We start from the raw sequence: 49,883 nt of genomic DNA, 5'->3' as shown, positions 1-49,883 counted from the left end.
CTCGCGCCGCGGCCGCGCCTCGTTCGCCTCCAGCAGGCGCTCCAGATCGGCCTGCCAAGGTCCCAGCTTGGGCTGCGGCTGCCGCGCCCGGCTGTAGCGGAATTCCGTCTCCCCGGACCGCAGAACCTTCCGGACCACCTTTCGCGAAATCCCGAGCTCGCGACAGATCGCCTTGATCGACTTGCCCTGCACCCAGTGCAGGCGCCGGATCTTTGCCACCGTCTCCACGACCAGCATCCCAGCCCTGGCTCCCGATCATCCCGGGAACCACTGTGAACCCCGCCGTCAGTGGGGTCCCGTTTGGACGCCGATCACCCCTCCAACAGGGTTCCTATTCCATGCCGTTCCACAACGATGATCGAGGCCACTCGTGCCCAGCTCAGCGATCCGGCCCGTTCCAATGGTGTGAAGGTGACGTCAGAGCGCCTTCCCGCCGATCTCTTCGTGGACACACTCTACCGGGGACTGTTGGACCGGCAGCCTGATCTGGCTGGCTTCCACAGCTTCACCGATGCACTGGAGAAGAAAGCTCTGCAGCCGGTGGACGTCGTGCGAAGCATCGTCGGCAGCGCGGAATTCAGCAGGAGCTATGCGCAGCGCAGCCCAAGCGGCAGAACCGCTGGCAGGCAGCCGTCCGAGGAGAAGCCGCATACCATGGCGCGCGAACTCCAGCAGCGCCTGTTCGGCGAGGACATCTACGCCGGCTTCGCTCCGACCCTGCGCAAGGACCTGCAAGGCTGGAACAGCCACCACCCGGCCCTGACGCGGGAAATCACCGCACGCAGGCCGCGCATCGTCATTGATGTCGGTGTCTGGAAGGGTGCTTCCACCATCCACATGGCAAAACACATGCAGGCGCTGGGGCTGGATGGCGCGGTCATCGCCGTGGACACCTTCCTCGGCAGCCCCGAGCACTGGAACCGCGACAGGCCGGACCGGATCTTCGAGGATCTGGGGCTGAAACATGGCTGGCCCTCGCTGTACTGGCAGTTCCTGTCCAACGTCGTGGCGGAAGGCGTCTCGGACCTCGTCCTGCCTGTCCCACAGACCTCCGAGAATGCCGCGGTCATCCTGCAGCGCCTCGGCCTGCGGGCGGGCATGGTCCACATCGATGCCGCGCATGAATACGAACCCGTCCTGCGCGATGCGCGCATGTACTGGGATCTGCTGGAACCGGGCGGCCTGCTGATCGGTGACGATCATCCCTGGCCCGGCGTGGCCCGTGCCGCCCGGGATTTCGCGGCGGAGGTTGGGCAGCCGCTACGGGTCGAGGAACCGAAATGGATGATCGAGAAGGCCTGATGGTGTCGATGCATACCGGAGCACCGGCCATGATCCCTGATGGAGAAACCCTTTGATCTCCCGCGACGACGTCATCACGGCCTATGAACTGATCCTGGCGCGGTCGCCGGAGTCGGAAGCCGTCATCGAGGTGCAGTGCGGATATCCGGACCGCGCCAGTTTCGGAAAGGCACTGCTGCGGTCGGAGGAGGCGCAGCACCGGTTGCGCGACGTTCTGCGGCGCGCGGTGGAGCCGCATCCGGCGCTGTCCCGGCAGGACATGGGGGTGTTCGGTCGCTTTCCCCATGCCGGGGGAGAAGGCGAACCAGGTTTCATCCGCGATTTCCTGGGGGTGCGGACCAGCACGCGCTACTCCCCGACCTTCGCACCACATGACGGCAAGGTTTTCGATGTACCGCTGAAGGCGGATTTCCATGCCGAGGCGCCGGAATGGCTCGGCTTGCTGAAAAGCGTCCTCTCCGCTGGCAGCCGCTACCGCATCCTGGAGATCGGTGCGGGCTACGGGCCATGGCTGGCAGCGGGCCATGCGGCGGCCCGGCGCCGTGGCATCGATGACATCCTGCTCTATGGGCTGGAGGCCGATCCCGGCCGCTACATCTTCCTGCAGGAGCACATGGCGCAGAACGGGGTCGACCCCGCCGTCTGTCGGCTGATCAACGCGGCGATCGGTACGGCGGATGGCACGATCCCCTGGCCTGTCAGCGCGGATGCGGCGGCCGACTATGGTTCGCGGCCTTTGGATGCGGATGGCCAGGATTATCGCGGCCACGCTCATGCCAAGGTGATCGACCTGCCCATGCTGGGGTTGACCGGGCTACTGGGCCGTGAACCGTTCTGGGACCTGGTGCATGTGGATATCCAGGGGCTGGAGACCGATGTCTGCAGATCGGCGCTGGAGGCGCTCGACGCCCAGGTGCGCTGGCTGGTGATCGGTACCCACTCGCGGAAGATCGACGGGGACCTGCTGGAGATGTTCTGGCGTCATGGTTGGGTGCTGGAGCACGAGCAGCCCTCGCGCTTCAACTTCTCGCGAAACGCAAGGAACCTGGAAGCCATGACCGTGGCGGACGGAGCGCAGGTCTGGCGCAATCCACGGCACGTGCCCGGGGGCTGACGGAAAAGCCTACCCCCGCGACACCGACACCGCCGCCGTGGTCCACTCCTTCGTGGTACCCGGCTCCGGGTCGCAGCGCACCTTCATACCGGTGGCCTGGGCATTGCCCCAGATGGAGCAGAAGGCCACCTGCGAGGCATCCTGCCCCACGGCGATGCGGGCCACCCCGTCCAGGGCGGTCTGCCGCGTGGCGTCGAAAACGTACCAGCACGGTCCTTCCGGCCCCATCAGCAGCGCCTCGAAGATGGCGTGGAAATCCGGCGGCTGGAGGTGCGGCGCATAGGCGGCCAGGAAACGCGCGGGGATGCCCAGGGCGCGGGTGAGGGCGATGCCCAGATGCGCGAAGTCGCGGCACACCCCCGCGGCATCCGTCAGCACGTCCAGCGCCGTGGTCCGCACATCGGTGCTGCCGCGCTGATAGGCGGTGCGCTGATAGATGTAGTCGCAGACCGCCGCCACGCGGGAATGACCCTGGGCGAGCCCGCCGAACTGCGCCTGGGCGAAGCCGGTGAGCCGGTCGCTCTCGCAGTAGCGGCTCGGCAGCAGGAAATGCAGCGCCTCCTGCGGCACCTGCTGGACCGGCATCTCGGTGATCCCTGCCGGGTCATGCACCACCGGCTCGCCCTGCACCTCCGCCTCGTAGCGTAGCTGCACGAGGCCGGCCGGGGCCAGGACGCGCAACCAGCGGATGCCATCCACGCTGCGCCATTCCTCGCCCGGCTGGCCGGTGGAAAGCGTCAGGCTTTCCCGCAGGATCTTCTGGCGCGCGGGCGGGTCCTCCGAGGGACGGACCGCGAAGACAAAGGTGCTCGGCCCGGAGGCCTGGTAGTCGAGGGTGCAGCCCAGGCTTCGCGGCGGTCGTGCCATTCAGATGCTTTTCCCGTGGCAATGCTTGTACTTCTTGCCCGAACCGCAGGGACAGGGCGCGTTGCGCGGCGTCCGGTCCCAGGTGGACGGGTCGTCAGCGCGCACGCCGGGGGAAAGTTGCACCGCCGCATCGGTGGTGGCGTGGCCATAGCCGGGGAAGGCCGCGGGCTCGGCCGCGCCGCCCTCCAACAAGGAAGGCGGGGCCGGCTGGCGTGCATCCGTCACCTGGACCGGCTCGGGGGTGGGCAGCGGCTGCTCCGGCATCAGGTTCACATGCATCAGCCAGCGGGTCACGTCCTCCCGCAGGTCGAAGAGCATGCCGTTGAACAGGTTGAAGGCCTCGGACTTGTACTCGTTCAGCGGGTCGCGCTGCGCATAGGCGCGGAGCCCGATGCCCTGCCGCAGGTGGTCGAGGGCGAGGAGGTGGTCCTTCCACACCTTGTCGAAGACCATCAGCAACAGGGACTTCTCGATCTCCCGCATCCGCTCCGGCCCGATATTGGCGGCCCGGGCGGCGAAGGCCTGGTCCGCGGCCTCCTGGATGCGGTCGCGCAGATGCGCCTCGTCGATGCCTTCCTCGCGGCCCCATTCGGCCACCGGCAGGTCGAGGCCGAGAAGCGTCAGGACACGCTCCTGCAGCCCCTCCAGGTCCCACTGGTCCGGATAGGAATTCTCCGGCACGGCGCGGGCGACCATGTCGTCCACCAGCTCGCGCCGCATCTCGGCCACGGTCTCGGCGACGTCCGCGGCCTGCATGAAGGACCGGCGCTGGGAATAGACCTCCTTGCGCTGGTCGTTCATCACGTCGTCGTACTTCAGCACGTTCTTGCGCATGTCGAAGTTGCGCGTCTCGACCTTCTTCTGCGCCTTCTCCAGGGCCTTGTTGATCCAGGGATGGACGATGGCCTCGCCTTCCTTCAGCCCGAGCTTGCCGAGCATGCCGCCCATGCGGTCGGAGCCGAAGATGCGCATCAGGTCGTCTTCCAGGCTCAGGAAGAAGCGGGATGCGCCAGGATCGCCCTGGCGGCCGGAGCGGCCACGGAGCTGGTTGTCGATGCGGCGGCTCTCGTGCCGCTCGGTGCCGATCACGAACAGGCCGCCGGCTTCCTTCACCCGCGCGGCGGCGGCCTCGACCTCGCGCCGGATCTCGGCCATGCGGGCCTCGAATTCCGGCCCCTCCGGCTCGCCGGGGAAGGAGGCGCGGGCCAGGGCCTCGGCATTGCCGCCCAGCTTGATGTCGGTGCCGCGCCCGGCCATGTTCGTGGCGATGGTCACCGCGCCCGGCCGGCCGGCCTGGGCGATGATCGCCGCCTCCTGCTCGTGGTAGCGGGCGTTCAGCACCTGGTGCGGGATGCCCTTCTTGTTGAGCAGGGCGCTCAGCAGCTCGGACTTCTCGATCGAGGTGGTGCCGACCAGGGCCGGCTGGCCGCGCTCGCGGCACTCGGCGATCAGGTTGGCCACCGCCTCGTACTTCTCGGTGGCGGAACGGTAGACCTCGTCATCCTCGTCCCGGCGGGCGACGGGGAGGTTGGTCGGGATCTCGACCACCTCCAGCTTGTAGATCTCGGCGAACTCGTCCGCCTCGGTGGAGGCGGTGCCGGTCATGCCCGCCAGCTTGGGGAAGAGGCGGAAATAGTTCTGGAAGGTGATCGAGGCCAGGGTCTGGTTCTCGGGCTGGACCTCGACATGCTCCTTGGCCTCCAGCGCCTGGTGCAGTCCGTCGGAATAGCGCCGGCCCTCCATGGCGCGGCCGGTGAACTCGTCGATGATGATCACCTTGCCGCCCCGGACCATGTAGTCCACGTCCCGGGCGAAGAGCGCATGGGCGCGCAGGCTCTGGTTCACGTGGTGGACCAGGGTGATGTTGCTGGCGTCATAGAGGTCGCCCTCGGTCAGCAGCCCGGCCTCGGTCAGGGCAGTGGCCATGGCCTCGGTGCCGGCCTCCGTCATCACGACGGTGCGCTGCTTCTCGTCCTTCTCGTAGGTGGACTTGTCCTTCACCACCTCGCGGACCACCGCATCGACCTGGCCGTAGAGCTCCGAGCTCTCGTCCGAGGGGCCGGAGATGATCAGCGGCGTGCGGGCCTCGTCGATCAGGATGCTGTCCACCTCGTCCACGATGGCGAAATGGAAGTCGCGCTGGACCATCTCGTCCAGCCGGTACTTCATGTTGTCGCGGAGATAGTCGAAGCCGAACTCGTTGTTGGTGCCGTAGGTGATGTCGCAGGCATAGGCGGCGCGGCGCTCGACGTCGTTCAGCCCATAGACGATCACCCCGGTGGACAGGCCGAGGAAGCCGTAGAGCCGGCTCATCTCCCCGGAATCGCGCTGGGCGAGGTAGTCGTTCACCGTCACCACATGCACGCCCTTGCCGGCCAGGGCGTTCAGGTAGACGGCCAGGGTGGCGACCAGGGTCTTGCCCTCGCCGGTCTTCATCTCGGCGATGCGGCCCTCGTGCAGCACCATGCCGCCGATCAGCTGCACGTCGAAATGGCGCATGCCGAGAACCCGCTTGCTGGCCTCGCGGCAAACGGCGAAGGCCTCCGGCAACAGGGCGTCCAGCGTCTCGCCCTGGGCGAGGCGGTCCCGGAACTCCTGGGTCTTGGCGCGCAGCCCCTCGTCGGTCAGGGCGGCCACCTGCGGTTCCAGCGCGTTGATGGCAGGCACGCGCGCCTGGTAGCGCTTCACGGCGCGGTCGTTCGAGGTACCGATGATGGCGCGGGCGAGGCGTGCGAACATGTGCTTTCCGGGTCTCTCCAGGCTCCCGGGGGCAGGAGCGGTCCCGCGGGCGCGACATCGGCCCGGCGGCAAGGGGCCGCCGGGTATGCCGCCGGACAGATAGGGGGGAGCGGGTACGGGGTCAACGAAATGGCGGCGCGCACCGACCCCGTGCCAGGGTAAAAGCGTGGCGCCAGGGCGGCCGCGCCCGGTGCCGGAGCGGCGGCGCGGCGCGCGCGGCGATGCCGGCGGCGGGGCAGGGCACGCGCGAAAGGGTGATCGGCGCGGTCCTGCGCGGGCCTGTTTGTTACAAAGAAGAAAATTGCCGGACGGCGCCAGGACAGGTCAGCCTCCCTGTCGCTTCCCGTCCCTCAGGACGGGAGATTCGGAGGCGACGTCTCATGTGGGTCCTGCTCCTGCTGCCCTTTGCCGGGCTGCTCTGGGTTCCGTTCTACAACCATGTGCAGCCGGAACTCTTCGGCTTCCCCTTCTTCTACTGGTACCAGCTTCTCTGGGTGCCGATCACCTCCTTCCTCACCTGGCTCTGCTACCGCGCCATCCGGAAGCGGGAGGAGGGCCGGTGAGCGGCGGCATCGACTGGACGGCCCTCTGGGTCTTCATCGGCTTCTTCGTGCTGGTCACCGCCATGGGGTTCTTCGCGGCCCGCTGGCGGCGGCCCAGGACCCTGGCGCACCTGGACGAATGGGGGCTGGGCGGGCGGACCTTCGGCACCTGGATCACCTGGTTCCTGGTCGGCGGCGACTTCTACACCGCCTATACGGTGATCGCCGTGCCGGCCGTGGTCTATGCGGTCGGCGCCTACGGCTTCTTCGCCCTGCCCTATACGATCATCGTCTATCCGATCGTCTTCGCCATCATGCCGAAGCTCTGGGCCGTGGCGGCCGCGGGCGGGCATGTGACGGCGGCCGACGTGGTGCATGCCCGGTACAAGTCCCGGCCCCTGGAGCTGGCGGTGGCCATCACCGGGGTGCTCGCCACCATGCCCTATATCGCCCTCCAGCTCGTGGGCATGGAGGTGGTGCTGGCGGCGCTGGGGCTGACCGGGGAGGTGCCGCTGGCCGTCGCCTTCATCATCCTGGCCCTCTACACCTATTCCTCGGGGCTGCGGGCGCCGGCGCTGATCGCCTTCGTCAAGGACATCATGATCTACATCGTGGTGATCGTGGCCGTGGCCATCATTCCGATGAAGCTCGGCGGCTATGCCAATGTCTTCGCCTCGGCGGAGCGGGTCTTCGCGGCCAAGGGGGGCGCCACCGGCCTGATCCTGGCTCCCAGCCAGTACCTGCCCTATGCCACGCTGGCGCTGGGCTCGGCCCTGGCGGCCTTCATGTATCCCCACACGCTCACCGGCATCTTCGCCAGCAACTCGGGCAACACCATCCGCAAGAACGCGGTGCTGCTGCCGGCCTATACCATCCTGCTCGGCCTGATCGCCCTGATGGGCTACATGGCCCATGCGGCGGGGATCGTGACCACCACCCCGACGGCCGTGGTGCCCCTGCTGTTCAAGGCGCTGTTCGACAGCTGGTTCGCCGGCTTCGCCTTCGCCGCCATCGCCATCGGCGCGCTGGTGCCGGCAGCGGTGATGAGCATCGGCGCCGCCAACCTCTTCACCCGCAACTTCTGGAAGGCCTATGTGAACCCCCAGGTCACCCATGCCGGGGAGGCTCAGGTGGCCAAGGTCACCTCGCTGGTGGTGAAGGTGGGGGCGCTGGCCTGCATCCTCTTCCTGCCGACCCAGTTCGCGCTGGACCTCCAGCTCCTGGGCGGGCTCTGGATCCTGCAGACCTTCCCCGCCGTGGTCTTCGGCCTCTTCACCAACTGGTTCCGCGGTGGCCCGCTGCTGCTGGGCTGGGCGGTCGGTTTCGTGGGAGGCTCCTGGATGGCCTGGAGCGACGGGCTGAAGCCGCTGCACAGCCTGGTCCTGGGCGGCGGGACCTATACCTTCTATGTCGGCATCCTGGCCCTGGCGCTGAACCTGGCCGTAGCGGTGGTGGCCAACCTGGTGCTGCGGCTGATCCAGCCGGAACGGGCGGCACGGGCGGTCTGATGCCCCGGGCGCCACGCTTCGTGGCAGCCCCCGGGGGAGGCTCCGCCTGCCCCCGAACCCCCACCGCCGGGGAGCTGTCGAAGCAGTGCTTCGACCTCCCCGGACCCCGCCTTGCGTTGGCCCGGAACGGCAAGGCCAGCCTTCCGCCCGAGCCCAGGCCAGTGGATCGGCGGGGCGCCAAAGACACCCCGTCCGCGCTGGCGGCGCCCGCGGTCGCAGGAAGCGCCAACTCGTCGGGGCCAGGGCACGCAGTGTCCTGGGTCCTGGCGGATAGGGGGAAAGGCGCTGCCTTTCCCAGGGGCGGCTCCCAGGGGCGGCTCCCAGGGGCGGCTCCCAGGGGCGGCTCCCAGGGGGGGGCTCCCAGGGGCGGCATTCCCGGGCCTTCACGGATCGGCGCAGGCGAAGCTCGATGCCTCCGTGACCGGCCCTTTGCCGTCATGGCGCCCGCGGCCGGGACGGTGGTGGCGGAGAGCAGGTTGGTGTCGTCGAGGCGCATCCCCGCCAGCGCGGCGCAGCGCGCGGCCTCGGGCGCGGCACCGGGTGCGGGCTGGATCGGGCCGGGTTGGGCCAGGGCCGGGCCGAGGCCGAGCAGGGCCAGAGCGGCCAGGGCGAGGCCGCCCCCGCGCAGGGCGGCGCTTCGGTCCGCCGGAACGGCGGGGCAGGGGACCGGTATCCGGTCGGGCATGGTTTCTCCTCCCTCGGCCGCCCCTTCCCGGGGCGGCTCCGGGCCGCAGGATAGGCGAGGAGACGGGCTTCGTCGGCGATTCTCGCCCCGCCCGCCGGTCCGGTGTGGGGGCGGGCGTGTTGCGGCCTGTTGCCGCCCCTCCGGAGGGTGGCCCCGGCGAGAGGTTTCGGTACGGAAGCGTGCCTTGCCGTCCCGCAGCATGCGCGTCATGGTGCCGCGCCCTTTTCGACCGGACTTGTCTGATGCGTTTTCCCGTTCTGATCCTGTCGCTCGGACTGCTGTCCGGACCCCTGGCTGACGCGGCCCTGGCCCAGACCTCGGCGGTGCCCAATCCCACGGCCGCCCCCGCCTCGCCCCAGGCGGCGCAGCAGCCCGCCGACCCGGTGGTGGCCCGGGTGAACGGGGAGGAGATCCGCCTCAGCGATGTCCGCGACGCGGCACAGGACCTGCCCGCCGAGGCGCGCAACGCCCCGCCGCAGGTGCTCTTCCCGCTGATCGTGGACCAGCTCATCGCGCAGAAGGCGGTGGCCGCCGCCGCCCGCGCCCAGGGGCTGGAGAAGGACCCCGAGGTGCAGCACCGCATCGCCGTGGCCACCGACCAGGAGCTGCAGCAGGCGCTGATCCGCCGCGACGTGGCCCCCGCCCTGACCGACGAGGCGCTGCGCAAGCGCTTCGAGGCCGAGCAGAAGAGCCAGCCGGCCGAGGAGGAGGTGCATGCGCGCCATATCCTCGTCGCCAGCAAGGAGGAGGCGGACAAGGTCCTGGCCGAGGTGAGGAAGCCGGGGGCGGATTTCGCGGCGATCGCGCAGAAATACTCGACCGACCCCAGCGGCAAGGGCAATGGCGGCGACCTGGGCTTCTTCAAGAAGTCCGACATGGTGCCGGAATTCGCCGAGGCCGCCTTCGCGCTGAAGCCCGGCCAGATCAGCCCGGCGCCGGTGAAGTCGGCCTTCGGCTGGCACATCATCAAGGTCGAGGAGCGCCGCGCCGCGCCGCCCAAGAGCTTCGAGGAGCAGCGCGCCTCGCTGCGCCAAGCGGCTTTCGAGGAAGCCGTGAATGCCGCCCTGGAGAAGTACAAGGCCGGCGCCAAGGTCGAGCGCTTCAACCTCGACGGCACGCCGCAGCGCCAGCCCTCGCCTCTGGACGGTGCCACGCCGCCCGCCCCCGCCCAGAAGAACTGAAATCACACGAGCGCCGAGAACACCCATGGCCAAGGACCTTCCGGTTTCCCCCCTCGCGGTGCCCATGCCCGCCTTGCCGCCCGTCGCGGGCGTCCGCCTCGGCACGGTGGCGGCGGGCATCCGCTACAAGGGGCGCGACGACCTGATGATGATGGTCTTCGCCCCCGGCACCACGGTGGCGGGCGTCTTCACCAGCTCCAAGTGCCCCGGCGCGCCGGTGGACTGGTGCCGCAAGGCGCTGGAGGGCGGCACGGCCCGGGCGGTGGTGGTGAATGCCGGCAACGCCAATGTCTTCACCGGCCGGGCGGGCGAGGAAGCGGCGCGGCTTTCCGCCGAGGCGGCGGCAAGGCTGGTCGGCTGCGCGCCCTCCGAGGTCTTCCTGGCCTCCACCGGCGTGATCGGCGAGGTGCTGCCGCACGAAAGGCTGACCGCCGCCCTGCCGGCCCTGCATGACGGCCTCTCGCCGGAAGCCTGGGCGGAGGCGGCGCGCGGCATCATGACCACCGACACCTTCCCCAAGGCGGTGACGCGGCAGGCGCGGATCGGCGGTGCCCCGGTGACCATCACCGGCATCGCCAAGGGTTCGGGCATGATCGCGCCGGACATGGCGACGATGCTCTGCTTCGTGGCGACGGATGCGAAGATCCCCGCCGCCGCGCTGCAATCGGCGCTGAAGGCCGGGGTCGAAACCTCCTTCAACCGCACCACGGTGGACAGCGACACCTCCACCTCCGACACGGTGCTGCTCTTCGCCACCGGCCAGGCGGAGCATCCCGAGGTCACGGCCGAGGGCGGCGAGGTCCTGGCCGATTTCCGCGCCGCGCTGGCCGGGCTGCTGCACGAGCTGGCCCTCCAGGTGGTGCGGGATGGCGAGGGCGCGCAGAAGCTGATCCAGGTGGCGGTGCGCGGCGCGGTCTCCGACGCCTCGGCCAAGGTGGTGGCGCTGGCCATCGCCAACTCGCCGCTGGTGAAGACCGCCATCGCGGGCGAGGACGCGAACTGGGGCCGCATCGTCATGGCGGTCGGCAAGGCCGGCGAGCCCGCGGACCGTGACCGGCTTTCCGTGGCCGTCGGCGGCACCTGGATGGCGCGCGAGGGCGGCGTGGTGCCGGGCTATGACGAGGCCCCGGTGGTCGCGCACATGAAGGGCCGGGAGATCGAGATCGAGGTGGATCTCGGGCTGGGCGAGGGCAGCGCCACGGTTTGGACCTGCGACCTCACCCATGGCTACATCGATATCAACGGGTCGTACCGGAGTTAGCTTGGCGAGAACAACGGTCTAACGCGGGTCCGCAGGGTGCTGGCGAGGGCGCCGACGGCGGCCCCGGCCTCCCTGCGCCAGCATGGAGGTGCCCTGGATCTCTCCATGCCCCGATAAGCTTATCGGGTTTACCGGAGCGTCAGCGGAAGGACCCAGCAGGCGCTGGGTACGGCGAAGGGCACATGGGTTTTGTGCCGTTCGCGGATGTCACGGCGGCGCCTCAGTGACACGGCATGCTGTGAGACTGCGCGAGGGCGCATGTGGCCTCGGGAGCAAGGTCCTCCGATCTTCCCATGGCATACGCCGCGAGGAACAGGAGACCGAGTATGGCGGCGACCGGAAGCCATTTCCGGGCTCCGCGTAGCGCCCGGGAAGCCTGGGGCGCTTCCGGGACGGAGCCTCCGATGCCGGGGCCACATGCGGCACGCAGGCGATCATAGTGATCGGGTGACCCAGGCGAAGAAGGGGAGAGACGCACGGTCCAGCTTTCCCGCGATAGATGCTTTGCGCATCGGTATGGTCCTTACAATGTGGCGTCCCGAGGGCGATTGTCTGTGATCTGGCGCACACTGCGCCTGGCTGCCCTTCAGTGCAGCCGGAAGCGCAGGCCGCGGACGACGCTCCGGCCGGCGGGCCGGAAGTAGTGGCTGCGGGTACGGACCGAGGCGGAGCGGGAACGCCCCGAATAGGAACGGACCTCGACCAGCCCTTCCGGAACCGGTCGCGCCTGGTGCAAGCCGGCGGGCTGTGAGACCGCCGCAGCCGCCTGTGGGCCGAAAAGGAACCCGGCGGCGACAAGGGTCGCGGCGAGCGCGAGGCTGCGGAACATGGATGACTCCGGAAACGCAACCAAAAGTTGCATTTCCGGAACCGCCTCACAAGCCATGGCGCCCGGGCCGCCGCAGGGCCCCGCCCTCATGCCCGGAAGGCAGTCCGGCGCCGCCCCGCGATCCTTCAGCGGCCGCCGCGATAGGCGCGCAGGATGGCTTCCCCTTCCGGACCCGCCCGCTGCACCCAGGCGGCCTGGACGGGCGCCGCCGCCGCTTCCAGGGCGGCCCGCAACGCGGGCGAGGTGGCGATCGTCATCCCATGCGTCCGCATCCGCGCCTCGTTCTCCGCCATGCGGGTCTCGATGGCCTTGAACTGGCGCGCCTCGGTGGCCTTGCCCGCCCGCGCCACCGCCGCCTGCCCGGCTTCCGGCAGCCGTTGCAGGGCCGCCGTGTTGCAGAAGGCGAGGCTCAGCGGCCAAGCATAGTCGATGGCGGTGAAATGCGGCAGGATCTCCCAGAGCCGCGCCCCGGCGCCGCCATCGCCCGAGGACAGAACCGCGTCCATCTCGCCGGATTTCAGCCGCGGCAGGGCGTCGGCGAAGGAGATCTGGGACGGCTCCGCGCCCGCCGCACGCATCACCGTGGTCCCGGACTCGTCATAGGTGCGCACGCGCAGGCCCTTCAGCGATTCGGGGCCGGTCACCGGCCTGCGCGACCACAGGCCCGTGGCGGGCCAGGGCGTGGCATAGAGCAGGGTGAGGCCGCGCTCCGAAAGCACCTTCACATAGGCGGGGCGCGCCGCTTCCAGCAGGCGGCGCGTGTCGTCCGCGGAGCCGGTGAGGAAGGGCAGGGCGGAGAGCTGGAGGATCGGCGCCAGCCCGGCCAGCGCGCCGGTGAAGGCATCGGCGGCCTCCGGCTTCCCCTGGGCGACGGCGCCCGGCATCCTGGCGGAGCGCAGCCCATCCGGCGCATCGAAGGCCGGCCGGACATGCAGGATGCCTTGCGCCTCCAGGTTCGCCGTCTCGGCGAAGAAGGCGATTCCCTCGCCCGGCATGGCGGTGGCCGGGTATTCGGTGGCGATGCCCCATTCGGCCGCCTCGGCCCGCGCCGGAAAGGTAGCCAGGCCCAGCAGCGGCGTCATCGCCATCAGGGCACGTCGCGTCGTCATGTGATCCATTCCCCAGTCAGCTCCCCACCCGGGCGGGGCCACCGCGCCGGCTGGCGGCGTGCCCTGATCTTGCGAGGTTGTGCTGATAACCAATTCATCATCTCATGGCTGCAAGCTACGCTCCAGAAGCGAGCCGCGCGTTCCGTCGGGAGAGACCGGATGGGCGCGCCGGCCCCGCGCGGCTTTCAGCAGGATCCGCCGGATGTTCCGTACAGGGCCGGAGGCGATATGACAGGGGAGGGTAGGATGGCGCGGCCGCGGTCACCGCACGCCGCAGCGGCGGGTGACGAGGGCGCCGGCGCGGCCGGCCTCCGGAGAAGGCTCCGGTCCGTCGCCGCATGGTTCGGTGCCGATCTGGGCCTGATCCTGGCGATCCTGCTGCTGTTCTGGGGCGGCATCGCCCTGCATCTGCAACGCGAATACCAGCGGAGCCTGGACAACGCGACACGCAATGCCGGCAACCTGGCCGGGGCCGCGCAGCAGATCATTGCCCGGACGGTGGAGGCGATCGACCAGCGGCTGCTCTTCATCCGCGAGGCCTACCGGCGCGACCCGGCCGATTTCAGCCTCGACTTCCTGCGCCGGGAACATGGCTTCCAGCAGGACATGTCGCTGCAGACCGCCGTGATCGGCCCTTCGGGGCGGCTCTGGCTCAGCAATCTGGGGGCGGTCCAGAACGGGGTGGACCTGTCCGACCGCGCGCATTTCCGGGTGCATCTCGATACCCAGCAGGACGAGCTCTTCATCAGCGTGCCGGTGATGGGGCGCGAATCCGGGCGCTGGTCGGTGCAGTTCACCCGGAAGCTGCTGACGGGCGACGGCCGCTTCGGCGGCGTGGTGGTGATCTCGCTCAACCCCTATTGGCTGACCCAGGTCTACGACACGCTGGATATCGGCCGTGGCACCGTGACCCTGGCCGGGCTCGACGGGATCATCCGGGCACGGGCGCCGGAGGGGGCTGGGGCACTCGGCAGCAGCATCGCCGGCAGCGACCTGATGACGGAGGCGCTGATCCGCCCGCAGGGCACCCTCCGCGGGCGGAACCCGGCCACCGGCGCCGAGCGGCTGGCCGCCTTCCGGCGGGTCGGGTCCTTTCCCCTGATCGTGGCCGTCAGCAACGACATGGCGGAAATCCTGCAAGGCTACGACGCCTACCGGCGCAGCGTCCTGTCCTCCGGCGCGGTGCTGACGGTGCTGATCCTGGGGACGGGCGGCCTGCTGATCCGCCGCAGGAGACAGCGGGCACGGTCCCAGCAGGCATTGTCCGACGCGATCGAGAACATCAGCCAGGGCCTGGTCATGGTGGCGCCGGACGGGCGCATGCCGGTGGTGAACCGCCGCGCCATGAGCCTGCTCGGCGTGCCGGAAGGGCAGCGGTCCGCCTTTCTGCGCGGCGGGCAGGTCCGGGACATCCTGCCGGAGGACTGCGCGCTGGACCCGGGCGCCGGGCGGCTGGCGCCGCTCTACCGCTGCACGCGCCCGGATGGCACGGTGCTGGAGGTCCGCAGCCAGGTCCTGGGCAATGGCGGCCTCGTACGGACCTTCACCGATGTCACGGAGCAGACCCTGTCGGAGCGGCGGGTGCGCTTCCTGGCGCATCACGACCCGCTGACCGGCCTGGCCAACCGCCTCCTGCTGCATGAGCGTCTCGACCGGGCGATCGGGGAGGCCGGCGGGCGGGAAGGCAAGCTCGTGGTGCTGGCGCTGGATCTCGACCGCTTCAAGGTGGTGAACGACACCTATGGCCACGCGGCGGGCGACCAGCTCCTGCGGCAGGTGGCGGAGCGTCTGGGCGAGCTGGTCGGCCCGGACGACACGGTGTCCCGCCTCGGCGGCGACGAGTTCGTGATCCTGTGGCGCGGCACGGCCGCGCGGGACGGGGTGGAGCCCCTGGCCCGCCGGATCGTGCGCAGCCTGGTCACGCCCTTCATCCTTGACGGCAACATGGCGCAGGTCGGCACCAGCGTCGGCATCGCCCTGCATCCGCAGGATGGCGCGACGCCGGAAAGCCTGCTGCGCAACGCGGACACCGCCCTGTACCGCGCCAAGGCGGAAGGGCGCGGCACGGTGCGCTTCTTCGAGCCCGCCATGGAGGTGGAACTCCGCGAGAGGCGGGAGATGGAACAGGACCTGCGGCTGGCCCTGCAGGCCGATCTGCTGGAACTGCACTACCAGCCGATCATGACCTGCGGGAACGGCGCGATCCGCGGCTTCGAGGCGCTGCTGCGCTGGACGCATCCGGTGCGCGGGCCGGTGCCGCCCGCCACCTTCATCCCCGTGGCGGAGGAAAGCGGGCTGATCCTGCCGCTCGGCCGCTGGGTGATGGAGCGGGCCTGCGCCGAGGCCGCGACCTGGCCGGAGCCGCTGCGGCTGGCGGTGAACCTGTCCCCCGCGCAGTTTCGCAGCGGCAACCTGCCGGCCATCGTGGACCGCGCGCTGGAGCTTTCGGGCCTGCCGGCGGAACGCTTGGAGCTGGAGATCACCGAGGGGCTGCTGATCGGCGATGCCGAGGAGGCGCTGAACGCGATCCATGCCCTCAAGCGCCGGGGCGTGCGGATCGCGCTCGACGATTTCGGCACGGGCTATGCCAGCCTGGGCTACCTCCACCGCTTTCCCTTCGACCGGATCAAGGTGGACCGCTCCTTCGTCCACGCGATCGGCCGGCGGAACGGTGCGCATGCCATCGTGGAGGCGGTGCTCGCCATGAGCAGCAACCTGGGCATGGAAGTAACGGCGGAGGGCGTGGAGACCGAGGAGCAGTTGCGCTTCCTGCAGCACCGTGCCTGCGACGAGGTGCAGGGCTTCCTGCTGGGCCGGCCGATGAGCCGGGAGGCCGTGGCGCAGCTCCTGCGGGCGCACGGGTTGCGGAATGAGCGCCTCACCTTGCCCTGACCTGGGCTCCGAAGGACATCCGTCGGCGGAAGGATGCCACGGGAACCGGCCAAGCAATGGCGGGAGGCAATCCCATCAATAGCATGCGATTTATTTTACTCTCATGATTTAATTCCACGGAATAAACTTGGCGCAAATCATTAATACTTAATTCTTCTTCAAAACTAAGTACTCTATTTGGTTTACATGGGGTGTTTCGGTTTGTATCAACCCCGCCCGCAACAGATGAAGCGGGATTCGGTCATGAAGTGGTACAAGCCGACCGACCTACCGGGCGAACTCGAGATCGTCTGGATCGACGATCCGAAATGGGGGCTGACAGTCGGCTGTGTCCGGCGTGGCGTCTGGGAAGTGCCCGGCGAGGGGCCGGGTTCCGCGAACCCGACGCGATGGGCGCGAATGCGCGAGGATGGTCCCACGCCTGCCCAGATCCAAAGGCCGAAGCTGCCCTATCGCAGATAGCCCGGCCCACGCCGCCAACCCACGGCCGTACCTCGCCTGGAAGGCGCGAGGGACCGTCCGCCACCGTCCCCGACAAAGACGCAGCCGTGCAGCAGAGGCCTCGTGCATCGAACGAGGGAACCGGCTCGGAAGCAGAGGGGGATGTTCAGGAAGGTCGTGGTGCTGCTGGAGAGATTCGAACTCTCGACCTCTCCCTTACCAAGGGAGTGCTCTACCCCTGAGCTACAGCAGCAATCGCGGGGTGGGCGCTCCTTAACCGCAGACGGCGGGCAGGGCAAGCCCCGCCCGGCAGCTTCACAGCAGGAAAAGCGGAGATGGCTCCCATGCCCGTGACCGGGCTGTCCGCAGGGCGAAGCCGAAGGTGCTTCAACAGGAACACATCATGAACTAGTATGCCGCCTGGATATTCGGCCCGGAAGGGGAAAGAGACCCATGGCTGGGAATCGGCAAGGCGCGCCTCAGGCGCCAGAGCGCCAGGCCCTGGCGCGGCTCGCGGAACTGGCGGGCAAGGGCGCGGCTCCCGACCGTGTGCGGCGGGAGGTCGAGACCATCGTGGATGACTGGCGCCGCGGCGTGCTGGGCCACGACGAACGCGCGGCGCTGCGCGAGCGGCTGGAGGAGATGCACGGGCAACTCGCCGAGGGCGTGGAATCCGTGGAGGAGCAGATGGCCGAGATCGGCCAGGACGAGCGCGCCGCGCTGCTGGCCGGGCGGCGGTCCCTGGCCGCGCTGGTGGCCGCGCGCGACGCGCTGGCCCGGGCTCATGGCGCGCTGCTGCCGGCCTGACCGGCGATCTGCTCTATTCTGCCGCCCGGGCCGGCGAGTCCGGCACCGGAGAGCGACAGGGAGGGAGCGGCCATGCGCGAGAACAGGGTCGGGACGCTGTGGGGGCGTGGCGAGGCGGTGGTGAATGGCTGGCTCGCCATTCCCAATGTCTTCTCCGCCGAGACCATGGCGCATGCGGGCTGGGATTCGCTCACCATCGACATGCAGCATGGCGTGGTGGACTACGCCGCCGCCGTGTCGATGCTGACGGCGATCTCCACCACGGAAACCACGCCCATGGTGCGCGTGCCCTGGCTCGATCCGGGCATCATCATGAAGATGCTCGATGCCGGCGCCTATGGCGTGATCTGCCCGATGATCAATACCCGCGCCGATGCGGAGCTCTTCGTGTCCTCGCTGCGCTACCCGCCGCGCGGCATGCGCTCCTTCGGCCCGATCCGGGCGCTGCTGCATGCCGGGCCGGACTATGCGCGGCACGCCAACGACACGGTCTTCGGACTGGCGATGATCGAGACGCGGCAGGCGCTCGACAATCTCGACGAGATCCTCTCCGTCGAGGGGCTGGACGCCGTCTATGTCGGCCCCGCCGACCTTTCCCTCGCCCTGGGCTGCACGCCGCGCTTCGACCAGGAGGAGAAGCCGGTGGTGGAGGCGATCGACATGATCCTCGCCAAGGCGAAGGAGCATGGCGTGGTGCCCTGCATCCACAACGGCACGGCGGAGTACGCGCTGCGCATGGTGGAGAAGGGCTTCCGCTTCGTCACCGTGGCCTCCGACGCCCGGCTGATGGCGGCAGGGGCGCAGGCAACGGTGGCGGCGATGCGGGGCGGGCCGAGGCCGAAGGGCCCCGGCACATCCGGGACCTACTGAACCGCCCCGCCCGGACGGCGCCTATTGCCCCAGCCGCATCGCGATGCTGCGGGCATGGGCGCCCAGCCCCTCGGCCTCGGCCAGCGTGACGGCGGCGGGGCCGATGCGGTGCAGCCCGGCCTCGGTGGCCGAAACCCAGGTGGTGCGCTTCAGGAAGTCATAGACGCTGAGCCCGGAGGCGAAGCGCGCCGTGCGCCCGGTGGGCAGCACATGGTTCGGCCCGGCCACGTAGTCGCCCAGCGCCTCCGGGCACCAGCCGCCGAGGAAGGCCGCCCCGGCATGGCGGATGCGGGCAAAGAGCGCCTCCGGCTTCTCCACCAGCAGCTCCAGGTGCTCCGGCGCCAGCCGGTCGCAGAGCGCCACGCCTTCCTCCCAGTCCCGCACCAGCAGGATGGCGCCGTGTGCTTCCCAGGAGGCGCGGGCGATCGCCTCGCGCGGCAAGCTGCGGAGCGCCTCCTCCACGGCGGCGGCGGCGGCCTCGGCCATGGCCCCGCTGTCGGTGATCAGGATGGCCTGGGCGGCCTCGTCATGCTCGGCCTGGGCCAGCAGGTCGATGGCCACCCGCCGCGGGTCCTGCGCCGCATCGGCCAGCACCACGACCTCCGAGGGCCCGGCGATGGAATCGATGCCCACCCGCCCGAAGACCTGGCGCTTGGCCTCCGCCACATAGGCGTTGCCGGGGCCGACGATCTTGTCCACCGGCCGGATCGAGGCGGTGCCCCAGGCCAGGGCTGCGATGGCCTGCGCGCCGCCGATGCGCCAGACCTCGGTCACGCCGGCACGGTCGGCGGCAGCCAGCACCAGAGGCGGGATCTCGCCATCCGGGGTCGGCACGGTCATCACCACGCGCCCCACCCCCGCAACGCGCGCGGGCAGGGCGTTCATCAGCACCGAGGAGGGATAGGCCGCCTTGCCGCCGGGGACATAGAGGCCGGCCGCGTCCACCGCGTTCCAGCGCATGCCCAGCATCAGCCCGTCCTCGGGCAGCACCATGTCCTGCGGCATCTGCGCGGCGTGGAAGCGCTCGATCCGCTCCGCCGCCACGTCCAGCGCCGCCAGCAGCTCCGGCCGGCAGCGCGCTTTCGCCTCGGCCACCTCCGCCGCGCCGACCCGCAGCGCACCGATGCCGGCAGGGGTCCAGCGGTCGAAGCGGGCGGTGAGGTCCAGCAGCGCCGCGTCGCCTTCCGCCCGCACCCGGGCGATGATTTCGGCCACCGGCCCGTCCACCCGCGCGGTCGTGTCCCGCGCGGTGTCGAGCAGGGCGTCGAACTGGGGGCCGAATTGCGGGTCGCGCGTGTCGAGGCGCTTCATGCGGGCGGGTCCTTGCCGTGGCGTTCCGCATGGCCCGCGGCCCCCTGCCGTCCAGGCCAAGCCAAACGAATGGGAGGTCGAGGAACCTCAGGTTCCTCGCGGGAGAGCGCGAGAGGGCGGCGCCCTCTCGTGAACCATGCGCGCGACGCCTACAGGCAAAGCCCGCCCGGCTTCAACCCTTCGCGTCAACCCTTCTCGTCAACCCTCCAGGGCCGCCCGCAGCCGGGCGATCCAGGCGCCGATGGCCTCGGGCTCGGTCTTGAGCGCGGTGCGGTTGACGATGAGGCGGGAGGTGACGGGGGCGATGACCTCGGTCTCCACCAGTCCGTTGGCCTTCAGCGTGCCGCCGGTCTGCACCAGGTCCACGATCAGGCGGGACAGGCCCATCGAGGGGGCGAGCTCCATGGCGCCGTTCAGGTGGACGATCTCCGCCTGCACGCCTCGGGCGGCGAAGTGCCGGGCGGCGATGCGGGGATACTTCGTCGCGACGGTGACGGTGCTCCAGCGGCTGGGGTCGTCCGTGGCGGCGCGCTCCACCGGCTCCGCCACGCTGACGCGGCAGGCGCCGATGCGCAGGTCGAGGGGCGCGTAGATCTCGGGGTAGTCGTGCTCCATCAGCACGTCGGCGCCGCAGACGCCGATCTGCGCCGCGCCGAAGGCCACGAAGGTCGCCACGTCGAAGGAGCGGACGCGGATCACGTCCAGCCCCGGATGGCTGGTGGCGAAGCGCAGCTTGCGGCTCGATTCGGAGGAGAAGTCCGGCTCCGGATGCAGCCCGGCCTTCGCCAGCAGCGGCGTCAGCTCCTTCAGGATCCGCCCCTTGGGCAGAGCCATGACGAGCCCGGTCTCGGCATCGCGGAAAGCCGCGGCATCGGGAAGCGGATGGTCCATGGCGGCGCCTATGTCCCAGGCCCCACCCGGGATGCAAGCGCGCAGAACGCAGGGGTCGGCCGCGCGAAAGGCGGCCGGCCCCGTTCCAGGCCCGTTCCGGCCCTTGCCGGTCAGTCCCGCAGGCGCCCGATCTCGGCGCCCACCGCCGCCAGCTTGGCCTCCACGGCCTCGTAGCCGCGGTCGAGGTGATAGACCCGGCTGACGATGGTCTCGCCCTCGGCGGCGAGGCCGGCCAGGATCAGCGAGACCGAGGCGCGCAGGTCGGTGGCCATGACCGGGGCGCCGGAGAGCTTCGGCACGCCGCGCACGATGGCCGAGGAGCCGTGGACGTTGATCCGGGCGCCCATGCGGGTCAGCTCCGGCACGTGCATGAAGCGGTTCTCGAAGATCGTCTCGGTGAGCATTGAGGCGCCGTCGGCCACGCACATCAGCGCCATGGTCTGGGCCTGCATGTCGGTGGCGAAGCCGGGAAAGGGCTCGGTCATCACGTCCACGCCGTGCAGCCCGTTCAGGCGGCGGACATGCAGCCCGCCCGGCTGGTCCTCCAGCACCACGCCGGCCTCCTGCAGCACGCGAGCGCAGGCGCCGAGCTGCAGCACGCTGGCGCCCTCCAGCAGCACCTCGCCGCCGGTGATGGCGGCCGCGCAGGCATAGGTGCCGGCCTCGATCCGGTCGGGGATGATCGGGTGGGTGGCGGCGTGCAGGCTGTCCACGCCCTCGACGGTCAGCCGGTCGCTGCCGACCCCCTCGATCCGCGCGCCCATGGCGATCAGGCACTGGGCGAGGTCGCCGATCTCCGGCTCGCGGGCGGCATTCACCAGCTCGGTCGTGCCTTCGGCCAGGGCGGCGGCCATCAGCAGGTTCTCGGTGGCGCCCACGGACACCTTGGGAAAGACCACCCGCGCGCCCTTGAGCCGGCCCTCGGCCCGGGCGTCGATATAGCCGCCGGTCAGGTCGATGCGCGCGCCCAGCGTTTCCAGCGCGCTGAGATGCAGGTCCACCGGGCGGGTGCCGATGGCGCAGCCGCCGGGCAGGCTGACCTTGGCGCGGCCGTAGCGGGCCAGCAGCGGCCCCAGCACCAGCACCGAGGCACGCATCTTCCGCACGAGGTCATAGGGCGCCTCCAGGTTGGTGGCCCGGCCCGACATGCTGATGCGGCGGCTGCCGGTGTCGTGCTCCACCGCGAGGCCGTGCTGCGCCAGCAGCTTGCCCATGGTGCGCACGTCCTCCAGCGCCGGGGCGTTGGTCAGGACCAGTTCCTCCGGCGTCAGCAGCGCCGCCGCCATCAGCGGCAGGGCGGCGTTCTTGGCGCCCCCGATGGGGATGCGGCCGCGCAGGGGCCTGCCCCCGCGCACGCGAATACGGTCCATTGCGATAAGCCCCCTACTGTATTCCCGGAATCCCGCCGCCGGCCATCCGGGTCACAGGCGGGGCAAGGCTACGCCGCGCTGGCGCATGTACTTGCCCGCCCGGTCGGCATAGCTGACCTCGGGCGCCCCCGCGCCCTGCAGGAAGAGGAACTGGCAGATCCCCTCGTTGGCGTAGATACGCGCCGGAAGGGGAGTCGTGTTGGAAATCTCGATCGTCACCTGGCCTTCCCATTCGGGCTCCAGGGGGGTGACGTTCACGATCAGCCCGCAGCGGGCATAGGTGCTCTTGCCGAGGCAGATCACCAGCACGTCGCGCGGGATGCGGAAATACTCGACCGTGTGCGCCAGGGCGAAGGAGTTCGGCGGGATGATGCAGGTCGCCCCCCGGCGGGTGACGAAGCTGTCCTCGGCGAAGTGCTTCGGGTCCACCAGCGCGTTGTCCACGTTGGTGAAGACCTTGAACTCGTCGGCCACCCGGGCGTCGTAGCCGAAGGAGGAAAGGCCGTAGGAGATCACGCCCTCGCGCCGCTGCGCCTCCACGAAGGGTTCGATCATCCCGTGTTCCGTCGCCATGCGGCGGATCCAGGTATCGGGCATGATCGACATGGGCGGGCAGGTCCGGCGGAAAAGGCGGCGAAGGACGGGGACTTAGCCCGCCGGAGCGGGGCGGGGCAACCGCGCGCCGCGCGGTTCAGCCCCCCGGGTCGGCCGCGGGGGCGCCGGGGCGCGGCCCCGGTCCCGCGGAGCCGGCCTCGTCGCCGGCCTCGTCGCCAGTCCGGGCGGCGGTCCGGGCGGCGGCCGGCGCCGCGTCCGGCATGGCCTCCGGCGCCGTTTCCGAGCTGGCCCGGGTGGCCCCCTGGCTGGCTTCCTCGCCGGTTTCCTGGGCGGCGCGGGCGCGGCCCTGGGCCTTGCGGCGGCGCAGGTTCTCGCGCAGCGCCCGGGCAAGGCGCTCCTGCCGCTCGATCTCCGTGGCGGCGCGGGGGCGTTCCGGCGAGGCGGCCGGGGGATCGGAGGAGGGGTCGCGGTCCTGCATGGTGCCTGGGTGCCGCGAAGGGCGGGGATGGGTCAAGCAGGCGCGGCCCCGCGGACTGGCGCGGAGGGGAGGCGGCATCGCCCGGGCGCCGGTCCGCCCCCCCCGAAAGACGTGATTGCGCCGGGCGCGTCCCGGCGGCAAACCGGCCCCATGCCGCTGCCCCAACCTCCCGCCGCCGTCATCTTCGACATGGATGGCCTGCTCTTCGACAGCGAGGCCCTGTACCGGGAAGCCCTCTTCTCCGCCGGGGCGGAGACGGGGCTGCCGGTGAGCGAGGCGCTGTACCGGCAGATGGTCGGCAATCCCTGGCCGACCATCTGGAGGCTGCTGCTGGACCTCTACGGCTCCGAGGATTCGGTGGCCGCCCTGCGGGCCGCCTGGACACGGGATTTCGAATCCCTGGCGGCGACGCGGCTGGCGCTGAAGACGGGGGTGGTGGAGATCCTGGACGCGCTCGACCGGCTGGGCCTGCCGCGGGCCATCGCCACCTCCTCCCAGCACCACAAGGTGGAGCACCATCTCGGGATGCATGGGCTGGCCGGGCGCTTCCATGCCGTGGTGGCGCAGGGCGACTATGCCGCCGGCAAGCCGGCGCCCGACCCCTTCCTGCGCGCGGCGGAACGGCTGGGCGTGGCGCCGGAGCTCTGCCTGGCGCTGGAGGATTCGCACAACGGCGTCCGCTCCGCCGCCTCGGCCGGGATGATGACCGTGATGATCCCTGACCTGCTGGAAGCGACCGAGGAGATGCGCGGCCTGTGCCGCGCCGTGGCGCGCGACCTGCACGAGGTACGCCTCTTCCTGCTGCGCTCGCACGGCGTGGCGGCGGACTGAGCCGGGCCACTTCCCGCGGCCCCGCCGCATGGCTGGTCCCTGCCGCGACGTCCTTGCTTGACCGGAAGGGGCGTCAAGACCATGTTCCGCCCCGTTCCACGCTCCCCCCGGGCGCGCCCGCGCGCGTCCGCAACACAAGAGGATGCATGTCGAAAGAAGACATGATCGAGTTCAGCGGCCAGGTCGTCGAGCTGCTGCCCAACGCGATGTTCCGAGTGAAGCTCGACAACGACCACATGGTCCTGGCCCATACGAGCGGGAAGATGCGCAAGAACCGCATCCGCGTGCTGGCAGGCGACCGCGTGAATGTCGAGATGACGCCCTACGACCTGACCAAGGGCCGGATCACCTTCCGGTTCAAGTGAGCCGGTTCCGGTCTGTTGGCCGATCCCGTTGACCTGACCACCCGCCGGACACGGCGTGTCCCGCCGGTGGCCAGCGAAGAGGTTCCCCCGATGCAACGGCCCCTCCCGGCGGAGCGGCCGCCGCTCGTGCTGGCCAGTGCCAGTCCACGGCGCCTGGATCTCCTGGCCCGGTTCGGCGTGGTGCCAGACCGGGTCGAGCCCGCCGATATCGACGAGACCCCCGGCAAGGACGAGCTGCCGCGCCTGCTGGCGGCCCGTCTGGCCCGCGGCAAGGCGGAGGCCGCCGCCGCCCGCGCGCCGGATGCGCTGGTGCTCGCCGCCGACACGGTGGTGGGGGCCGGGCGCCGCTGCCTCGGCAAGCCGGCGGACGAGGCGGAGGCCCGGCGCTTCCTGGAACTGCTCTCCGGCCGTCGCCACCGGGTGACCACCGGCGTCTGCCTCGTCACCCCCGGCGGGACGCGGCGGGAGAGGCTGGTGACGACGATCCTCGCCTTCCAGCGCCTGACCCGCGCCCAGATCGACCATTACCTGGAAGGCGGCGAATGGCGCGGCTGTGCCGGCGGCTATTCCATCCAGGGGCAGGCCGAGGCCTTCGTCCGCTTCCTGTCCGGCAGTCATTCCAACGTGGTCGGCCTGCCGATGTTCGAAACCGCGCAGCTCCTGCGTGGCGTGGGATGGCTGCGGCCCTGACACGCCCCAATCCGGACATGCTGATCCTGCACGGCGCCTCGCCCGGCGAGCGCCGCACGGCGCTGCTGCGCCGTGGCGTGCTGGAGGAAGCCTGGATCGAGCGCCCCGCCCGGCCGGACGGGGTGGGCGACATCCTGCTCGGCCGCGTCACCGCCCGCGTTCCGGCCCTGTCCGGGGTCTTCCTGCTGCTGCCGGGGGAGGAAAGCGGCTTCCTGCCCGATGCCCAGGGCGGGGAAGGGCTCTCGGAAGGCAGCCACATCGCCGTCCGCGTGGTGCGCGGCGCCCAAGGCGGCAAGGGCCCCCGGCTGGACCGCAAGCTGCCGAAGGATCTGGACCTGCCTTCGCCCCTGCCTGGCCCGCCTCGCCTGCTGCAGCGGGGGCCGGCTGCGGTGGAGCGCCTGGCGCAGGCCTTTCCGAAGGCCACGCTGCGGACCGACTCCGCCGAAGCCGTGCCGGCGCTGCGGGCCCTGGGGGCGGAGAACGTGTCCCTGGCGACCGGACCGGTCTTCGGCGAGGAGTTGGAGGACGCCTTCGACTCCCTGGCACGGCCGGAGGTGCCGCTGCCGGGCGGCGGCAGGCTGCTGATCCACCCCACCCCGGCTCTGGTGGCGATCGACGTGGATACCGGCGCGGCCACGGGGCGGGACCGCACGGCCCAGGCCCGGGTGAACGAGGCCGCGCTGGCCGAGGCGGCACGGCAGATCCGCCTGCGCCGCTTGGCGGGGCCGATCCTGATCGACCTCGCCGGCATGGCCCCCAAGGCGCGGGGCGCCTTCCTGCCGGCGCTGCGCGAGGCCGCGCGCCCCGACACGCAGCTGCGCATCATGGGCTTGACCGCGCTCGGCCTGATCGAATGCGTGCGGACCCGGGTGCATCCGCCGCTGCACGAGGTCACCGGGCAGCCGCCTTCGCCGCTGACGCTGGGCCTTGCCGCGCTGCGCCGCGTGCTGGGCGTGCTGCGGCACCGGCCCGGCCTGCGCCCGGCGCTGCGGGCGCATCCGCGCGTCCTGGCGGCGCTGGAGACATGGCCGGGCGCGCTGGAGGAATTCGAGGCCATGGCCGCGCTGCCCCTGGTGCTGCGGCCCGACGCCGCCATCGCTTTCGGAGAGGAGCTTGCCGAGGATGCCTGACCGCCCGTCCAACACCCCGTCCAATGCCCCGCCCGGTTCCGCCGCCAGGCCGGAACATCCCCGCCGTGGCGCCCGCTGCCCGATCTGCGGCCGCCCGGTGGTGCCCGCGCACCGGCCCTTCTGCTCGCCGCGCTGCCGGCAGGCCGATCTCGGCCACTGGCTGTCCGGCAGCTATGCCATCCCGGGCGAGCCTGTCGCGGAACGCGATCCCGACCTGGAGGACTGAGCCACTCCCCCCCGTGCCGGATGCGTCAAAAAGATTGCGGCGGGCGGCTGGACACTGGCCGGGGGCTGGGCTAATTCCGCGCCACGCCAAGAGCGCTGTGCCCAGGTAGCTCAGTTGGTAGAGCATGCGACTGAAAATCGCAGTGTCGGTGGTTCGATTCCGCCCCTGGGCACCATCTCTTTTCCTGACACCCCCTCCTTTTCACCATCGGGATGCTCCGGCTCCTATGGCGAAGCGCGGCCGTTTCCGCTGCCTGGCCCTGTGGGGCCGTTCTGGCTGGCCTGCGGATCGGCGATTGGTTTCCCGGCCGGGTGGGAACAAGCTCTGTCCCGTCCCTCCCGGGCGCATCCGCACCGGAGGTTGCCGTTGCCGGCGGAGCATCCCCCGGACGGCATGACGATCAGGACTGGAGGACAGGTGTGAGCGATTTTCCCGATTCCGGGCGTTTCGATGCCGACAGTGTCCGCACATGGATGGAAAAGCAGCGGGCCGAGAAGGAGGCGGAGGCACGGCGTGCCGAGGAAGAGAAGCAGAACGGCATGTCCGAACTGCGCCGCTCCTTCGAGGAGCGGGAGCTGCCGCCGGATGCGCTGACGAAGCTCCAGGGCATGATCCGGCGGGCCGCGCTGGACGGGGAGCGGGAAGTGCTGGTGCTGCACTTCCCGTCGCAATGGATGAAGGACAGCGGCCGCTCCATCACCAGCGGACTCGACACCTGGCCGGAGCAGCTCGAAGGCTTCGCGCGCCGTGCCTATGATTTCCACCAGAAGGAACTCACGCCGCGCGGCTTCGGCATCCGGCCGGTGATCCTCGACTACCCGAACGGCATGCCGGGCGATGTCGGCTTCTACGTCACCTGGAAGACCGACCTGGACTGACGCCAGCCGGCCCGCGGCACCATCGGAGGTTGTCGGCAGGGGTTGTCAGCCCCGGCAACGGAAGACAGTTTGCTGCGTCCGGCCGGGGGCAACCCGCCCCCGGCCCTGGACAGGGAGAAGCTGGACCTATGCGACACCTCCTCGCTTCGGCCGCCATGGCGGCCATGCTGGGCGTTGCGGCGCCCGTGATGGCGCAGCCGGCGGCGGGCGACACGCCCACCGCCGTCAGCACCACCGCCGAACTCGCCGAGATCTGCCTGCCGAGTACGCAGGGTGTGCAGCGGCTGGAAGCCATCGCCTACTGCCAGGGATATTTCACGGCGGCCGGCCAGTACCATGCGGCGCTGCACCCCGCCTCCTCGCGGCGGCCCCCACTGTTCTGCCTGCCGAATCCCGCCCCGACCGTGGCGCAGTCGGCGATCGCCTTCGCCAACTGGGCGAAGCAGAACCCGCAATACGGCAGCGAGCCGGCCCCCGACGGCCTGCTCCGCTGGGCGCAGGCGACCTATCCCTGCCCGCAGCCCGCCGCCCGTTCCACCCGCCCGGCCCGCTGATCATGAGGACGACCATGACGCTCCGTTCCGCCCGTTTCGTCCTGCCCCTCCTGGCGCTGGGGAGCCTCTGCGCCTGCCAGGGCATGAGCGATTCGCAGCGCCGCGTCGGCACGGGCGCGGCCGGCGGTGCCGCCCTGGGCGCGGTCGCCGGCTCCTTCAGCGGCAATGCCGGCTGGGGCGCGCTGATCGGCACAGGTGTCGGCGCGGCCGGCGGCTATCTGTGGGACCAGTCGGAGCGGGCGCAGGACCGGGCCTTCCAGCAGGGCTACTACCAGGGCCGCCGCGGCCGCTGAGGCGGGTTGCCCGAAGGGCGCATGAAAAAGGGGGCGCCGCCGGGCGCCCCCTTCCGCTTTCCGGCCCCGGGGGCAGGTCCCGGGGGCAGGTTCAGGTGTTGTTGCTGACATCCAGCGGGGTGGCGCCGAAGCTGTTGTTCGTCACCGGCGGGTTGCCCTGCGGGGCACCGCCCACCGCGGAGGAACCGGCATTGCTCTCGTTCAGCACCGTGGCACCGAAGCGGCCGCTGGTCACCGGCATGTCCGCCGAGGGCATGCCGGTCACGGCGGAGGAGCCGGTGCCGCTGACATCGCGCGGGGTGGAGCCGGGAGTGAAGAGGGAATAGCCGCCGCCCTCGGCCGCGAAGGCGACGACCGGGGCGGCGGCCAGGATCACCGCGGCCAGGAGGGGGGTGAAGCCACGGCGAAGGGAAATACGCATGAAAGGCGTCCTTGGTTATTCTTCAGACGGATCGTGAGTGGTCCGTATGGGCGTCTAGATAGCTTCCTAATTGCACCGAAAATCCGCTTATTGGCGGATAGTTTGTTCGGAAAATCAGAACAAAACATCGAACCGTCATTTTCCCCATCGCGATCCCACCTGGCGGAAGCAGGGGCCGCATGAAACGAACCTGACGGGAAATTCCCCGCAAAACACAGTAAAGGCAAAGGCTTGTCCCTGGGGGCGAGATGGTCCTACAGGCACTGCCGGAAGGGAGACCGCATGGATCAGCCTGTTTTCCGGCCCGGCCAGACTGGCCATGGCCCGCCGTCCCACCGGCCGCGCATGGTTCCGCATGGCTGGCCTGCGGTCAGCGGCTCCTGGCTCAGCCCGGCCGGAGGGTACCTCCATGCGCGCCCGTGACCTGGGCCTGGCCTGCGGCAGCCTGCCGCCCGGCAGCCGCAACAGCCTGGCCGATGTGCCGGGCGTGACGGCCGGCCACCGCACCCTGGTCCGGGGCGAGGGGACCCGTACCGGCGTCACCGCCATCCTGCCGCATGGGGGCCGCCTGTTCCGGGAGAAGCTCCCCGCCGCCGTGCATGTGCTGAACGGCTTCGGCAAGAGCACCGGGCTCGTGCAGATCGAGGAACTGGGCGAGATCGAGACGCCGATCCTGCTGACCAACACCTTCGGCGTGGCGGCCTGCGCCGAGGCGCTGATCCGGCACGCCGTGATGGAGGAGCCGCGCATCGGACGGCGCACCTCCACGGTCAATCCGGTGGTGCTGGAATGCAATGACGGGCACCTGAACGACATCCAGGCACTGGCGGTCGCGCCGGAGGATGCGGCAGCCGCCATTGCCGCGGCCAGGCCGGAATTCGGCTCCGGTGCGCTGGGGGCGGGAACGGGGATGAGCTGCTTCGGCCTCAAGGGCGGCATCGGCACCGCCTCCCGGCGGCTGCGCCTCGACGAGACGGATTTCCACCTCGGCGCGCTGGTGCTGGCCAATTTCGGCCGGGCGGGCGACCTGCGCCTGCCGGACGGGCGGCGCATCGACCCGCGCGGCGAGGAGGCGCCGGAACGTGGCTCGGTGATCGTGGTGCTCGCGACAGATGTGCCGCTGGAGTCCCGCCAGCTCCGCCGCGTCGCGGTGCGGGCCGGGGCGGGGATCGCCTGGACCGGCTCCTTTTGGGGGCATGGCAGCGGCGACATCTTCCTCGCCTTCTCCACGGCGGAGCGAATCCCGCATATGCCGAAGACGGACCTCCTGCCGCGCCGGGTCCTGGCAGAGGGGAGGATCGACACGCTCTTCCAGGCGGCGGCCGAGGCGACCCAGGAGGCCGTGCTGGATGCGCTGGCCGCCGCGGAGCCGATGACCGGCTTCCGCGGCCATCACCGTCGCGCACTCAGGGAGTTCCTCGCATGAAGATCTATGTCTCCGCCGATATCGAGGGCGTGGCCGGCGTGGTCTCGCCGCAGCAGGGCCAGCCCGGCAACCCGGAATACGAGCGCGCCCGGCGCCTGATGACCGAGGAGGTCAGCGCCGTGGTGGCGGGCGCCTTCGCAGGCGGCGCCACCGAGGTGCTGGTCAACGATTCCCATGGGCCGATGACCAACCTCATCCCGGAGCTGCTGGACCCGCGCGCCGAGCTGATCCTGGGCAAGCCCAAGCCGATGAACATGTGCGCCGGCCTGGACGGGGGCTTCAGCGGGGTGATGTTCACCGGCTACCACACCGGGGCGGGGCGGCATGGCGTGCTGGCGCATACGGTGAACGGCTTCGCCTTCCGCACCATCCGCCTGAACGGGCGGCCCTGTTCCGAGGCGACGCTGAACGGCGCCTATGCCGGCAGCCTGGGCGTGCCGGTCCTGCTGATCTCGGGCGACGACCTGACGGCGGAGGAATGCGGCGAGCATTTCCTCGACGCGCGCCGGGTGGTGACGAAGCAGGCGCTCGGCGCCCGGGCCGCGCGCGCCATCTCGCCCGCCCTGGCGCGGGAGCGGCTGCGGACCGAGGCGGAGGCGGCGGTGCGGGAGGCGCGGACGCGCCGGCTGGCACTCTTCACCATCGTGCCGCCCTACCGGCTGGAGATCGTGCTGAACACGCCGGCCCTGGCCGATCTCGCGGCCATCATCCCGGCGGCGGAGCGGCTCGACCCGGTGACGGTCGGCTTCGATGCCGGGGGGATGGGAGATGTGCTGGGCTGGGTGAACACCGTCTCGGCGCTCTCGGCCTTCCTGCGCTGAGGGCCGCTCGCGGCACCGTTGCGGAATCGGCCGCGATGAACCGTGGCGGCGGGGCTTGCGATCCATGAGACCGCCCGCGATCGACCTCCGGCTTCTGCGGCAGTTCGTGGCCGTCGCCGAGGAACTGCATTTCCGCCGCGCGGCATCCCGGCTCAACATCTCCCAGCCGCCGCTCACCGCCGCCGTGAAGCGGCTGGAGGAGGAGATCGGCGCCGTTCTGCTGGAGCGTGGCCGCCGGACGGTCGCCTTGACGCCTGCGGGCCGGACCCTTCTGGAGGAGGCCCGCAAGCTGCTCGGCCAGGCCGAGCTGGCAGTCGCGGCGACGCGCGACGTGGCCGCGGGACGGCGCGGCCTCGTGCGCCTCGCCTATGTCGGCAGCGCCATGTACGGGCGGCTTCCCGGAGCGATCGCGGCCTTTCGCCGGAGCCATCCCGGGGTAAGGCTGGTCCTCACGGAAGCGACGACGGCGGCCCAGGTCAGAGGGCTGCGCAACGGCGGCATCGATCTGGGAGTGCTCACCCCGCCGCTCGCCGATGCGGGCGGGCTGGAACTGCGCGGCTTCGATTGCGACCGGCTGGCCATGGCGCTGCCCGCCGCGCATCCGCTCGCGCGGACCGCGACGCTCGCCGATCTTGCGGGAGAGCCCTTCATCCTCTGGCCGCTGCGCGAGGGGGAGGGGTTCCACGCCCGTGCGATCCGGCTCTGCCGCGATGCCGGCTTCCGGCCCGACATCGTGCAGGAGGCACACGGCATGCACGCGGTGCTGTCGCTGGTGGCGGCGGGCGCGGGTGTCGCCCTCGTGCCCTCGCGCATGGCGCGCCTGCATCCCGACACCGTCGTCTTCCGCCGGATCGACAACGACGCGGCGGATTTCGAGACCTCTCTCGCCTGGCCGGCCGGGCGGCTCGATCCGGCCGCGAGGGAGCTTGCCACGGCCTTCGCCTGATAGGCGGCGCGTATCACGGCACCCCCGGATCGGTATTTGAAGGAATGGCTCCGGGCGAGCAGCTTCGGGTGGTCAGGGAGCGGCCCATGGGCGGACATCATTCACGGCGACGGCATCTGTCATGGCTGGCGAGCGGCCTCGCATCGATGACGATGGCCGGCCCGGGCCTGACAGCATCCGAGAGGACCGGCATGATCCACCAGCTTCGCATCTACGAGATTTTCGACCGCAACAAGGCGGCATTCCATGCCCGCTTCCGGGACCATGCGGCTCGCATCATGCGGCGCCATGGTTTCGACATCGTGGCGATGTGGGAGGCCGGCCCCGCGGGCGCGCCGAAATTCGTCTATCTGCTCCGTTGGCCCGACGAGGCGACACTCGATGCGCGCTGGGCCGGCTTCATGGCCGATGAGGAATGGTCCCGCATCAAGGACGAGACCGGGGCCCGCAAGGGAAGGCTGGTGGGCGAAATCGAGAACCTGGTGCTGCGGCCAGTCGACTACTCGCCGGCCCTTTAGGGCGGATCCCGGTCAGGCGGAGCCGCCCGACCGGGCGATATTCCCGTGGGGGTCCCCCCGCGCGGATCGGGGCGCGGCCACGGCAAACGCTTCTTGCGTCCCCGCCCCCTCTTTGCTATAGGAATATAGTCAACTATCAGCCCCATGCCAACCAGATGCCGGTACACAATCCTGGCTGGCATCCGGTTGCCCCGGCATGAGCGGGCCATTCATCCGTCTGGGCGGATAAAAGACTAAAATCCTAAAAACACTCAAATCCGAAACAGCACGGGTGATGGAATGTCCCGGCTCGTGAGGAGGGAGCGGCAGCGGCTTCGTCGGCGGCGGCCCGGAGGAGAGGCTGGCCTTTCCTCCGGGCCGGTACGCTCAGCGCCCGTTCTGCTTCCGCCACTCGGCGAAGAGCTCGAGGTTCTTTTCGTTCGTCGCCGGGTAGAGGCCGATGATCGTGTGGCCCTCGCGGACGCGTTCGGTGACGAAGTCCTCATAGGCGGTCATGCCGACCGCTTCCTCGGCGATCTCGTCGGCCAGCGCGGCGGGAAGGATGATCACCCCGTCATTGTCGCCGACCACGACATCGCCCGGAAAGACCGGGGCGTCGCCGCAGCCGATCGGCACGTTGATGTCGATTGCCTGGTTCAGCGTCAGGTTGGTCGGCGCCGAGGGGCGGCTGTGGAAGGCCGGAATGTCGAGCGTCGCGATCTCCGCGGAGTCACGGAAGCCGCCATCCGTCACCACGCCGGCCACGCCGCGCGCCTGCAGGCGCGTCACCAGGATGCCGCCGGCGGACGCCGCGCGGGCATCCTTGCGGCTGTCCATCACCAGCACGGCGCCCGGCGGGCAGGTCTCGACCGCCTTGCGCTGCGGGTGCTCCGGGTCGCGGAAGACGGACATGTCGTTCAGGTCCTCGCGCGCCGGCATGTAGCGCAGCGTGAAGGCCTCGCCGACCATGCTCTCCTTCAGCGGGTGCAGCGGACGGACGTCCTGGATGAACTGGCTCCGCAGACCGCGCTTGTAGAGGATGCTGGCGAGCGTCGCGGTGCTGACAGCCTTGAGCTTGTCCCGGGTCTCGGGCTTGAGCGTGGACATGGCGTTTCCTCAGAAGATCACGGGTTCGGAGACGGGCGCGCCGAAATCGGTGCGCAGGAAGTCGAAGTCGCAGCCCTGGTCGGCCTGCTGGATGTGCTGGCTGAACATCCAGCCATAGCCGCGCTCGAAGCGCTTCTCCGGCTGCTTCCACTCGGCGCGGCGACGCTCCAGCTCCTCATCCGTCACTTCCATGTGGATGGTGCGGGCATCGACGTCGATGCTGACGATGTCGCCGGTCTTCAGCAGCGCCAGCGGGCCGCCGATATAGCTTTCCGGCGCCACATGCAGGATGCAGGCGCCATAGGATGTGCCGGACATGCGCGCGTCGGACAGGCGCAGCATGTCGCGCAGGCCCATCTTCAGCAGCTTCTTCGGCATCGGCAGCATGCCCCATTCCGGCATGCCCGGCCCGCCCTGCGGCCCGGCATTGCGCAGCACCAGGACGGAGTCCGGCGTGAAGGGATAGTTCTCGTCCTCCACCGCCTTCTTCATCGAGGGATAGTCGTCGAAGACGAAGGCCGGGCCGGAATGCTTGAGGAACTTCTGGTCCATCGCGGCGGGCTTGATGACGCAGCCGGAGGGGGCGAGGTTGCCCTTCAGCACCGCCAGCGAGCCCTCGCCATAGATCGGGTTGCCCAACGGCCGGATGACGTCGTCGTTGTAGACTTTCGCGCCCTCGATGTTCTCGCCCAGCGTGCGGCCCGAGACAGTCAGGCAGCCGAGGTGCAGGAACTCGCGGATCTCGTTCATCAGCGCGCGGATGCCGCCGGCGTAGAAGAAGTCCTCCATCAGGTACTGGTTGCCCGAAGGGCGGACATTGCCGATCACCGGCACCTTGCGGCTGTAGCGCTCGAAATCGTCGAGGCCGATATCCTGGCCGGCACGGCGGGCCATGGCGATCAGGTGGATGATCGCGTTGGTCGAGCAGCCCATCGCCATGGCGACGGCGATGGCGTTCTCGAAGGCCTCGCGGCTCTGGATCTTCTGCGGCGTCAGGTCCTCCCAGACCATCTCCACGATCCGGCGGCCGGATTCGGAGGCGAGGCGGATATGGCCCGCATCGGCGGCGAGGATCGAGGAGCCGCCCGGCAGCACCATGCCGACCGATTCCGCGATCGCCGTCATGGTGGAGGCCGTGCCCATGGTCATGCAGGTGCCGTAGGAGCGGGCGATGCCGCCCTCCACGCCCAGCCAGTCCTGGTCGGTGATCTTGCCGGCGCGCAGCTCGTCCCAGTACTTCCAGCTGTCGGAGCCGGAGCCGAGCGTCTTGCCCTGCCAGTTGCCGCGCAGCATGGGGCCGGCGGGCAGGAAGATCGCCGGGATGTTCATGCTGGTGGCGCCAAGCAGCAGGCCCGGCGTGGTCTTGTCGCAGCCGCCCATCAGCACCGCGCCGTCGATGGGGTGGGAGCGCAGCAGCTCCTCCGTCTCCATCGCCAGGAAGTTGCGGTACATCATGGTGGTCGGCTTGACGTAGCTCTCGCTTACCGAGATCGCCGGCAGCTCCACCGGGAAGCCGCCCGCCATCAGGATGCCGCGCTTCACGTCATCGACGCGCTGCTTGAAGTGGACGTGGCAGGGGTTCAGGTCGGACCAGGTGTTGATGATCCCGATCACCGGCTTGCCGGTCCACTCCTCGGGGGAATAGCCCATCTGCATGGCGCGGGAGCGGTGGCCGAAGGAGCGCAGGTCGGCCGGGCCGAACCAGCGGCGGGAGCGCAGCTCCTCGAGCGGCTTGCGGCGGGGGAGCGGCGAGTTCTCGCCGCTCTCGGCCTCCAGCTCGCGCGGAGGCAGGTCGGGAGTTCCCTCGGGGGTCTCAGGCATCGGAAGACGAATCCGTTTCTTGCTTCGGTTCTTGTTCGGATGGGCCGCGGGGCCGGCACGCCGCCGGTCCCGCGGCAGCCGCGTTCAGTTCTTGCCGAGCGCGCCGTCGATGCGGCGCCAGAGGCCGAGCGGGTTGCCGTCGCGCAGCGCCTCCGGCAGCAGCTCGGCCGGGAAGTCCTGGTAGCAGACCGGGCGCAGGAAGCGGCGGATCGCCAGCGTGCCGACCGAGGTGGTGCGGCCGTCGGAGGTGGAGGGGTAGGGCCCGCCATGCACCATGGCGTGGCTGACCTCGACGCCCGTGGGGAAGCCGTTGATCAGGATGCGGCCGACGCGGCGCTCCAGGATCGGCAGCAGCGCGCGGGCGAAGTCCATGTCCTCCGGCTCCATCAGGACGGTGGCGGTGAGCTGGCCCTCCAGCTTCTCCGCCATCTCCTTCATCTTCTCCACTTCCTGGCAGCGGATGACGAGCGAGGCGGCGCCGAAGACCTCCTCCTCCATGGACGGGTCGGCGATGAAGTCCTCGGCCTTCGTGGCGAAGATCGCCGCCTGGCCTTGCGTGTCGCCGGACGCGATCTGGCCCTCGGCCACCTTCTCGACCCGCTTGTTGGCGGCGAGCTTGCCAATGCCTTCCTGGTAGGCCTTGAGAATGCCCGGGGTGAGCATGGTCTGGGCCGGCACCCCGCCCAACGCCTCGGTCGCGGCGCCGAGGAAGCGGGTCAGGTCGGGCCCTTCCGCCGCCATCACCAGGCCGGGATTGGTGCAGAACTGGCCGGCGCCCAGGGTGAGCGAGCCGACGAAGCCCTTGCCCAGCGCCTCGGCCCGCTTGGCCAGCGCGTGCGGCAGCAGGAAGACCGGGTTGATCGAGCTCATCTCGGCATAGACGGGGATCGGCTCGGGCCGGGCGGCGGCGGTCTTCATCAGCGCCGTGCCGCCGGAACGCGAGCCGGTGAAGCCGACCGCCTTGATGTGCGGGTTCGCCACAAGCCCCTGGCCGACCACGGCGCCGGAGCCGTAGAGCAGGGAGAAGGTGCCTTCCGGCAGGCCGCACTGCTGCACCGCGGCCTGGATCGCGCGGCCCACCATCTCGGAGGTGCCGGGATGCGCCGAATGCGCCTTCACCACCACCGGGCAGCCGGCGGCCAGCGCCGAGGCGGTGTCACCGCCCGCCACCGAGAAGGCGAGGGGAAAGTTGGAGGCGCCGAAGACCGCCACCGGGCCCACGGCGATATGGCGCTGGCGCAGGTCCACGCGCGGCAGCGGCTTGCGGTCCGCCAGCGGCGGGTCGATGCGCGCCTCCAGCCAGGAGCCCTCGCGCACCACCTCGGCGAAGAGGCGGAGCTGGCCGGTCGTGCGGCCGCGCTCGCCCTCGATGCGGCCGCGCGGCAGGCCGCTCTCGGCCATGGTGCGCTCGATCAGGGCATCGCCCAGATCCATGATGTTGCTGGCGATGGCCTCCAGGAACCGCGCCCGGTCTTCCAGCGAGGTCTCACGATAGGTGTCGAAGGCGGCCCAGGCGAGTTCGCAGGCGCGGTCCACATCCGCCGCGCTGCCGCCGCCATAGCTGGGTTCCATCGGCTTGCCGGTCTGGGCCTCGATGGCCTGGACGGGCTTGTCGGTGCCGCGCATGGCGCTGGCGCCGATCAGCATTTCGCCGGTGAGCTGCATGGTCGCTCCTCCCTTTTCTGGACCGGGCGGAGGGGATGTCCCGCTTCCGTCCCGTTGTCCTCGCCGGGCGCCACCCTCCCACACTCCGGGGCGAGCGGGGAGCGCCAAGCTGTCACCGGATGCTTGTAAGAGTTACATCTATGCCGGTCCAACTTATAAAATGGATGCGATCATGCAGGAATTGGATCGATGTTCGAGCTGAGCCAACTCCGCTGCTTCGTGGCGGTGGCCGAGGAGCTGCATTTCGGCCGCGCCGCCGCCCGGCTGCACATGACCCAGCCGCCCCTCAGCCGGCAGATCCAGCTCCTGGAGCATGCCCTGGATGTCCGGCTGCTGGAGCGCAGCAGCCGCTCGGTGCGGCTCACCCAGGCCGGGCGCGCCTTCTTTCCCGAGGCAAGGCGGCTGCTGCAGTTCTCGGAAGGCGCAGCGCTGGCGGTCCGGCGGGTGGCGCGGGGGGAGGCGGGCTCGGTCACCATCGGCTTCACCGCCGGCACCAGCTTCGGCTTCCTGCCGCGCTTCGTCTCGCTCGTCCGCCGCAGCCTGCCGCGCATCGACATGGCACTGAAGGAAATGGTGACGCGGGAGCAGATGGAGGCGCTGGCGGCGCAGCGGATCGACCTTGGCTTCGTCCGGCCGCCCTTCGACCGGCGGGGGGTGGAGACCTTTCCCGTCTGGAGCGAGCCCCTGGTCCTTGCCGTGCCGGAAATGCACCCCTTCGCCGAGGAACATGCGGGGCAGGGGCCGTTCCGCATCGCCGACCTCAACGGCCAGGACATGGTCATGTACTCGCCGACCGAGGGGCAGTACTTCCACGGCCTTGTCTCGGACATGGTCCGCTCGGCCGGGGCGCTGCCGAACTATGTGCAGTATATCAGCCAGATCCACACGATCCTGCCGCTGGTCGGCACCGGCCTGGGCCTGGCCATCGTGCCGGCCTCCGCCCGGCGCCTCGGCCTGCCGGGCATCTGCTACCGGGAACTGCCGGGCGCGCCCTCGGCCGATCTCTTCGCGGTGGTCCGCAACGGCGACAGCCTGCCGGCGCTGCGGATGATCCTGCAACTGCTGCGCGGCCCGGCCATGCGGCCGGACGCGGCGTGAGAGGCAGGGGCCTCCGGGCTCCCTGCTGGTCGCACCCGGGCCTGGAGGATCAATTCAACAATCGTATGGATCAATGCCATTTCTGGCTTGGACCGTTATCGCCCCGCTCCCCTATTGGTCTTGCATCAGTTGCATGACGTCTGAGTCGCTTCCGGTCCCTGTCGGGGGAAGGGCAAGCGGATATGGGCACGCAAGAACAAGGGGTGGCGACGGCCATGCCGCCGCTTCCCCGGGAAAGGTCCGCATGAGCAGCACGACATCCATCGGCAACATGGCCGTCCCGGCCGTGAAGGCCACCCGCGTCCGCTACGCGATCCTGGGCCTGCTCTTTCTCGTCACGGCCATCAACTATGCCGACCGCGCGACGCTCTCGATCGCCGGCACCGCCCTGGCGCGCGAGCTGAACTTCGACCCGATCGGCATGGGCTATCTCTTCTCGGCCTTCGGATGGGCCTATGTGATCGGGCAGATCCCCGGCGGCTGGCTGCTGGACCGCTACGGCTCGAAGCTCATCTACGGGCTCAGCCTGTTCTCCTGGTCGCTCTTCACACTGCTGCAGGGCGGCGTGGGCTTCTTCCACCCGACCTCGGCCTTCGTGATGCTCTTCGCGGTCCGCTTCGCGCTGGGCCTCGTGGAATCGCCGGCCTTTCCGGCGAACAACCGCATCGTCGCCGCCTGGTTCCCGACGGCGGAACGCGGCACGGCCACGGCGATCTTCAATTCCGCCCAGTACGCGGCGGTGGCCTTCTTCGCGCCCATCATGGGCTGGATCACCGCGAGCTTCGGCTGGGAATACATCTTCCTCTTCATGGGCGCGCTGGGCATCCTGCTGAGCCTCGGCTGGCCCTGGCTGATCCACAATCCCAAGGACCATCCGCGCGCCAATGCCGCCGAGATCGAGCTTATCGAGAAGGGCGGCGCACTGGTGGACATGGACCGCGCCGGCACCGCGCCGCCGGTGAAGATCCGCTGGACGCATGTGAAGCAGCTGCTGAGCCACCGCCTGCTGCTCGGCGCCTATGCCGGCCAGTATGCCATCACCGCGCTCACCTACTTCTTCATCACCTGGTTCCCGATCTACCTCGTGCAGGCGCGCGGCATGTCGATCATGAAGGTCGGCTTCGTGGCGGCCCTGCCGGCCATCTGCGGCTTCCTGGGCGGCGTGTGCAGCGGCATGCTTTCCGACGCGCTGCTGCGCCGGGGCATCTCGCTTTCCGCCGCGCGCAAGACGCCCTTCGTGCTCGGCATGGCGCTGGCGACGACACTGGTGGCCTGCAACTTCGTCCAGGCGGAATGGGCGGTGATCGCCATCATGGCGCTCGCCTTCTTCGGCAAGGGACTCGCCGCCATCGGCTGGGCGGTCATCTCCGACGCCGCGCCAAAGGAGATCACCGGCCTGACCGGCGGCATGTTCAACGCGATCGGCAACATCGCCGGGATCGTGACGCCGATCGTGAGCGGCTACATCATCGTCGCCACCGGCGCCTATGACGGCGTGCTGCTCTTCGTCGCGGCCCATGCGGTGCTGGCGATCCTGGCCTATCTCTTCCTGATGGGGCCGATCCGCCGCCTGACGCTGCGGCAGGACTGACCCCCAGCCTCCGCCCTCCCGCAGGGGAGGGCGGGGCGGGTCCCGACCGCGAGGCCGGGTTCCCCTCGAACCCCGCAAGAAGAGAGTGACGCCGTGAAGCCAGACATCCTCCTGCTCCAGGCCATGCCGGAACCGGTCGAGGCCGCGCTCGACGCCGCCTATGCCGTCCACCGCCTGCACAAGGCCGCCGACCCGCAGCAACTGCTGCGCGAGGTGGGGCCGTCGATCCGCGGCGTGGTCACCGGCGGCGTGAAGGGGGCGTCCCGCGCCCTGATAGAAGCCCTGCCGAAGCTGGAGATCGTCGCGGTCAGCGGCGTCGGCACGGATGCGGTGGACCTCGCCCATGCGCGGGAGCGCGGCATCCGCGTGACCACCACCCCGGGCGTGCTGACCGACGACGTCGCCGACATGGCCATGGCACTGATCCTGTCGGCGCTCCGCATGACGGCCTTCAACGACCGCTTCGTGCGGGCGGGGCGCTGGCGGGCGGGCGAGGCGCCGCCGCTGGCGCGCAAGGTCACCGGCCGCCGCCTGGGCATCCTGGGCCTGGGCCAGATCGGCCGCGCCATCGCCCGCCGCGCGGAGGGCTTCTCCATGGAGATCGCCTATACCGACCTGAAGCCGCTGCCCGGATGCGCCTACCGCTTCGAGCCGGAACTGCGGGCCCTGGCGGAAGCCAGCGACATGCTGGTCGTGGCGGCCTCCGGCGGGGAGCAGTCCCGCGGCATCGTCGGGCGCGCGGTGCTTGATGCGCTCGGGCCGCGCGGCTTCCTGGTCAATGTCGCGCGCGGCAGCGTGGTCGATGAGGCGGAGCTGGTCGCGGCCCTGGCGGAAAAGCGCCTGGGCGGCGCCGGGCTCGATGTGTTCCTCGACGAACCGAACGTGCCCGAGGCGCTGCTCGGCATGGACAACGTCGTGCTGCAGCCGCACCGCGCCAGCGCCACGGAGGAAACGCGCCTCGCCATGGGGCAGGTCGTGCTGGACAACCTCGCCGCCCAGTTCGCCGGCCGGCCCCTGCCTTCCGCGGTGGTGTAGCCGCCGCCGGGCCTTCCCGGCGGCGGACGGATCAGATCGTGCCCTGTTCCCGCCATTGCGCGATCTCCGCCTCGGACGCGCCGAGACGTTCGCGCAGCACCGCCTCGGTATGTTCGCCGAGGCGGGGAGGCGCCTGCTCATAGGCGATCGGCGTGCGGGAGAAGCGCATCGGGCTGGCCACGCTCGGGACCGTGCCGAGCTCGGGATGCCGCATCTCCAGCCGCATCCCGCGCGCCTGGGCCTGCGGATCGGCGAAGGCGGCCGCGACGCCGTTCACGGGGCCGCAGGGCACGCCCAGCGGCTCCAGTTGCGCCAGCCATTGCGCCGTGGTCTGTCCGGCGACGATGTCGCGCAGCAGCGGCACCAGGACCTCCCGGTTCCGCACGCGCCCGGTGTTGGTGCGGAAGCGCTCGTCCTCCGCCAGGTCCGGCCGCCCGGCGGCGGTGACGAAGCGGCGGAACTGCTCGTCATTGCCCACCGCCAGCACGATGTCGCCATCCACCGTGGCGAAGGACTGGTAGGGCACGATGCTGGGATGCGCGTTGCCCAGCCGCCGCGGCTCCCGCCCCGAGACGAGGTAGTTCAGCGCCTGGTTGGCCAGGGTCGCGATCTGCACATCGAAGAGGGCGAGGTCGATATGCTGGCCCTCGCCGCTGCGGCCGCGCTCGTGCAGCGCGGCCAGGATGGCGGTGGAGGCGTACATGCCGGTGAGGATGTCGGTGATGGCGACACCCACCTTCATCGGCTCGCCACCCGGCTCGCCGGTGACGCTCATCAGCCCGCCCATGGCCTGGAGCAGGAAGTCGTAGCCGGTGCGCTGGCGATAGGGGCCGGTCTGGCCGAAACCGGTGATGGAGCAGTAGATCAGCCGCGGGTTCACCGCCCGCAGCCCATCATGGTCCAGCCCGTATTTCCTCAGGCCGCCGAACTTGTAGTTCTCCAGCACCACGTCGCTTTCGGCGGCGAGGCGGCGGAGGATCTCCTGCCCCTCGGGACGGGTGAAATCCACCGTCACCGAGCGCTTGCCCCGGTTGGCCGAAAGGAAATAGGCGCTGACCTCGCTGGGCTGCCCCGCCGCATCCTCGACATAGGGTGGGCCCCAGCCGCGGGTGTCGTCGCCCGCGCCCGGGCGCTCGATCTTGATCACCTCGGCGCCCAGGTCGGCCAGGTTCTGGCTCGCCCAGGGGCCGGCGAGGACGCGGCTCAGATCGAGGACCCTCACGCCCTCCAGCGGACCGGCCATGCTGCTGCCCGCCCGCTCAGAAGGCGTTCAGGCCGGTCTGGGCACGGCCCAGGATCAGCGCATGGACGTCGTGCGTGCCCTCGTAGGTGTTCACGGTCTCCAGGTTCATGGCGTGGCGGATCACGTGGTACTCGTCCACGATGCCGTTGCCGCCGTGCATGTCGCGGGCCATGCGGGCGATGTCGAGCGCCTTGCCGCAGTTGTTGCGCTTGACCAGGGAGATCATCTCCGGCGCCACCCGGTGCTCGTCGAACAGGCGGCCGACGCGCAGCGAGGCCTGCAGGCCGAGCGTGATCTCCGTCTGCATGTCGGCGAGCTTCTTCTGGATCAGCTGTGTCTGCGCCAGGGGGCGGCCGAACATGACGCGGTTCATGGTGTAGTCGCGGGCGCGGTGCCAGCAGTCCTCGGCCGCGCCCAGCACGCCCCAGGAGATGCCGTAGCGGGCGCGGTTGAGGCAGGAGAAGGGCCCGGCGAAGCTCTTCACCCCCGGCAGGCGGTTCTCCTCGGGCACGAAGACCTCGTCCATCATGATCATGCCGGTGACCGAGGCGCGCAGGCTGAACTTGCCCTCGATCTTGGGGGCGGTCAGGCCCTTCATCCCCTTCTCCAGGATGAAGCCGCGCAGGGTCCCCTCGTCGTCCTTGGCCCAGACAACGAAGACATCGGCGATGGGCGAGTTGCTGATCCAGGTCTTGGAGCCGGAGACGGAGTAGCCGCCATCGACCTTCCGCGCGCGGGTGCGCATGGAGTTCGGGTCGGAGCCGGCATCGGGCTCGGTCAGGCCGAAGCAGCCGACCCATTCGCCGCTGCGCAGCTTCGGCAGGTACTTCTCCTTCTGTGCCTCGGAGCCGAAGGCGTGGATCGGGTACATCACCAGCGAGGACTGCACGGAGAAGGCGGAGCGGTAGCCGCTGTCGACCCGCTCCACCTCGCGCGAGATCAGCCCGTAGGAGACATAGCCGACCCCGGCGCAGCCATAGCCCTCCAGCGTCGCGCCGAGGAAACCCTGCTCGCCGAACTCGTTCATGATCTCGCGGTCGAAATGCTCGCGCCGGTTGGCTTCCAGGATGCGCGGCGCCAGCCGGTCCTGGCAGAAGGCGCGCGCCGCGTCGCGGATCATGCGCTCCTCCTCGTTGAGCTGCTCCTCCAGCAGCAGCGCGTCATCCCACTGGAAGCTGGGGCGTGCCGCCTTGGCCTTCGACTCGTGACCGGGGATGACGTTCATGTGGGCTCCTCCTTGATTCACGCCGGCCCGCCTTGCGCAAGGCGGGCCATCCGGGCGGGCCGCGGCGCAGGGATGCCGCCGGGGCCCGGGATCGCCGGCATTGTGGCGGCGGGTGACGGGAGGTCTACCCCCTTCGCACGGGAAACGCGACATCGCCGGGGGCGAAAGGCGAGGGGCGGCCCGCCGGACAGGGCCTCAGCCGGCCCGAATGAGCTCCCGCACCGTCTCGGCCAGCGAGGACATGGTCAGGGGCTTGGAAAGGGCCCGGTCCCGGCTGCCGAAGCGGCGGTTCTCATAGACCCAGGGGCGGCCGGTGATGAACACGACCGGCAGGTCGGGGAAACGCTGCCGCAGCATGGCGGCGACGTCGAAGCCGTCCTGCACCATGCCGAGATTGATGTCCGTCAGCAGCAGGCGGCAGCGTTCCGCCCCGCCGCAGGCTTTCAGGGCCTCGGAAGGGCCGCGGGCCTCGCGCACGGTCCAGCCTTCGTCCTCCAGGACGGAGGCGAGCGTGGCGCGCACCAGATCGTCGTCATCCACGATCAGCACGTCATAGGCGGCGTGGTCCAGGCGGGCCTGGTCGATCGGGCCGGGTGCGTTCACTTTGGGAGTCTGCATCACGTTGTGGGAAACGGCGGAAAAGGCGGGCGGAAACAGGCGCTGACCCCAGGCCATGTGCGGCCTAGGCTGGGCCGGGAGCGGAGACCCCGGAGACCGGTTTGCCATCCCGGCGCGGGAGAGGAGATCTTTTCAGCCAACGCCTCATCGGGATCCCCGGTACTGCCCCGACAAAAGTTGCACGCGAAATGTCGAATGTCTACCTGGGATTGTATTCCGTGATCGTTCCTCACTCCTGACGATCGGGTCAATCCTGCTGTCGGGACGCCTGCATCGCGGCCGGTGTCAGCGCGGGCTGGACGACGGCGCTGGCGAGCAGCAGAAGCAAAACCGAGAGCGGCAGGAAGGCGATCAGCCCGATATGGCTGAAGCCGACCGCACCCAGGACCCCGCCCACGAAGAAGCAGCCCAGGAAGCTGGACAGCAGGCGCAGCTTGGCGCGGTCCGCCCGTACATGGGGGGCGTTCGCCTCGGTCACGCGGATGTTCCAGTAGCAGAGCTTACCGAGTTCGATCCCGATATCGGTGACGATGCCGGTGACATGGGTGGTGCGAATCCGTGCGCCGGAGATCTTGGTGATGGTGGCGTTCTGCAGCCCCATCAGGAAGCAGAGCAGCGGCACCATCACCGCGATGGCGATGCCTGGAGGCAACTGCTCGCCCAGCAGGCCGAAGCCGGCCACGAGCAGGGCTTCCAGCAACAGAGGCAAGGCATACTGGCTACGCGCGTGATGCCGCCGGCACCAGTTGATGAGGATGGCCGAGCAGGCTGCGCCGCCCAGGAAGGAGCAGAGTGCCGTCAGCCCGGCGAGGAGCACGGTCCAGGCGCCGACCGCAGCGCCGTCCGCCATGGCCGAAACGATGCCCGACATGTGGGAGGTGTACTGTCCCACGATCATGAAGCCGCCGGCATTGATGGCCCCGGCGATGAAGGCCAGGGTCAGGCCGAACTGGATCTCGTTTGGTTCCGACCGGAACAGCATCCTCCAGCCGTTCTGCACCGGCCAGAAGGTGTTCGAGCGGTTCCAGGAACCCGGCTGCAATGCCTCGCCTCCCGACGTCACGGGGTCTCCGGGGACGGCCTGCGCGCCCCGTGCCTGTGCCGCATTCTGCGCCCACGCGGCGGGCTTGTCGCGCCCAAAGGGACGCATCCGGTCTCGCGCCGGGTGCGGGGAAGGGGCGGGGACGCCGTGGTACTGCCGGTCTTCAGAGCCTGGCGCGGGACACCGTTACGCCGGACACCTGGCTGCGCCCTGCCGGCGCTTCGGCCAGCCATTGGCGGGGTGCCTCGGCCTCCAGCGCGGCGGCGAGGTCGCCCAGGGCGTCGAGCGCCTGCTCGACCTTGTTGCGCCAGAAGAAGTTGTTGGCGAGGGCGGGGTGGTCGAGCAATTGCTCCTCTACCAGGCTGGCCAGGACCCGGGTCCGGTGGATCGCCTCCTGGCGCCCGGGGACCGGGGTGCATTCCTCCTCTTCCGTCTTCATGCGGGTGCGCTCCCTGCTCAAGGCCATGCAGATGGGGATGGCCGCCATCGCCGGGGATAGGTCGCCCGCTCCGCCGGCCCCCTTTCTCCGCCGGTTGTGATGGGGTGGCGCCGGAACGTCCCGGAACGGCCGCCATGCCGCACTTGCGATGGACCTGTGCCGCGTCCGGCGCCAAAAGGGCACCCGGATTGCATGTCGCCCCTCGCCCCGGAAGCCTCATCCGGCCGCCAAGGCGTCACGAAAGGATGCCCATGTCGGACGCCGCCGAACTGCCGCCGGTCAGCCTCGCCGGGGACGGCTTCCTGCCGCATACCTCCCATTGGGGTGTCTTCTCGGCCCGGTTGCGGGACGGCGCGCTCGCCGTCCGCCCCTATGCGGGCGATCCCGATCCGAACGGGATCATCGGCAACTTCCCCGCCGCCCTGCGCCACCGTGCCCGCATTGCCCGGCCCATGGTCCGGCGCGGCTGGCTGGAGCGCGGCCCCGGCCCGGACGGCCGGCGTGGGCGGGACGGGTTCGTCGCGGTTTCCTGGGACGAGGTGCTGGACCGGCTGGGTGCCGAGCTGGGCCGCATCCGTGACACGCACGGGCCCGGGGCGGTCTTCGGCGGCTCCTATGGCTGGGCCAGCGCCGGCCGCTTCCATCACGCGCAGAGCCAGGTCCACCGCTTCCTGAACATCGCCATGGGCGGCTATGTGCGCTCGGTGAACACCTACAGCTCCGGCGCGGCCAGCGTGATCGTGCCGCATGTGCTGGGCAGCTACGAGGATTTGACCCGCCGCAACGTCACCTGGGAACAGATCGCGGAGCATACCGAGGCGGTGATCGCCTTCGGCGGCATGGCGCTGAAGAACAGCATGGTGGCGGGCGGCAGCATCAGCCAGCATGTCGAGCGCGGTGCCATGGCCCGCGCCCGCGCCCGGGGCTGCGACTTCCTGCTGGTCGGCCCGCTGCGCAGCGACCTGCCGCCGGAGGCCGGCGCCGAATGGATCGCCAACATCCCCGGCAGTGACACCGCGCTGATGCTGGCCCTGGTGCATACGCTGGTGGCGGAGGGGCTGCATGACCGTGCCTTCCTCGACCGCCACACCGAGGGCTGGGCGGTCTTCGAGCGTTACCTGACGGGCGAGGCGGATGGCCAGCCCAAGGATGCCGACTGGGCCGCCCCGATCGCCGGTATTCCGGCGGAGGAGATCCGTGCCCTGGCCCGCCGCCTGCACGGCAGGCGCGTGCTGGTCGTGGTGGCCCATTCCCTGCAGCGCGCCGAGCATGGCGAGCAGCCCGTCTGGATGGGTGCCGTCCTGGCCGCCGCGCTGGGGCAGATCGGCCTGCCGGGCGGCGGCTACGGCTATGCGCTGGGCGCCATCGGCTATTACGGCCGCCGCAACAGCGCGGTGCCGCTGCCGACGCTGGCGCAGGGGCGCAACCGCGTCGCCGACTACATCCCTGTGGCGCGCATCTCCGACATGCTGCTGAACCCGGGCGGGACCTATCGCTACAACGGACAGACGCGGACCTATCCGGATATCCGCCTCGTCTACTGGGCGGGCGGCAACCCCTTCCACCATCACCAGGACCTGAACCGCCTGCGCCGTGCCTTCGCCGGGGTGGACACGCTGGTGGTGCACGAGATGGCCTGGACCGCCACGGCGCGGCACGCCGACATTGTCCTGCCCTGCACCATGACGCTGGAGCGCGAGGATATCGGCGCCAGCTCCAACGATCCGCTGATGGTGGCCATGCACAAGGTGGCCGAGCCCCATGGCGAGGCGCGGGACGATTACGCGATCTTCGCCGGGCTGGCGGAGCGCCTGGGCCGGGGCGCGGAATTCACCGAGGGCCGCGATGCCCGCCAATGGCTGGAGCATCTCTACGAGCGCACCCGCAGGGGGTTGGAGGAAAAGGGGCTGCCGGCCCCGGATTTCGCGCGGTTCTGGGAGGCGGGCAGCCTGACCCTGCCGCAGGAGCCCGACGATGGCGGCGAGCTGCGCCGCTTCCGCGAGGACCCGGTGGCGAACCCGCTGCCCACCCCCTCGGGCCGCATCGAGGTCTTCTCCCGCACCATCGATTCCTATGGCGAGGCCGATTGCCCCGGTCATCCCGCCTGGCTGCCGCCCGAGGACGCGCCCCGCCCCGGGGCGCCGCTTTTCCTGGTGGCGAACCAACCCGCGACGCGGCTGCACAGCCAGCTCGACTTCGGCGGCCACAGCGCGGGCGCCAAGCATCGCGGGCGGGAGGTGGCGCGGATGCATCCGCTGGACGCGGCGGCGCGGGGCATCGCGGAGGGCGATATCGTCCGCCTCTTCAACGCCCGCGGCGCCTGCCTCGCGGCGGTGGTGGTGACGGAGGATGTGCGGCCGGGCGTGGTGCAGCTCCCCACCGGCGCCTGGTACGATCCGGCCGACCCGGAGGAGGAGGCGCCGCTCTGCGTCCATGGCAATCCCAACGTGCTGACGCGGGATGCCGGCACCTCCGCCCTGGCGCAGGGCTGCACCGGCCAGCTTACCGCGGTTGAGGTGGAGCGCTTCACCGGCAACCTGCCGCCGGTCCGCGCCTTCGATCCGCCCGGCGGCTGAAGGACGCGCGGCGGGGCCGCCACCCTGGCCACGAGGCCGGGGAAGGGCGGGGTGGCCCCGTCGGCCTTTCCCATCATCCGGGTCCGAAATGAAAAGTGGATATCCGGGCTCACCGATACTTGTCGGCTCTGTGGCCGTGCTTTGCCGATATTTGCCGCCTTTGCAGCGTTCCATGTCCGGACAACCCGGAAGGCCGGGTGGACATGAGGTCGTACATGCTGGTGCATAGTAGGTGTCGCCTGTTCGGGGTTCTGGCCCTCGTGCCGATGGCGGGAAGTCTGTCGCCCGATGGCTGTGGCCCGCTTGGCCTCAACTGGTGCGGTGGCTGCGGCGGCCCCGGTGACCCTGGTTCCGGTGACTGGTGCTGAGGCGCTTCGCAGCCTGTGACAGCGGCGGCGGTTCAGGCCAGGAGTTGCCGCCACCCCGGCTGCGATCGCACGCCATCCATCCCGATGAGATCCACCGACGCGCCTGTGTCCGGCGTCACTGACGCGCCAGGCCATGCCGGTCCAGAAAGCCAGGACAATGAGTGCGGTCCGCCGGGCCCGTCCGGAAGTCTTCATCCGCCTTCGGCATGTCACAGGGCCGTGACGCAAGGCCTGCATGGCCGAACGGCTGCCATGCAGCAAAAGCCATAGTTAAACGGGGGAGAGGAGCCCCATTTCCGCGCCATGGATACGATTCCGCTTGGGGACCTTTTCACGATTCTGGGTGGCCTGTTCTGCACGGTGGCCGCCGTTCTCGTGCTGCTCGCCGTTCGTAGCTTCCTGAGGGAAGGGGAAGGCTGACCTCCTTGCGCCGGGCAAAGCCTTCGGGCTGCGCAGGAATGCGGGGGCTGCTGCCCCGGGGCGTCTGGCCCATGCTGCGGCTGGTCGGCTGCGGCACAATCGGACCGGAGGCGGCCACGGTGCGGAAAGGTATTCCGGTCGCCGGCACTGCGCCGAAACTGTCTGTCGGCGGCTTCGTGGGGGCTGCCTGCAGCCACGCACGCTGACCTGCCCCGGGCCCCTGCGTCACGTCACGCAGGCGCCTCGGAGGTCCTTGCGCTCGACCAGGGTCAGTTCCTCACCCAGCTGAGCCCGCTGCAACAGTATCCGGCAGCGCAGGGCGGGTATCAGCCTTGCCTCGCGGGACGCCGGGGCGCTGTCCCGAACCGGCAGGGCGGCTGGGGCCGAAGGGGCGATGGCCTGGACCGGGGACGGGGGCGGCGGCGGGACGGCCGGCCCTGCAACGAGGACCGGTGGTGCGGCGGGTGCCTGCGCGGGCGTTTCCACGAGTGGCTTCTCCACCAGCCGTTTTTCCGCCGGAGGTTCTGGTTCCGCCACGGCGAAGAGGGGCGGCAGGACCTGCGTTTCCCCGGCTGGGGCCGCTTCTTCCGCTGCGTCGGCCGCAGGAGCCGGTGCCAGGACCGGGCCGTCGCCCGACGGTGCCGAGGCCAGCCGTTCCTCCGGTGGACTTGGTGGTGGGAGCGGGATGGGGGGCGCCTCGATCCGGGCGATCCGTTCCAGCAGCCGTGTCTGCGCGTCCCGCAGCGCATAGAGCCGCTTCAGCAGTTCCTCTCCACTGGCACCGCCGCGCTCCTGGCTTTCCGGTGGTGCCTCGATGCTGGCCAGCAGACGGTCCATGGCGGCACCCAGGCGATCGACTCGCGCCATCAGGGCCTCCGGCGTTTCGGCATCCTCCTGCCCCGGCGCCGGGTCCGTCCCGGCCAGGAGATCGGCATCCGGATCCCGCGGGGCCGCGCGGGCCGGCAAGGAAGTCGTGGTGGCCAGCAGCAGGGATTTGCGGTCCACCTGCCCCAGCCGGTCGAGGATCAGCTGCCGTTCCTGGCCCAGTGCCTCCAGCAGCGGAGCGGGGTCGCTCTCCCGGGCTGGGCCCCAGGGATCGGCCTTCCGTGCCGTCATCACCACACCCGCCAGGATGCGGTCGATCGTCAGGCCGATCTGTGCGAGGCGTTCCTGGAGCGCGGCACGCTCCTGCTCCAGCGCCGGCAGGTTTTCCGGCAGGCTGGCGGACCAGGGGACGGCGGCCAGGGCCAGCCTGTCCGGAACCGCCAGCGGGGCCGCTTCCGGCGCTGGCCGGTCCGGCTTGGCCGCGTGGACATCCTGCCACGGCGTCATGGCCGCCAGGCTCGGCGAGCCGCCAAAGAGGAGCAGGCTGGTCAGAATGCGGAAAGAGCGCATGCCGTTCTTGTCCTCACCCCCTGAAGCATCCGCCTGTCTCTTTCGTTGCGGCGCGGTGCGATTTTCATGATCCCAGGCCTTAGAGCGCCTAACAGAACCGCCTAATCTGGCCGAGGCAGACGAGGGCGCAGGCGAGTGTGGTGAAGGCGAGGTGGATGTCGGCGCGGCGCTCGTAGCGGATGGTCAGGCGTCGGTAGCGGGCGAGCCAGGCGAAGGTACGCTCCACCACCCAGCGGTGTCGTCCGAGGCGGGCGCTGCTCTCGATGCCACGGCGTGCGATGCGCGGGGTGATGCCACGGGCGCGGCACTCCCGGCGGCAGCGACGGTGGTCGTAGGCCTTATCGGCGTGGAGTTTGCCCGGCCTTTGCCGTGGGCGGCCGCGATGGCCGATCCTGATCCGCGGCACGGCA

General features: G+C 70.2%; 46 protein-coding genes, 2 tRNA genes and 1 pseudogene. 27 read left to right on the top strand and 22 right to left on the bottom strand.

What is annotated here, in order from left to right:
- Positions 1-237 (bottom strand): annotated as a pseudogene (locus BT98_RS0117135) (IS21 family transposase); the annotation flags it as partial.
- Between the two features lie 63 nt (positions 238-300).
- Between BT98_RS0117135 and BT98_RS0117130 the strand changes: the two are divergent.
- Positions 301-1,302, top strand: a complete 1,002-nt coding sequence (locus BT98_RS0117130; protein WP_147292437.1) for a class I SAM-dependent methyltransferase — start codon at positions 301-303, stop codon at positions 1,300-1,302.
- Positions 1,303-1,354: 52 nt separating this feature from the next.
- A complete protein-coding gene (locus tag BT98_RS0117125; RefSeq protein WP_019462764.1) occupies positions 1,355-2,416 on the top strand; it encodes a class I SAM-dependent methyltransferase in 1,062 nt (353 codons plus the stop codon).
- 9 nt (positions 2,417-2,425) lie between these two features.
- Here the strand turns inward: BT98_RS0117125 and BT98_RS0117120 are convergent, their stop codons facing one another.
- A complete protein-coding gene (locus BT98_RS0117120; RefSeq protein WP_019462763.1) occupies positions 2,426-3,283 on the bottom strand; it encodes a transglutaminase-like domain-containing protein in 858 nt (285 codons plus the stop codon).
- Positions 3,284-6,022: a preprotein translocase subunit SecA gene (secA, locus tag BT98_RS0117115; protein WP_019462762.1), complete on the bottom strand. Its 2,739-nt coding sequence runs from the start codon at positions 6,020-6,022 to the stop codon at positions 3,284-3,286. It abuts the gene before it with no gap.
- A 380-nt stretch (positions 6,023-6,402) separates the two neighbouring features.
- Here secA and BT98_RS0117110 point away from each other — a divergent pair, with 380 nt between their 5' ends.
- The 4 genes from BT98_RS0117110 (at position 6,403) to argJ (ending at position 11,199) form a co-directional block, all read left to right on the top strand.
- Positions 6,403-6,585, top strand: coding sequence for a DUF3311 domain-containing protein (locus tag BT98_RS0117110; protein WP_019462761.1), 183 nt, complete (start codon positions 6,403-6,405; stop codon positions 6,583-6,585).
- The gene (mctP, locus tag BT98_RS0117105; RefSeq protein WP_019462760.1) at positions 6,582-8,072 is read left to right on the top strand and encodes a monocarboxylate uptake permease MctP; all 1,491 of its coding nucleotides are present in this window, start codon (positions 6,582-6,584) and stop codon (positions 8,070-8,072) included. The genes BT98_RS0117110 and mctP overlap by 4 nt, the downstream gene beginning before the upstream one ends.
- Positions 8,073-8,999: 927 nt before the next feature.
- Positions 9,000-9,938, top strand: a complete 939-nt coding sequence (locus BT98_RS0117095) for a peptidylprolyl isomerase (protein WP_019462758.1) — start codon at positions 9,000-9,002, stop codon at positions 9,936-9,938.
- A 25-nt stretch (positions 9,939-9,963) separates the two neighbouring features.
- Positions 9,964-11,199 (top strand): bifunctional glutamate N-acetyltransferase/amino-acid acetyltransferase ArgJ, encoded by a 1,236-nt coding sequence (argJ, locus tag BT98_RS0117090; protein ID WP_019462757.1) that lies wholly within the window; start codon positions 9,964-9,966, stop codon positions 11,197-11,199.
- 586 nt (positions 11,200-11,785) lie between these two features.
- On the opposite strand, the gene BT98_RS0117085 is transcribed toward argJ, so the two are convergent.
- On the bottom strand, positions 11,786-12,028 hold the full coding sequence (locus BT98_RS0117085) for a hypothetical protein (RefSeq protein ID WP_019462756.1): 243 nt from the start codon (positions 12,026-12,028) through the stop codon (positions 11,786-11,788).
- Positions 12,029-12,153: 125 nt separating this feature from the next.
- Entirely contained in the window at positions 12,154-13,137 is a 984-nt protein-coding gene (locus BT98_RS0117080; RefSeq protein ID WP_019462755.1) for a TRAP transporter substrate-binding protein, read from the bottom strand.
- A 246-nt stretch (positions 13,138-13,383) separates the two neighbouring features.
- Here BT98_RS0117080 and BT98_RS24845 point away from each other — a divergent pair, with 246 nt between their 5' ends.
- Both BT98_RS24845 and BT98_RS27315 read left to right on the top strand, forming a co-directional pair.
- Positions 13,384-16,029 (top strand): bifunctional diguanylate cyclase/phosphodiesterase, encoded by a 2,646-nt coding sequence (locus BT98_RS24845; protein ID WP_019462754.1) that lies wholly within the window; start codon positions 13,384-13,386, stop codon positions 16,027-16,029.
- 243 nt (positions 16,030-16,272) lie between these two features.
- Entirely contained in the window at positions 16,273-16,491 is a 219-nt protein-coding gene (locus BT98_RS27315; RefSeq protein WP_126281835.1) for a hypothetical protein, read from the top strand.
- 157 nt (positions 16,492-16,648) lie between these two features.
- Here BT98_RS27315 and BT98_RS0117070 read toward each other — a convergent pair.
- Positions 16,649-16,723, bottom strand: a tRNA-Thr gene (locus BT98_RS0117070).
- A 200-nt stretch (positions 16,724-16,923) separates the two neighbouring features.
- Between BT98_RS0117070 and BT98_RS0117065 the strand changes: the two genes are divergently transcribed.
- Positions 16,924-17,277: a hypothetical protein gene (locus BT98_RS0117065; protein ID WP_019462753.1), complete on the top strand. Its 354-nt coding sequence runs from the start codon at positions 16,924-16,926 to the stop codon at positions 17,275-17,277.
- Positions 17,278-17,349: 72 nt separating this feature from the next.
- The gene (locus tag BT98_RS0117060; RefSeq protein ID WP_019462752.1) at positions 17,350-18,147 is read left to right on the top strand and encodes an HpcH/HpaI aldolase family protein; all 798 of its coding nucleotides are present in this window, start codon (positions 17,350-17,352) and stop codon (positions 18,145-18,147) included.
- A gap of 21 nt (positions 18,148-18,168) precedes the next feature.
- On the opposite strand, the gene hisD is transcribed toward BT98_RS0117060, so the two are convergent.
- From hisD to BT98_RS24840, 5 genes are all read right to left on the bottom strand, one after another.
- On the bottom strand, positions 18,169-19,458 hold the full coding sequence (hisD, locus tag BT98_RS0117055; protein WP_019462751.1) for a histidinol dehydrogenase: 1,290 nt from the start codon (positions 19,456-19,458) through the stop codon (positions 18,169-18,171).
- Between the two features lie 198 nt (positions 19,459-19,656).
- The gene (gene hisG / locus BT98_RS0117050; RefSeq protein WP_019462750.1) at positions 19,657-20,349 is read right to left on the bottom strand and encodes an ATP phosphoribosyltransferase; all 693 of its coding nucleotides are present in this window, start codon (positions 20,347-20,349) and stop codon (positions 19,657-19,659) included.
- Between the two features lie 110 nt (positions 20,350-20,459).
- Entirely contained in the window at positions 20,460-21,719 is a 1,260-nt protein-coding gene (gene murA, locus BT98_RS0117045) for a UDP-N-acetylglucosamine 1-carboxyvinyltransferase (protein ID WP_019462749.1), read from the bottom strand.
- Positions 21,720-21,770: 51 nt separating this feature from the next.
- The gene (gene dcd / locus BT98_RS0117040; protein ID WP_019462748.1) at positions 21,771-22,325 is read right to left on the bottom strand and encodes a dCTP deaminase; all 555 of its coding nucleotides are present in this window, start codon (positions 22,323-22,325) and stop codon (positions 21,771-21,773) included.
- Between the two features lie 85 nt (positions 22,326-22,410).
- Positions 22,411-22,752 (bottom strand): hypothetical protein, encoded by a 342-nt coding sequence (locus tag BT98_RS24840; protein ID WP_019462747.1) that lies wholly within the window; start codon positions 22,750-22,752, stop codon positions 22,411-22,413.
- Positions 22,753-22,902: 150 nt separating this feature from the next.
- Here BT98_RS24840 and BT98_RS0117030 point away from each other — a divergent pair, with 150 nt between their 5' ends.
- From BT98_RS0117030 to BT98_RS0116990, 9 genes are all read left to right on the top strand, one after another.
- Positions 22,903-23,583 (top strand): HAD family hydrolase, encoded by a 681-nt coding sequence (locus BT98_RS0117030; RefSeq protein WP_019462746.1) that lies wholly within the window; start codon positions 22,903-22,905, stop codon positions 23,581-23,583.
- A 146-nt stretch (positions 23,584-23,729) separates the two neighbouring features.
- Entirely contained in the window at positions 23,730-23,948 is a 219-nt protein-coding gene (gene infA / locus BT98_RS0117025; RefSeq protein ID WP_026033499.1) for a translation initiation factor IF-1, read from the top strand.
- A gap of 90 nt (positions 23,949-24,038) precedes the next feature.
- Entirely contained in the window at positions 24,039-24,638 is a 600-nt protein-coding gene (locus BT98_RS0117020; protein ID WP_019462745.1) for a Maf family protein, read from the top strand.
- Positions 24,623-25,768 carry a ribonuclease E/G gene (locus tag BT98_RS0117015; protein ID WP_019462744.1) on the top strand — a complete coding sequence of 382 codons (1,146 nt, stop codon included), beginning with the start codon at positions 24,623-24,625 and terminating at the stop codon, positions 25,766-25,768. The genes BT98_RS0117020 and BT98_RS0117015 overlap by 16 nt, the downstream gene beginning before the upstream one ends.
- Positions 25,761-25,994, top strand: coding sequence for a DNA gyrase inhibitor YacG (locus BT98_RS0117010; RefSeq protein WP_019462743.1), 234 nt, complete (start codon positions 25,761-25,763; stop codon positions 25,992-25,994). The genes BT98_RS0117015 and BT98_RS0117010 overlap by 8 nt, the downstream gene beginning before the upstream one ends.
- A 99-nt stretch (positions 25,995-26,093) precedes the next feature.
- Positions 26,094-26,169: transfer RNA gene (locus tag BT98_RS0117005), tRNA-Phe, on the top strand.
- 244 nt (positions 26,170-26,413) lie between these two features.
- Positions 26,414-26,872 carry a hypothetical protein gene (locus BT98_RS24835; RefSeq protein WP_019462742.1) on the top strand — a complete coding sequence of 153 codons (459 nt, stop codon included), beginning with the start codon at positions 26,414-26,416 and terminating at the stop codon, positions 26,870-26,872.
- A 128-nt stretch (positions 26,873-27,000) separates the two neighbouring features.
- Entirely contained in the window at positions 27,001-27,426 is a 426-nt protein-coding gene (locus tag BT98_RS0116995) for a Rap1a/Tai family immunity protein (RefSeq protein WP_019462741.1), read from the top strand.
- Positions 27,427-27,440: 14 nt separating this feature from the next.
- Positions 27,441-27,719, top strand: a complete 279-nt coding sequence (locus tag BT98_RS0116990) for a glycine zipper domain-containing protein (protein WP_019462740.1) — start codon at positions 27,441-27,443, stop codon at positions 27,717-27,719.
- 91 nt (positions 27,720-27,810) lie between these two features.
- Here the strand turns inward: BT98_RS0116990 and BT98_RS0116985 are convergent, their stop codons facing one another.
- Positions 27,811-28,140, bottom strand: coding sequence for a hypothetical protein (locus tag BT98_RS0116985; RefSeq protein ID WP_019462739.1), 330 nt, complete (start codon positions 28,138-28,140; stop codon positions 27,811-27,813).
- 409 nt (positions 28,141-28,549) lie between these two features.
- Here BT98_RS0116985 and BT98_RS0116980 point away from each other — a divergent pair, with 409 nt between their 5' ends.
- The 4 genes from BT98_RS0116980 to BT98_RS0116965 all read left to right on the top strand — a co-directional run bounded on the left by BT98_RS0116980 (position 28,550) and on the right by BT98_RS0116965 (position 31,851).
- Entirely contained in the window at positions 28,550-29,566 is a 1,017-nt protein-coding gene (locus BT98_RS0116980; RefSeq protein WP_019462738.1) for a DmpA family aminopeptidase, read from the top strand.
- A complete protein-coding gene (locus tag BT98_RS0116975) occupies positions 29,563-30,387 on the top strand; it encodes a M55 family metallopeptidase (RefSeq protein WP_019462737.1) in 825 nt (274 codons plus the stop codon). Before BT98_RS0116980 ends, BT98_RS0116975 begins: the two co-directional genes overlap by 4 nt.
- Positions 30,388-30,451: 64 nt before the next feature.
- Entirely contained in the window at positions 30,452-31,333 is an 882-nt protein-coding gene (locus BT98_RS0116970; RefSeq protein WP_019462736.1) for a LysR substrate-binding domain-containing protein, read from the top strand.
- 191 nt (positions 31,334-31,524) lie between these two features.
- A complete protein-coding gene (locus BT98_RS0116965) occupies positions 31,525-31,851 on the top strand; it encodes an NIPSNAP family protein (protein ID WP_027297309.1) in 327 nt (108 codons plus the stop codon).
- Positions 31,852-32,217: 366 nt separating this feature from the next.
- Here BT98_RS0116965 and BT98_RS0116960 read toward each other — a convergent pair whose 3' ends face one another.
- From BT98_RS0116960 to BT98_RS0116950, 3 genes are all read right to left on the bottom strand, one after another.
- Positions 32,218-32,937, bottom strand: coding sequence for a ribonuclease activity regulator RraA (locus tag BT98_RS0116960; RefSeq protein WP_019462734.1), 720 nt, complete (start codon positions 32,935-32,937; stop codon positions 32,218-32,220).
- Positions 32,938-32,946: 9 nt separating this feature from the next.
- Positions 32,947-34,758: an L-arabinonate dehydratase gene (gene araD / locus BT98_RS0116955; RefSeq protein WP_019462733.1), complete on the bottom strand. Its 1,812-nt coding sequence runs from the start codon at positions 34,756-34,758 to the stop codon at positions 32,947-32,949.
- Between the two features lie 84 nt (positions 34,759-34,842).
- Positions 34,843-36,423 carry an aldehyde dehydrogenase (NADP(+)) gene (locus BT98_RS0116950; protein ID WP_019462732.1) on the bottom strand — a complete coding sequence of 527 codons (1,581 nt, stop codon included), beginning with the start codon at positions 36,421-36,423 and terminating at the stop codon, positions 34,843-34,845.
- Positions 36,424-36,612: 189 nt separating this feature from the next.
- Here BT98_RS0116950 and BT98_RS0116945 point away from each other — a divergent pair, with 189 nt between their 5' ends.
- The 3 genes from BT98_RS0116945 to BT98_RS0116935 all read left to right on the top strand — a co-directional run bounded on the left by BT98_RS0116945 (position 36,613) and on the right by BT98_RS0116935 (position 40,147).
- Complete coding sequence (locus BT98_RS0116945; RefSeq protein ID WP_019462731.1) at positions 36,613-37,521, top strand: LysR substrate-binding domain-containing protein; 909 nt, start codon at positions 36,613-36,615, stop codon at positions 37,519-37,521.
- A gap of 244 nt (positions 37,522-37,765) precedes the next feature.
- Positions 37,766-39,112 carry an MFS transporter gene (locus BT98_RS0116940; protein WP_019462730.1) on the top strand — a complete coding sequence of 449 codons (1,347 nt, stop codon included), beginning with the start codon at positions 37,766-37,768 and terminating at the stop codon, positions 39,110-39,112.
- Positions 39,113-39,205: 93 nt separating this feature from the next.
- Positions 39,206-40,147 carry a 2-hydroxyacid dehydrogenase gene (locus tag BT98_RS0116935; protein ID WP_019462729.1) on the top strand — a complete coding sequence of 314 codons (942 nt, stop codon included), beginning with the start codon at positions 39,206-39,208 and terminating at the stop codon, positions 40,145-40,147.
- Between the two features lie 31 nt (positions 40,148-40,178).
- Here the strand turns inward: BT98_RS0116935 and BT98_RS0116930 are convergent, their stop codons facing one another.
- From BT98_RS0116930 to BT98_RS27310, 5 genes are all read right to left on the bottom strand, one after another.
- Complete coding sequence (locus BT98_RS0116930) at positions 40,179-41,390, bottom strand: CaiB/BaiF CoA transferase family protein (protein WP_019462728.1); 1,212 nt, start codon at positions 41,388-41,390, stop codon at positions 40,179-40,181.
- 16 nt (positions 41,391-41,406) lie between these two features.
- Positions 41,407-42,615: an acyl-CoA dehydrogenase gene (locus BT98_RS0116925; RefSeq protein ID WP_019462727.1), complete on the bottom strand. Its 1,209-nt coding sequence runs from the start codon at positions 42,613-42,615 to the stop codon at positions 41,407-41,409.
- A gap of 195 nt (positions 42,616-42,810) precedes the next feature.
- A complete protein-coding gene (locus tag BT98_RS26245) occupies positions 42,811-43,218 on the bottom strand; it encodes a response regulator (protein WP_237719410.1) in 408 nt (135 codons plus the stop codon).
- Positions 43,219-43,480: 262 nt separating this feature from the next.
- Positions 43,481-44,296: a YoaK family protein gene (locus BT98_RS0116915; RefSeq protein WP_369699838.1), complete on the bottom strand. Its 816-nt coding sequence runs from the start codon at positions 44,294-44,296 to the stop codon at positions 43,481-43,483.
- Between the two features lie 142 nt (positions 44,297-44,438).
- Positions 44,439-44,714 carry a hypothetical protein gene (locus BT98_RS27310; RefSeq protein WP_139341654.1) on the bottom strand — a complete coding sequence of 92 codons (276 nt, stop codon included), beginning with the start codon at positions 44,712-44,714 and terminating at the stop codon, positions 44,439-44,441.
- Positions 44,715-44,965: 251 nt separating this feature from the next.
- Here BT98_RS27310 and BT98_RS0116900 point away from each other — a divergent pair, with 251 nt between their 5' ends.
- Positions 44,966-47,290 carry a molybdopterin guanine dinucleotide-containing S/N-oxide reductase gene (locus tag BT98_RS0116900; protein WP_051544299.1) on the top strand — a complete coding sequence of 775 codons (2,325 nt, stop codon included), beginning with the start codon at positions 44,966-44,968 and terminating at the stop codon, positions 47,288-47,290.
- Positions 47,291-48,303: 1,013 nt separating this feature from the next.
- On the opposite strand, the gene BT98_RS0116890 is transcribed toward BT98_RS0116900, so the two are convergent.
- Positions 48,304-49,473: a hypothetical protein gene (locus tag BT98_RS0116890; RefSeq protein WP_019462721.1), complete on the bottom strand. Its 1,170-nt coding sequence runs from the start codon at positions 49,471-49,473 to the stop codon at positions 48,304-48,306.
- A gap of 88 nt (positions 49,474-49,561) precedes the next feature.
- The coding region (locus tag BT98_RS0116885) for a transposase (RefSeq protein ID WP_027297307.1) at positions 49,562-49,883 on the bottom strand (322 nt) is incomplete at its 5' end.

The organism is Roseomonas mucosa ATCC BAA-692 (genome assembly GCF_000622225.1).
GTDB classification, from domain to species: domain Bacteria; phylum Pseudomonadota; class Alphaproteobacteria; order Acetobacterales; family Acetobacteraceae; genus Roseomonas; species Roseomonas mucosa.
The sequence above is the reverse complement of the archived record's forward strand: the minus strand, read 5'-3'. Positions and strand labels throughout refer to the sequence as shown.

What these genes read in the sequence shown, in the direction of transcription:
- BT98_RS0117120 (WP_019462763.1), bottom strand. Translation starts at nt 3,283, where the DNA reads ATGGCACGACCGCCGCGAAGCCTGGGCTGCACCCTCGACTACCAGGCC.
- secA (WP_019462762.1), bottom strand. Translation starts at nt 6,022, where the DNA reads ATGTTCGCACGCCTCGCCCGCGCCATCATCGGTACCTCGAACGACCGC.
- BT98_RS0117110 (WP_019462761.1), top strand. Translation starts at nt 6,403, where the DNA reads ATGTGGGTCCTGCTCCTGCTGCCCTTTGCCGGGCTGCTCTGGGTTCCG.
- BT98_RS0117095 (WP_019462758.1), top strand. Translation starts at nt 9,000, where the DNA reads ATGCGTTTTCCCGTTCTGATCCTGTCGCTCGGACTGCTGTCCGGACCC.
- argJ (WP_019462757.1), top strand. Translation starts at nt 9,964, where the DNA reads ATGGCCAAGGACCTTCCGGTTTCCCCCCTCGCGGTGCCCATGCCCGCC.
- BT98_RS0117085 (WP_019462756.1), bottom strand. Translation starts at nt 12,028, where the DNA reads ATGTTCCGCAGCCTCGCGCTCGCCGCGACCCTTGTCGCCGCCGGGTTC.
- BT98_RS0117080 (WP_019462755.1), bottom strand. Translation starts at nt 13,137, where the DNA reads ATGACGACGCGACGTGCCCTGATGGCGATGACGCCGCTGCTGGGCCTG.
- BT98_RS24845 (WP_019462754.1), top strand. Translation starts at nt 13,384, where the DNA reads ATGGCGCGGCCGCGGTCACCGCACGCCGCAGCGGCGGGTGACGAGGGC.
- BT98_RS27315 (WP_126281835.1), top strand. Translation starts at nt 16,273, where the DNA reads ATGAAGTGGTACAAGCCGACCGACCTACCGGGCGAACTCGAGATCGTC.
- BT98_RS0117065 (WP_019462753.1), top strand. Translation starts at nt 16,924, where the DNA reads ATGGCTGGGAATCGGCAAGGCGCGCCTCAGGCGCCAGAGCGCCAGGCC.
- BT98_RS0117060 (WP_019462752.1), top strand. Translation starts at nt 17,350, where the DNA reads ATGCGCGAGAACAGGGTCGGGACGCTGTGGGGGCGTGGCGAGGCGGTG.
- hisD (WP_019462751.1), bottom strand. Translation starts at nt 19,458, where the DNA reads ATGAAGCGCCTCGACACGCGCGACCCGCAATTCGGCCCCCAGTTCGAC.
- hisG (WP_019462750.1), bottom strand. Translation starts at nt 20,349, where the DNA reads ATGGACCATCCGCTTCCCGATGCCGCGGCTTTCCGCGATGCCGAGACC.
- murA (WP_019462749.1), bottom strand. Translation starts at nt 21,719, where the DNA reads ATGGACCGTATTCGCGTGCGCGGGGGCAGGCCCCTGCGCGGCCGCATC.
- dcd (WP_019462748.1), bottom strand. Translation starts at nt 22,325, where the DNA reads ATGTCGATCATGCCCGATACCTGGATCCGCCGCATGGCGACGGAACAC.
- BT98_RS24840 (WP_019462747.1), bottom strand. Translation starts at nt 22,752, where the DNA reads ATGCAGGACCGCGACCCCTCCTCCGATCCCCCGGCCGCCTCGCCGGAA.
- BT98_RS0117030 (WP_019462746.1), top strand. Translation starts at nt 22,903, where the DNA reads ATGCCGCTGCCCCAACCTCCCGCCGCCGTCATCTTCGACATGGATGGC.
- infA (WP_026033499.1), top strand. Translation starts at nt 23,730, where the DNA reads ATGTCGAAAGAAGACATGATCGAGTTCAGCGGCCAGGTCGTCGAGCTG.
- BT98_RS0117020 (WP_019462745.1), top strand. Translation starts at nt 24,039, where the DNA reads ATGCAACGGCCCCTCCCGGCGGAGCGGCCGCCGCTCGTGCTGGCCAGT.
- BT98_RS0117015 (WP_019462744.1), top strand. Translation starts at nt 24,623, where the DNA reads ATGGCTGCGGCCCTGACACGCCCCAATCCGGACATGCTGATCCTGCAC.
- BT98_RS0117010 (WP_019462743.1), top strand. Translation starts at nt 25,761, where the DNA reads ATGCCTGACCGCCCGTCCAACACCCCGTCCAATGCCCCGCCCGGTTCC.
- BT98_RS0116995 (WP_019462741.1), top strand. Translation starts at nt 27,001, where the DNA reads ATGCGACACCTCCTCGCTTCGGCCGCCATGGCGGCCATGCTGGGCGTT.
- BT98_RS0116990 (WP_019462740.1), top strand. Translation starts at nt 27,441, where the DNA reads ATGACGCTCCGTTCCGCCCGTTTCGTCCTGCCCCTCCTGGCGCTGGGG.
- BT98_RS0116985 (WP_019462739.1), bottom strand. Translation starts at nt 28,140, where the DNA reads ATGCGTATTTCCCTTCGCCGTGGCTTCACCCCCCTCCTGGCCGCGGTG.
- BT98_RS0116980 (WP_019462738.1), top strand. Translation starts at nt 28,550, where the DNA reads ATGCGCGCCCGTGACCTGGGCCTGGCCTGCGGCAGCCTGCCGCCCGGC.
- BT98_RS0116975 (WP_019462737.1), top strand. Translation starts at nt 29,563, where the DNA reads ATGAAGATCTATGTCTCCGCCGATATCGAGGGCGTGGCCGGCGTGGTC.
- BT98_RS0116970 (WP_019462736.1), top strand. Translation starts at nt 30,452, where the DNA reads ATGAGACCGCCCGCGATCGACCTCCGGCTTCTGCGGCAGTTCGTGGCC.
- BT98_RS0116965 (WP_027297309.1), top strand. Translation starts at nt 31,525, where the DNA reads ATGATCCACCAGCTTCGCATCTACGAGATTTTCGACCGCAACAAGGCG.
- BT98_RS0116960 (WP_019462734.1), bottom strand. Translation starts at nt 32,937, where the DNA reads ATGTCCACGCTCAAGCCCGAGACCCGGGACAAGCTCAAGGCTGTCAGC.
- araD (WP_019462733.1), bottom strand. Translation starts at nt 34,758, where the DNA reads ATGCCTGAGACCCCCGAGGGAACTCCCGACCTGCCTCCGCGCGAGCTG.
- BT98_RS0116950 (WP_019462732.1), bottom strand. Translation starts at nt 36,423, where the DNA reads ATGCAGCTCACCGGCGAAATGCTGATCGGCGCCAGCGCCATGCGCGGC.
- BT98_RS0116945 (WP_019462731.1), top strand. Translation starts at nt 36,613, where the DNA reads ATGTTCGAGCTGAGCCAACTCCGCTGCTTCGTGGCGGTGGCCGAGGAG.
- BT98_RS0116940 (WP_019462730.1), top strand. Translation starts at nt 37,766, where the DNA reads ATGAGCAGCACGACATCCATCGGCAACATGGCCGTCCCGGCCGTGAAG.
- BT98_RS0116930 (WP_019462728.1), bottom strand. Translation starts at nt 41,390, where the DNA reads ATGGCCGGTCCGCTGGAGGGCGTGAGGGTCCTCGATCTGAGCCGCGTC.
- BT98_RS0116925 (WP_019462727.1), bottom strand. Translation starts at nt 42,615, where the DNA reads ATGAACGTCATCCCCGGTCACGAGTCGAAGGCCAAGGCGGCACGCCCC.
- BT98_RS27310 (WP_139341654.1), bottom strand. Translation starts at nt 44,714, where the DNA reads ATGAAGACGGAAGAGGAGGAATGCACCCCGGTCCCCGGGCGCCAGGAG.
- BT98_RS0116900 (WP_051544299.1), top strand. Translation starts at nt 44,966, where the DNA reads ATGTCGGACGCCGCCGAACTGCCGCCGGTCAGCCTCGCCGGGGACGGC.
- BT98_RS0116890 (WP_019462721.1), bottom strand. Translation starts at nt 49,473, where the DNA reads ATGCGCTCTTTCCGCATTCTGACCAGCCTGCTCCTCTTTGGCGGCTCG.